This window comes from Flavobacterium sp. ZT3R18, from assembly GCF_007097385.1.
In the GTDB taxonomy this organism is placed as follows: domain Bacteria; phylum Bacteroidota; class Bacteroidia; order Flavobacteriales; family Flavobacteriaceae; genus Flavobacterium.
Genome location: NZ_VJZS01000016.1, coordinates 1 through 57,671, shown reverse-complemented (window position 1 = coordinate 57,671; position 57,671 = coordinate 1). Strand labels below are relative to the sequence as shown.

Below are 57,671 nucleotides of genomic sequence, written 5' to 3'. Positions count from 1 at the left end.
ATAACTGAATCTTTTTCGAATTCTCTCGGCCCTTCAATTACCCAGTCCGAAACTTCTTTATGGTCAAAACGACATCCGTTACAAATGAATTCCTCTACTTCATGGTATTCGTCTTTACGACCCGTAACACGTTGAATTTCGTTGCCGAACATCCAAACGGTTGTTTTTCCACAACATTTGTCGCAATCTCTATGAGCGTTATACGGTTTGTTGAACCAAACTCTCGATTTGAATCTAAAAGTTTTATCAGTTAATGCACCAACTGGACATACGTCAATCATGTTTCCAGAGAATTCATTGTCTATCGCTTTAGAAATACAGGTCGAAATGTTGGCGTGATCACCACGATCCATCACTCCATGAACTCTATTGTCTGTCAATTGATCCGCAACCTGCACACATCTTTGACATAAAATGCAACGATTCATGTGCAATTGAATATTCGGACCTATATCTTCAGGTTCAAAAGTTCTTTTTTCTTCTATAAAACGAGTTGCTGATTTTCCGTGTTCAAAGCTTAAATTTTGTAAATCACATTCTCCAGCTTGATCACAAATAGGGCAATCAAGTGGGTGGTTGATTAACAAAAATTCCGTTACCGATTTTCTTGCTTCTTGAACTCTTGGCGATGCTTTGCTGGCAATTTCCATTCCGTCTTGACAACCAGTTACACAAGATGCCATTAGTTTTGGCATAGGTCTTGGGTCGGCATCACTACCTTTGGTTACATCCACTAAACAACAACGGCATTTTCCACCGCTCCCTTTTAGTTTAGAATAATAGCACATTGCTGGCGGAACAACTTCTCCACCAATCATACGCGCAGCCTGCAAGATGGTTGTTCCTGCTTCTACTTCAATTTCTTGACCGTCTATGGTTACTTTCATTTTCTACCCAATATTTAACTCACAAGGAGTATCTCTTTAATTCTGATAATCTGAACTCTCAATCTGCAATCTAAAATCGTTAATCAAAAATCTTAAATCACTACTTTAGAAACTAAATGCTTTACTTTTTCGAAAGGTTCAGCAACGAAATGGTCTCTATTTTTAATTTTTTCCGGGAAACGGATATGGTATTCAAATTCCTCTCTAAAGTGACGAATCGCTGCGGCTACTGGCCAAGCTGCGGCATCACCTAATGGGCAAATGGTATTTCCTTCTATTTTGCTTTGAATGCTCAAAAGCAATTCAATATCTTCTTCACGTCCATGACCATTCTCTATTCGGTGTAAAACTTTTTCCATCCAACCCGTTCCTTCACGACATGGGGTACATTGACCACAACTTTCATGATGATAGAAACGAGAGAAATTCCATGTATTACGAACAATACAAGAGGTGTCGTTGTACACGATAAACCCACCGGAACCTAACATAGATCCAGTAGCAAAACCACCATCACTTAGGGATTCGTAAGACATCAAACGATCTTCGCCTGCTGCTGTCTTGTAGATTAAATGTGCCGGTAAAACAGGAACAGAACTTCCTCCGGGCACAAATGCTTTTAATGGTCTGTCTGAGCTCATTCCTCCTAGATATTCATCGGAGTTCATGAATTCATAAACGCTTAGTCCCATTTCAATTTCATAAACACCAGGGTTTTTGATATGTCCTGAAGCAGAAATTAATTTGGTTCCTGTAGATCTTCCAATACCGATTTTGGCATATTCTGCACCAGAATTGTTTACAATCCATGGCACAGCAGATATAGTTTCAACGTTATTTACAACGGTAGGATTTGCCCAAAGCCCTGAAATTGCAGGGAATGGTGGCTTGATGCGAGGGTTTCCTCTTTTTCCTTCCAATGATTCGATCAAAGCGGTTTCTTCACCACAGATGTAAGCTCCTGCACCACAATGAACGTATAGTTCTAAATCAAATCGAGATCCTAATATGTTTTTACCTAAAAATCCAGCAGCTTTTGCTTCGTTAATGGCTCTTTCCAATATTTTATAAACCCACATGTATTCTCCACGAATGTAGATGTACGAACGGTTGGCACCCAAGGCATAACTGGAAGTAATCATTCCTTCAATCAATAAGTGAGGGATAAATTCCATCAAGTAACGATCTTTGAAAGTTCCTGGTTCTGATTCATCGGCATTGCAAACTAAATGTCTTGGCTTTCCTGATTTTTTATCAATAAAACTCCATTTCATTCCGGCTGGGAATCCTGCTCCACCACGACCTCGTAAGCCCGAAGTTTTAACTTCTTCGACTACTTCGTCTGGGGTTAATGTTTTCAAGGCTTTTTCTACAGAGGCATAACCACCGTTTTGGCGATACACTTCGTAGGTTTTAATCCCAGGAATATTTATTTTGTCTAATAATATTTTTTGTGACATATTATTTATCGTGTACTATTATTTTATCGTCTTTACAATCGGTAATTAGCTGGTCTATTTTCTCTTTGGTTAAGTGTTCTTTGTAAAAATCACCCAACTGCATCATAGGAGCATAACCACAAGCGCCTAAACATTCAACACCTCTAACTTCAAATAATCCATCAGCAGTAGGTTCTCCAACTTTTACACCTAACTTCTCGCAGGTGTAATCCATCAAATCTTCTACTCCGTTAAGACAACATGGAGAGGTTTGGCAAAATTCAAACATGTATTTTCCAATAGGTTTTTGATTGTACATCGTGTAAAATGAGACCACTTCATATACTTCTATCGGTTTGATTTGTAAAATTTCGGCGACTTTGTCCATTAATTCAATACTCAACCAATTTTCGTGAGCATCTTGAACTTCATGTAAAACGGGAAGCAAAGCCGATTTTCTTTTATCTTCAGGATAATGACTGATCAATTCATTGATGCGATTCATCAATGTTTCGGTCATGTTTATTTCTTGTTTGTAATGTGTTCTTTCCATTTTTATATTTTTTGCCACAAAGGCGCAAAGGCACGGTTTTTTTAATCTTAAATCTAAAAATTGTTAATCAACAATCTAAAATCTTTAAGCGTCTAATTCTCCAGCAATAACATTTAAACTTGATAAAATAACAATTGCATCCGATAACATAGATCCTTTGATCATATCTGGATAAGCTTGATAATAAATAAAGCAAGGTCTTCTAAAATGCAATCTGTAAGGAGTTCTGCTTCCATCTGTTACCAAATAGAAACCTAATTCACCGTTTCCACCTTCAACAGCATGATATATTTCGGCAACTGGAACGGGAACTTCTCCCATAACAATCTTAAAGTGATAGATTAACGACTCCATAGATGTGTAAACATCTTCTTTTGGTGGAAGATAATATTCAGGAACATCAGCATGGAACTCATTTCCTTCCGGCATTTTTGCCAAGGCTTGTCTGATGATGCTCAAACTTTCCCAAACCTCGGCATTACGAACGCAAAAACGATCGTAGGTGTCTCCTGACTTTCCAACAGGAACGATAAAATCGAAATCTTCGTAAGAACTATAGGGTTGCGCAACACGCACATCATAATCAATACCGGCAGCACGAAGGTTAGGGCCTGTAAATCCGTAAGCCATCGCTTTTTCAGCTGTAATTGCGCCTACATTAACCGTTCTGTCAATGAAAATTCTGTTTCTTTCAAATAAGTTTTCAAATTCTTTCCAAGCAACTGGGAAATCTTTTAAAAACACATCTAATTTTCGGAAAGCTTCTGGTGACCAATCTCTTTCGAAACCACCAATTCTTCCCATATTTGTTGTTAAACGAGCGCCGCAAATTTCTTCGTAGATTTCGTAAACTTTTTCTCTAAATTGAAATACATAAAGGAAACCAGTATAGGCACCTGTGTCTACCCCAAGAATTGAATTACAGATTAAGTGATCGGTAATTCTAGCCAATTCCATTACAATAACTCTTAAGTATTGCGCTCTTTTTGGAACTTCAATGTCTAATAATTTTTCTAATGTCATCCACCATCCCATGTTATTGATAGGGGACGAACAGTAGTTCATTCTATCGGTAAGAGGTGTAATTTGGTAAAAAGGACGATTTTCGGCAATTTTCTCGAAAGCTCTGTGAATGTAACCAATGGTTGGCTCTGCCTCAAGAATTTTTTCACCATCCATCAACAAGATATTTTGAAAAATACCGTGCGTTGCAGGATGCGTAGGACCTAAGTTAAGAATCGAAAGTTCGCTTCCATCTTCATTGTGTCTCTCCTTGATAATTTTAGCATAGCGATGCTCTGGTGATAATAATAGTTCAGACATTTATTTAATGTGAAAAATTAAGCCTCATTTCTCCCGATAGCTATCGGGAGAAATGAGGTGTATATTTATATTAACTATTTATTGTTGTTCTTCCGAAATACCTGTCGTCTTTGTCTGTTCTTCCGCTGTCTTCCATTGGGAACTCTTTTCGCATTGGGAAAGAAATCATCTCATCCATATTTAAAATACGTTTCAATTGGGGATGACCGATGAAATTGATTCCGAAGAAATCATACGTTTCTCTTTCCATCCAATTGGCACACAAGAAAATGTTTGAAATTGATTTTATTTCAGGATTTGTCCCGTTTATAAAAGCTTTGATTTTGATTCTTTTATTTTCGTACCAATTGTGCATGTGATAAACTAAAGCAAATTGCCTGTTTTCTTCATTGTCAGGGTAGTGAATACCACACAAATCAGTCAAAAAGTGAAAACGTAAAGTGGGATCGTTTTTTAAGAAAAGAATAACTGCCGTTATTTTATCCGAAGCTACTTCAAAAGAGAAAATATCTCTTTCTTGAGTGAAGCGAAAAACATTTTCGCCAAAAGTTTCAGTTAATTTTTCTTGAATTTCTATTGTCTCTAAAGCCATTTTTATTTGATATTATAAGAGGCTAATAATTCTTGATATTCTGGGGAGCTTCTTCTTCTTACAGATTCGCTTTTTACCAATTCTTGCAATTTCATTACTCCATCAACAATTTGTTCTGGTCGTGGAGGACAACCCGGAACATATACATCTACTGGGATCACTTTGTCTATACCTTGAAGTACTGAATAAGTGTCAAAAATACCTCCGGAACAAGCACAAGCTCCTACTGAAATTACCCAGCGTGGTTCGGCCATTTGTTCGTATACTTGACGTAATATAGGAGCCATTTTTTTAGAGATAGTTCCCATTACCATTAGCATATCGGCTTGGCGAGGAGAAAAACTTACTCTTTCAGATCCAAAACGGGCCAAATCATAATGGGAAGCCATTGTTGCCATAAATTCGATACCGCAACATGATGTGGCAAACGGTAAAGGCCAAAGTGAGTTGGCGCGAGCCAAACCTACTACATCATTCAGTTTTGTGGCGAAGAAACCTTCACCAACAACACCTTCTGGAGGGGCAACCATATTTATTTTAGAATCGCTCATTTTAATTTTAGATTTTAGACTTTAGATTTTAGATTCAGGCGAATCGTAAAATAAAATCAACATTTTAAAAAATCAATTTTTAATATTTTTAAAAACTCTAAATTTTAAATTTCAAGTCTTAAATTTTCTAATTGTAAAAATCTAAAATCTAAAATCTAAAATCTGCATTCTTAATTTATTCCCACTCTAAAGCTTTCTTTTTGATGATGTAGAAAAAACCCACCAAAAGTAATAACATAAAGATAATCATTTTTATCATTCCTTCCATTTCTAACTCCTTGAAATTCACTGCCCAAGGGTATAGAAAGATTACTTCGACATCAAAAAGGACAAATAAGATGGCTACTAAGAAATACTTTACTGAGAAAGGAATCCTTGCGTTTCCAATAGATTCAATACCACATTCGAAGTTTTTGTCTTTAATTTCTGAAGACCTTTTTGGGCCTAATTTTCCAGAAACTATTATCGTAGCTACTACAAATCCTACAGCCAGTATAAACTGCATTAAAATAGGAATATAATTGAATTGGTCTGATTGCATAATCGTAAATGTTTTGCTTTGGAATAAGACGCAAAGATAGCTTTCGTGTTGTTAAAACACAAGTTTTGGATCTAATTAAGTTGGATGATTGGCGGGATTGAAATCTAATTTTTATTGATTATAAATAAGAATTATTTGGAGTGGATTTTGGGGTGCAAACAAAAAAAAACGTCCCGAAATAAATCGAAACGTTTTTTAGACATTTGTGCAAAAAAACAGTAAACTATTTTTATGCTTAAAGAACTGCTACTTTAGCTGCAACTTTTCCTTTTCTTCCTTCTTCTTCTTCATAACTAACTCTGTCACCTTCGCGTAATTCTTCCGCGTTGATTCCTGATGCATGAACAAAAATGTCTTTTCCTGTTTCTTCGTCTGTAATGAATCCGTAACCTTTAGATTCATTGAAAAATTTAACTGTACCTGTACGCATTGTAATAGTAATAATAATTTATAATGAGGCAAATGTAATCTTTAATATAATACGAAAGTCATTCTTACATATTTTTTTTGTAAAAATATTGATATTCAACGATTTCAGTTATATTATTGTGTTTAATTTAATATGTAATTCCTTTAATTGAGAGTCATCAATATTGGATGGTGCATCAATCATTACGTCTCTTCCTGAGTTGTTTTTTGGGAAAGCAATAAAATCTCGAATGGTTTCTTGTCCTCCCAAGATCGCAACCAAACGGTCTAATCCAAAAGCTAAACCTCCGTGTGGTGGTGCTCCAAATTGAAAGGCATCCATTAAGAATCCAAATTGTGCTTTGGCTTCGCCTTCGGTAAATCCTAAATATTTGAACATTAATTGTTGGGTCGCTTTATCGTGAATACGAATAGAACCTCCACCAATTTCGTTGCCGTTCAAAACCATGTCGTAGGCATTGGCGCGTACTTTTCCAGGGTTGGTTTCCAGTAAGTGCATATCTTCTGGTTTTGGAGAGGTAAATGGGTGGTGCATCGCATGATAACGACCGCTTTCTTCATCAAATTCTAATAATGGGAAATCGACAACCCAAAGAGGTGCGAATTCCGCTGGATTTCTTAAGCCCAAACGAGTGGCTAGTTCCATACGTAAGGCACTTAATTGGGCTCTTGTTTTATCGGCAGGTCCAGAAAGCACAAAAAGCATGTCGCCTGGTTTTGCCCCTGTGGTTTTTGCCCAATTGGTCAAATCGTCTTGATCGTAGAATTTATCCACAGATGATTTATAAGTTCCATCTTCGTTACATTTTGCATATACCATTCCGCTGGCGCCAACTTGAGGACGTTTTACCCAGTCAATCAGGGCGTCAATTTCTTTACGGGTGTAATTACCTGCCCCAGGAACAGCAATTCCTACAACCAATTCGGCTGCATTGAAAACCGGGAAATCTTTGTGTTGCGCAAATTGGTTTAACTCACCAAATTCCATACCGAAACGAATGTCCGGTTTGTCATTTCCGTATGTTTTCATAGCATGTTCGTAGGTCATTCTTGGGAATTTGTCTACTTCGGTACCTTTTATTTCTTTTAGCAAATGACGAGTAAGACCTTCAAAAATATTCAAAATATCTTCTTGCTCCACAAAAGCCATTTCACAGTCAATTTGTGTAAACTCCGGTTGTCTGTCGGCACGCAAATCTTCGTCACGGAAACATTTTACGATTTGGAAATATTTATCCATTCCGCCCACCATCAATAATTGTTTAAAAGTTTGAGGCGATTGCGGTAAAGCATAAAATTGTCCTGCATTCATTCGAGAAGGAACCACAAAATCTCTCGCTCCTTCGGGAGTTGATTTGATTAGGTATGGCGTTTCTACTTCGCAAAAATCTAGATCCGAAAGGTATTTACGCACTTCCATCGCTACTTTGTGACGAAAAAGCAAACTGTTTTTTACTGGATTTCTTCGAATGTCCAAGTAACGGTATTTCATTCGGATGTCTTCTCCACCATCTGTTTCATCTTCAATGGTAAACGGAGGAGTCAAAGACGCATTCAATATGTTTAGTTCGGTAACTAAAATTTCAATCTCCCCAGTAGGAATGTTTTTGTTTTTGGCTTCACGCTCAATAACGGTGCCTTTAGCTTGAATCACAAATTCGCGACCCAGGGTTTTGGCCAATTCAAAAACTTCTTTTATAGAACGACTTTCGTCAAAAATCAATTGCGTAATTCCGTAACGATCTCGTAAATCGATCCAATTCATAAAACCTTTATCACGTGATTTTTGAACCCAACCGGCAAGTGTAACTTCTGTATTGATATGTGAGGCGTTCAATTCGCCGCAATTATGACTTCTGTACATGTTTTTAATTTTTGAGTACAAAAGTAAGTAAAGGTTTTGAAATAAAGCATGCATAATTTGACGAAGTTATTTTGGTCTTTTTCAAGACGACATCCTTTGAGGAAAGGATGGGCGAGCAGGAGCGTTGGCTTTGAATAGCGGGGCTATTGAAATATTTTTTAACGAAGAAAAAGGACAAAAGAACGAGGCAAAACGAAGTTCACTGAACTCCAATGAAAATAGAAACATAGTGAAGTAATTGTAGGGTTTATTTTGAAATATTTACTAAACTCAAAAAATAAAATAATCTCGAAAAGCACTCAACTTCAATGAAATTAAATTTTTGTTAATTTTTAAAACGCTTTAACATTTAGGATTAGATTTGATAAACCAAAATTTAACCGAAATAGTTTATGAAAAAAATAGTGTTTGTCGTAATTGCCGTTGTATTTTCTTTTTTAAGTAATGCACAAGGTAAGAAGTATGTTACTTTTCAGGCTGAAATAGCAAATAGAAATGGGGATTTCATTTTTATTCGTCAAAATCAAAAAATTATTAAGAAGATTGAAGTTAATAAAAATGGGATTTTTAAGGATACTTTAAAAGTTGTAGAAGGACCGTATTTACTTTTTGATGGAGTAGAGTATACCAGTTTATATCTTAAAAACGGATATGATTTAAAATTGAAAATGGATGCGAAACAGTTTGATGAATCTATTGTTTATACCGGAAAGGGTGCTCTTGAGAATAATTGTTTGGCTCAAAAAACAATTTTAGACGCTAAGTATGATTATGATAGGTTATTAGCAGCAAGTCCTGTAGATTTTAAACGCCTTTCGCAAGAGAAAATAGCGACTGATTTGTTACAATTAAAAAACAGCAAACTTGATCCTAACTTTGTAAATGTCCAAAAAAAGGAAATTGAAGAGTCTCTTGTTGGTTTGAATAAGTATTATGAACAGGAGCAAGAGAATAATAAGATGAATAATTTGCCGTCGCCATCTTTTGATTATCTTAATTATGCTGGGGGAACTACCAAATTAGAAGATTTAAAAGGGAAATATGTGTATATTGATGTTTGGGCAACTTGGTGCGGACCTTGCCGTCAAGAAATCCCATTCTTGAAAAAAGTGGAAGAAAAGTATCATGGTAAGAATATAGCTTTTGTCAGCATTTCTATTGATAAATTAAAAGATCAAGAAAAATGGAAAACAATGATTAAAGAGAAAGAATTAGGTGGTGTGCAGCTTTTTGCAGACAATGACTGGAATTCTAAGTTCGTTCAAGATTATAAAATTACGGGCATTCCTAGGTTTATTTTGATTGACCCAAATGGAATTATTGTAAAATCTAGTGCAGCACGACCTTCGTCAGATGATTTAGTTAAAGAGTTGGATGTACTTTTGAACTAAGGGTCTGTTAAAAAATACAAAAAAACCAATGCGAAAGTGTTGGTTTTTTTTGTGTTTTTAAATTTCCAATGTTAAGCTTTCGATTGTGTTACGAAATTGTTAAGCAATTGTTTTTTTAATGTAAATTTTCTTTCTAATTTTGGGATATAAGATGTAAACATTTAAAAACTAACGATATGAAAAAGTATGTAATTTTAGTAGCGCTGTTGTTTTCGGGAGTAATTTTTGCACAAGATGCAAAACCTGTTTTAGAACCTTTTGGAAAAAAAGTGAAAGCCACTTATTTTTATGAAAATGGACAAGTGCAACAAGAGGGATTTTTTGAGAACGGAAAACTGGAGGGAATTTGGGTTTCTTATAATGAAGCTGGAGATAAAATTTCTTCTGGAGAATATGTAAACGGAGTAAAAAACGGCAAATGGTTTTTCTGGAAAGGAAACAATCTTAGTGAAGTCGATTATTCTAATAACAAGGTTTCTAAAGTGAAAAACTGGAGACAAGAGGCATTTGCTACGTCTAACTAAATTACATGACTAAAACAAAGAAACCCATTCTGTAAATTCAGAATGGGTTTCTTTGTTTTAGTCATTTTATGTGTTGATATACAAGGTGTTATAAATTTGTTAAGTGGCAATCGGTTTAAGTGCATTTGTTGTATCTTTAGCATGGTAACACAGCGCATTGTTTGAGGCAAAATAGAGAACTAGTTAAGAATAAATATCTATTTGTCAGTGCTTTAGATTATAAGGTTTGCGTCTGTGAAGAAATCGGCTGTTACAGGTTATTGTATCAGCCGATTTTGATTGTTTTAGTGCTTTTTGAGTTTTTTTGCATCTGAAAAGCAATTGTATCTACTGCCCCTTTTTGCATAAATCTCTTTGATTCCTTTTAAGTAATTGCTAATGCGAAACTAAAAAGAGATTTTTCGATAGTTGTTTTATTCTAATTTTTTAATCTAATTAGTATGCCTAAGTATGTTATTGAAAGGGAAATTCCTAACGCAGGGAAGTTGACGCCAGAACAATTAAAAGAGATTGCGAATACGTCTTGTGATGTCTTAAGAAAAATGGGGCCCGAAATACAATGGAAACACAGTTATGTGACCGATGATAAAATCTATTGTGTCTACATTGCCCCCAATGTAGAAATGGTTCGGGAACATGCCAATCAAGGTGGGTTTCCAGCCAATAAAATAAGCCTTGTTTCTGAAATCATTGATCCGACTACTGCGGAGTAGAAATAGTAAGTTGATTTATAAAGAAGGAGAAAGTCGTTATGATTTTCTCCTTTTTTATTGGGTTTGTTTTTTGAAAGAAATCTGTAGTTTGTCAAGTAGTATCAACCTGTCTATGGTAAGGAAGTGCTAATGGTCTTCATTCGTAGAATCCGGAAATCATTCTGCTTTGTTAGAACAAAAAGGGAAGTATTTTGATTTGTGGGGTAAACAGAGTTTGGTGTAGTATAAAATGTTTTAAAATTAAATACCTTAGCGAATACAATAATACTTGTTTTCTGATGTTTCTTAAACGGCGGTAATAAATACCTTACCACGATAATTAGGAATAGTAAGTGCTTTAGATTATAAACAAAATAAAAAGCAATCAAGTACTATTTATTAAACCAACAATACGTTAAAAAACATTTATTCAACATGAAGCATTCCGTCTTTTATTTATTTTTCTTTATCCTTTTTTCTTTTCATTCTACTTATGCACAATACAATACACTTGGAAATCATCCCTCAACAGTTAAATGGAAATACATAAAAAATGACAAAATCAAGGTGATATTTCCTGATTCTACCCTTGAACAGGCAAAGCGTATCGCCGATGTTATTGCGTATATCAATAAAGAAAAACATATTTCGGTAGGAGATAAAAGCTACAAACTGGATTTGTTGTTAAACACCAATAACGCTATAGCAAATGGATATGTTGCTTTAGCACCTTTTAGAAGTGAATTCTATGCCACAGGAATGCAAAACCAACAGTTTTTAGGTACGATGAACTGGTTGGATAATCTCTCTATTCATGAATACAGACATGCACTTCAGTATTCTAACACAAGACATGGACTTACTAATTTTGCTTACTATATAGGTGGTGAGTCGGCTTGGAGTCTTGTTAATGCTATCTCTATTCCTAGTTGGTACTGGGAAGGGGATGCCGTACATTCTGAAACACTGTTGTCAGAAAATGGTAGGGGACGATTGCCTAGCTTTTTTGAGGAGCAAAGAGCTTTGTTTGTAAATAACAGGAATTACAATTATATGCAAATGCGAAATGGTTCTTTCAAAAATCTCATACCAGACCATTACACGATGGGATATAACATGATTAATTACGGAAGAAATCAGTATGATGAGAAAATATGGGCAAGGGTATTGGCCGGTGGAAGTGCTTTTCATTCATTTTATCCTTTTTCTAAAGCCTTAAAGAAAGAGACTGGTCTTAGCACAAGCCGTTTTTATAAGGCTTCCTATGCAGCATTAAAAGAAAAATGGATGGAGGAATTGGAAACAATGACCCTTACCGAAACTACTCCAATAACGACTAAGCCTAAAAATGTAGTAACAAATTATACGTATCCAAAAGCATTGGCTGATGGTTCGATTATTTGCCTCAAAAACAGTTATGATGAAACTACACAATTAGTTCAAATTATAGACGGGACTGAGAAAGCATTGACCCCAATTGGTATTGGAACAGAACCCTATTTAGACATAAATGGCAATAATGTATGCTGGACGGAAATACGAAATGATGGTAGAAGACAAGAAAGGACTTACTCTGTGATTGTTTCCTATAATTTGAAAACTTCTAAGAAAAGTGTCATAACAAAGAAAAGCAAATATTTCAGCCCGATGTTCTCTGCTACTGGAGAGAAGATTGTAACTGTCAGTGCAAACAAAAATCTGGAGAACAACATTAAAATTCTTGATGCTAAAACGGGAGCAGTTTTAAAAACGATTCCCAATCCAAAGAATGATTTTATTTCCTATCCTAAATGGTTGGATAATGAGAATGCGATTGTGTATTTATCAAAACGCAATTCAAAATTATGTATGCTGAAATATGATCTCAAGAATGATATAATTACGGAGTTGATGCCATGGACAAGTCACTCCATTGGAATGCCTAAAGTAATAAATAATGAAATTTATTTTTCGGCTTCATTTACTGGAATCAGCAACATCTATTGTTTAAAGGATGATGGCAGTAAGCAAATAAAAGCCATTACTTCGGTTGAGGTGGGTGCAGATTTTCCAGAGGTTACTGCTGATGGCACGGTGCTTTATATGTCTGAACAAACCGATATGGGGAAACAATTAACCCAAATAAATATCGAAGAAGGTATTTCTGAACTAGGTTCAAATCCTGTAACGATAATGGAACCTGTTGATTTGAAGCGTTTTGATGTAAAAACAAACGAGATTGAAAAACCAATTTTGAATGATATTCCTGTTAACGAATATGAGGTCAAAGAGTATAAAGGATTGTTTAGAGGAATGAAATTACATACTTGGGGATTCACTATAGGGAGTAATAACTCATTTAGCCTTGGAGGTTCGATGAGTAATATTCTTAATGACTTTTCTATCGATGCCTCTACGCAATACAATGGTAATGAGAAACGGATGTCCTATAATGCGGCCGTGACTTATGCCAAATATTTTTTGCCGGTTACCGCATCCTTAATTACTGCAAAAAGGAGTAACACGTATAATGTAAGTGGTTTTAATCCGGGTGATGGGTATAGGACTAAAAAAGTTGATTTTGATGAAGTCTCAAAAAACATTGGATTTATAGTGCCATTGAGTTGGTTACATTCAAATTATGCGACAAGTTTTCTGTTAGCTCCCACATTTTCAGCTATAGAAACAAATAATTACAGCAGTAATCAGGTTGGATATTCACACGAAAATTTGAATTTCAATTCAGCTCATGTCGGTTTTTCATTTTCTAACACTAGGAGGAGAGCCGTGCAAAATCTTTCGGCAAAATGGTCACAAAGCGTAAAGGTTGATTATTTTAAATCGTTAGATAATAGTGTTTCAAGCGAAAAAATATCGGCTACTGTAAATTTAAGTGCGGCAGGTTTTTCAAAAAATCATGGGCTTGATTTTTCATTTAGATATAAGAAAGAATTAATTACCAATGATTATTTATATGTCGATAATTTTATTCACGCAAGAGGGTATAGCCCTTTAAATAGTGATCAAGAAACCGTTTATTCGGCAAATTACAGTTTCCCGATTTGCTATCCTGATTCGGGTTTTGGTGGAATTATATTTATTAAAAGAATACATGCCAATCTATTTTTTGACGGCGGAATGACAGAGCGGTTCAATACTAAATTCAAACAGAATTCTACAGGAGTGGAGACGATTTTTACTTTTTCTCTATTCAACCTCAATGCTGATTTTGGATTAGGGATTAGAAATTCATTTTTGTTAAATACAGATCCTCTCAACGCAAATGCTAAAAGCAATAATGAAATTTTTGTTACTATGAATTTATAATGTTGAGCACTAAAATACTGGCATCGTAAAAAAATACTGCCCTTTAGAAAAACAAAAAACCACTCCGATCTCAAATTAAGGAGTGGTTTTTTTTGAAATATCTTTGTTCAAATGTTTTTTGCGGTCCTTTTTATTTAAGAGCAAACCATTTAGAAAAATGGAAGCCAAGAAAAGAAAAATATAATATAGGGCTTGGTATGCAGTTATTTGTAAAGTATTAATAATTAGATTTTAAGGTCTTTTTTTCTATAGCAAACAATTATAAGTAATTTTCATGAAACATATAATTGTGGGGAGCGATTTCATTTGATGTGAAAGAAAAAAATAAGCTAAAAAAAATATAAACAGAAAATACTATGTAAATTTGTAGAAACAAATTAGTTATGGCAACTTTAGAATTAAAAAAGTATTTGGTTTCAAAAATCAATCTAATAGATGATGATTTGGTGTTAGGAAAGATAAAAAAACTGGTTGATAAAGACGAAAAAGTTTATGTGCTTTCGGAGGCACAATTGGACAAGCTTAAAATTGCGGAGCAACAACTTTTGGATGGTGATTATATCGACCAAGCGGAAATGGACAGAAAGTTTGAAGCATGGCTAAACGAAAAGTAAGTTGGCTACGAGAAGCAGAGCTTGATATGTTTGAGATAACGCGTTATTACACCCAAAGAAATAAAAGTAAAACGTATAGTACAAAGTTATATCGAGAGATTAAAGAGGAATTAAGAACACTGGATTTTTCGATTGCATTGCCTCAAAGAACATCTGTTGAAAATCTTTTTTATTTTACTTATAACCATATTTCGGTATTTTTTTCTTTTGAGAACAATACTATTTTTGTCAAAATCGTTATAGACGACAGAAGAGACCCAAAAAGCATAAATAAACTTTTGCTAAAATCGGATTGATTTTCTACATAAACATTACATTTTATTTTCTGAAAACACAATTCAGAAAATGGCCTCAACAAAAATTAAGCGTCATGGTATTAATCCCGATAATTATCGGGAGCGGAGCTGCTTGTATCGCTTCTATTTCGCGTTTTTCTAATAGCCTACTAATTCGTACTTACTTGATTATACTCAAAGACGCTATCCCATATCTCGTCTATTCTAATGAGGGCTTTGTCCAAAGGAATAACTTCCCATTTACCATTGGTTTCTGATCCGAGACCAGCGTTTTTTAATTTCTGCAGTGCCTCTTTTACATCAAAATCAAGGTCTGTATTGTGCTTTGTTTTAAACCATGATTCAATTTGATGATCAAGTTCTGTTTCTGTTAATGGGGTTTTGCTTCTGTTTAAAAAGGAGTATGCCAAGATGGTTTCCTTGAGCACTTCTTCTTCGGAAGAGTTCAATAAAGAATAAAAGGCGCCGCTATTATTTCCTAGATTTTTGAAATAAAGGCTATCCGAAAGCATTTTTGAATATTTTATCTTCTTGTTTACAAAGTTATTGTATTGACGGAACAAGTACGCACCCAATATGCCAAGCGCAATTAAACCTTGATTTAGAGACGTTTTACTGTTTAATAAATCAATAGTTTCGCCAGATTGGTATGCCACCTGCATTGCAATCAATGCTGGAATGACTTTGGCACTCAATAATGAAATTCCTCCGACAAGTCCAGGAACCCATAACAGTATTTTGTCGGTTAATGACATTTTTGGAACTGCATTCGGGAATATGGTTTCTAGATCGTTTTTAGGTACCCGTTTGAAGATTTTTAATACTATAGACCCAGGATCAATGGGCATTTTGTCTAAGCCTACTTTCTTTTTGGTATAGTAATTTGCATCGTGATAATTAAGATAAATCATAACACGATCATAGTATTCAATTTCAATTTCTTTCTTCCAAAAAATGAACTTGCTCACTTTTTCTATCGTTGTATGCTGACCTCGAACATATATTTCATGCTCTTTGTAGGCATCTAAGTCAATGGCAAGTTTTAGCCCTATTAAATCGGAATCTTTGAAAGCATTGTCTAAAGTTTCTTGATCTACACGACTGTAATTACCTCTATCTAGGACCTTAAGAAGTGTTTCTTTGAAAAGTGAAAAGTTGCTTTTGTCAATATATGCCGCTCGTTCTTTTGGATGTATATCTGGGTTGAATGCCGCATAATTTTGTTTTAAATTACGGATTAGATTAAATGCTTCGTAATGAAAATAATGTTCAATTATATCAAATAGCTTTTTGAAATCTTCGACCTCTTTTTTATCTTCAGCATATTCTACAAGTTGTTGTTCGAGTAAGAATTCCTTATCAAATGGGATGTAGTGTTCTCGTTTCATATTGAATTCGGTGCCTTTGACTTTAATGGAAATATTGTTTTATAAGTTCGGCAAAGGTAAAGTACAAAAAGTGAAATATTTTATTTTCCAATATCAATTCTTTGCTATATTGGATTTTTTTGACATCTGAAGTTTTAGGTAAATTCTAATATCTAATAGGTTTTGTGTTGTACCTAACAGGTTTTTTTTAACCTGTTAGGTCTAAATATTTGATTGAACTAAACAAAGGAATACCTAACAGGTTGAAAAAACCTGTTAGGATAAGCGAAAATTTCAAGATCTGTTGGGTATAAATATTTGATTGAAATTACGAAAGACTTCTTGATTCCTTAATGGGGTTACGCCCAAATGATATTTGTAAAATAAGTTGTTTTTATGACTTGAATCCGCCAACCAAAAAACCACTCCATGCTCAAATTGTAGAGCGGAGTGGTTTTATTTATTTAGAGCTGTACTGGGGTTTAATCTTCCAGTGCGGCTCTTTTATTTCTGCGGTCTCTTAACCAATATTTGGTTCTCTTAACCAGATAGAACATCACCGGCACCATTACCAAGGTTAATACCGTGGCGTAGGTCAATCCGAAGATGATGGTCCAGGCCAATGGTCCCCAGAAGATCACGTTGTCTCCTCCCATGAAGATGTGCGGATTCAGGTCGGTTACTAAGGAGAAGAAGTCAAAATTCAGTCCGATGGCCAGTGGGATTAATCCCAAAACAGCTGTCAAAGCGGTTAGCAATACAGGACGCAACCTTGATTTACCAGACTCAATGATTACTTCTTTGATTTCGTCTAAAGTTAGATCGTCATGGCTTTCTAAATGATTATCGGCTACTTTTTTGTCTAACAATAAGACAAAGAAATCCATTAATACAATTCCGTTCTTTACCACAATACCCGCCAGGGAAATGATTCCCATCATGGTCATTAGGATCACGAAATCCATGTTGGCAATGACGTATCCGTAAAACACCCCACTGAAACTCAGTAATACGGTAAATAAAATCACCATAGATTTTGAAACCGAATTAAACTGCAACACGATAATGATGGTAATTCCAGACAGCGCCAAAAACAGGGCATACATCAAGAAGCTTTGGTTTTTGCCTTGCTCTTCCTGTACTCCAGAGAAGGAATAACTTACGGTTTTTGGTAATTCATATCCTTTTAAATCAGCTGCGATTTGTTTGGTAATTTCATCACCATTATAACCCGTCAAGACGTTTGAATAAATCGTCATGATACGTTTTTGGTTTTTCCTTTTGATCTGATTGTAAGTGGTTGTTTTCTCCGTTTCGGAAACAGCCGAAATGGGTACTTGCATCATTTGCCCGTTGTTCTGATTTCGGAACGTTAAAGACTGATTGAACAACACGTTTTCATTCTTACGTTGATCATCCTGCATGCGCATGGTAATGTTGTAATCATCATCTCCTTCTTTGTACGTTGAAATCTCTTGTCCGTACACCGAACGGCGCAAATTGAATCCCAGCTGTCCTGTAGAAACTCCTAAACTTCCCGCACTTACACGGTCTACTTTTACCTCTAGTTCAGGGCTTTCTTTATTGACATCGATGCTCAATCTTTCGATACCAGGAATATTTTTAGAATTGATAAACGCAATCATTTTGTCGGCTTCCTTCAGCATTTCATCATAATCAATACCTGTTAATTGTATGCTGACTGGGTAACCGGCTGGTGGTCCGTTCGCGTCTTTTTCTACCGTTACGGTGGCTCCGGCAATTCCGGTTACCTTGCGTCTAATTTCTTCCAGAATATCCCCTGTGTTGATTCCTCTTCTGAATTTAAATTCGGAGAAATTGACAGTCACTTTACCTTTAAAAGGAGTTTCGGAAGCAGATCCTGCATCTACGTTTGGATTTCCAGCACCAACTCCCACTTGAGACACGATAGATTCCGCCAAGTAGTTTTTGCCTGTTTTCTTGTCGACATATTTGCTTAAAACTTCAATAACCTGTTTTTCTACAAATAGGGTAGCCTTATTGGTTTTATCAATATCGGTTCCTTGTGGGTACTCGATATAGGTAATAACCTGATTCGGGATATTGTCTGGAAAGAACAATACTTTTCTAGGGAATATCCCCAAAAGGATGAAAGAGAAAAACAACATTCCTATAATTCCTGCCAAGGCAATCCAAGCTTTCTTTTTGGTAAGGATTTTTGATAAAAAGATTTTGTATTTGTCTTCCATTCTTGGAAAAAAGTCGTGTTGGAAATCTTGTGTCCATTGGTACAACTTCAATTTATACAACCACATTAATCCAAGAGATATGATGGAAATATGACAAATAGCTTTTTGAAATGTACTATTAAAATTTATACCAAGGAAGCCAAAAGAAATTCCTGAAAAATGCCCTAATAATCCAAAAACTATTGCAAGAACAAGAAATGTTTTGGTGTAAAATTTCAAACTTTTTTTAGTCACATTTTTGTCTTCAATATCCATCGATCCTCCTGTCATTGCCGCATTGACTACCATTGCTACAAATAAAGAAGCAGATAGGGTAACGGTTAATGTAATTGGGAAATATTTCATGAATTTTCCCATAGTTCCAGGCCACAAGGCAAATGGTAAAAATGCCATTAAGGTAGTTGCTGTTGAGGAAATTACCGGCCAGGCGATTTCGCCAATACCTACTTTCGAGGCTTGTACACGATTCATTCCTTTTTTCATATTGGCAAATACGTTGTCGACCACTACAATTCCGTCGTCTACCAGCATTCCCAGTCCCATAACCAATCCGAAAAGTACCATGGTATTTAGGGTCAAGCCAAAGGCGGAAAGAATACTAAACGCCATTAGCATGGATAAAGGGATAGCAGCACCCACAAACAAAGAGTTTCGTAATCCCATGGTAAACATCAACACGATCATTACCAACACAATTCCGAAGATGATGTGGTTCGAAAGTTCATCTACTTGATGTTCAACTCGTGAAGATTGATCGTTTGTCAATTCAATTTTCAAGTTAGAAGGCAAGTACGATGCTTTGGCTGCTTCGATTTTTTCTTTTACCTGTTCAATAGCCGAAATCATGTTTTGATTGGAACGTTTTTTTACGCTCAGCATCACAACTTCGGTTCCTTTCTCACGGGCATAAGTAGTTTTTTCTTTTTCTTTAAAACTAACTACTGCGATATCTTTCAGGTACACGGTTCCGCCATTGTGTTTTACAATGATGTTTTCCAGTTCTTTTGGGTCTTTGATTTCCCCAACAATTCTAATGTTGTTTCTAGAACCTTGCGAAATTAAATTTCCGCCCGAAAGCGTCATATTCTCATATTTCACTGCATTTTGAATATCGTCAAAAGATACTTGTGCAGCCGTCATTTTGAAAATGTCAACGGCAATCTCTACCTCTTTATCGTCTACACCCAGTATGTCTACTTTTTTTACTTCGGCAATTTCCTCAATATCATCTTGAAGTTGTTCTCCGTATTTTTTTAGTTGTTGAGTCGTATAATTTCCCTGTAAATTGATGTTTAGAATGGGCACTTCTTCCGAAATGTTCAAATCAAATACACTCGGCTCCACTTTGCTTCCATTGTCAAGATTAGGCCAATCGGTATCTGCTTTTACGATATCTACTTTGTCCTTAACTCTTGATTTGGCAATTTCGATGGTTACTTTGTCTCCAAATTCCACGATGATCATTCCATAATCCTGAAAAGAGCTAGAAGTAATTTTGTCTACTCCGCTGATGTTTTTAATTTCCTTTTCGAGTGGTTTGACAATCAATTTCTCTACATCCTCAGCCGAGTTTCCAGGAAAAACGGAAGAGATGTAAATCTTGTTTTCTATAATTTCCGGAAAATCTTCTCGGGGCATCGTAACATAGGCAATAACTCCAGTGATAACGATCAATAAAGTCAAGATATATACTGTAACTCGATTTTCGACAGCCCAACTTGATATTCCGAATTCTTTATTTTGATGGCTCATTTGATTTGAGATTTTTGATTAACGATTTGAGATTTTTGATGTATGATTCGTAATCGTTACTATGTACGATTTATTGATATGAATAACGATTGATGGCCACAGAAATCTGCAATCGAAAATCGTTAATCTGCAATCAAAAATCATTTTAAAAGTTCAGTTTCATTCCATCCGAAATGGTATTCATCCCTTCGGTAACAATTATGGCATTGGCATCTAAACCGCTTAAAACTTCGGTTGCATTATCAGAGGATTGACCTGTTTTCACAATCACTTTTTTGGCAACTCCCGTTTTTCCGTTCGAGTTGGTAACCGTATATACAAAACTGTTTTTCTGCCCATCCTGCTGAATCACATTCGTAGGCACAACCACCGCATTTGGGCTAACATAATCGATAACTTTTAGTTTGGCAACTTGGTTAGGGCGCAATAAGTTTTCTGGATTGGGAACGCTTACTTCGATTCCGAAACTTCTGTTGTTTGGATTGATAAAATTACCAATCTGGCGTACTTTTCCTTTGTAGGTTTTACCCAATGAAGTTAAGAATACATCTACTTCTGTGCCTATTTTTAGTTTACCGATATAGGTTTCCGGAATAGAAGTCGAAACATACATATTTCCTAAATTTACGATTCGCATTAATCCTTGTGGACTGGCAGCAACTACTTCTCCTTTTTCTACAAAAACCTCGTCTATAGTTCCCGAAAACGGAGCTCTGATTACTGTTTTGGCTATTTGTGCTTTGATTTGCGCCACTCCTTTTTGAGCCGAAATCATTTGTGTTTGAGCTTGGAGGTACTGTATCTCTGAACCAATTTTTTGTTTCCATAGATTTTTTTGACGTTCAAAAGTCGTTTTGGCCAATGCATATTGATTTTCGGCACTAGCTAGCTGTTGGCTCATACCACCGTCATCAGTACGACCTAAAACTTGCCCTTTGGTTACATTTTGCCCAGCTTTTACATTCAGTTCAACAAGATTTCCCGGAAATTCAGGTTGAATTAAAACATTCTCATTGGTGTTAATGCTACCTTGTATTTCAAGATAATGGTTGAAAACCGTGTCTTTCAATTGCACTACCGAAACCAATGCCACAGTTTCCTTGTTTACATCCAATGTGGCCAATGCGTCATCGAGTTGGCTTAATTGCGATTGAAGTTCTGCCTTTTTTGCGGTGATCGCTTTTATATCTTTCGATTCAATAAGGGCGTCGATGGATTGTTTTTTTTCTGATGAATTACAGGCAATCAATACCACTGAAAGTGTGATTAGGATGATTATTTTTTTCATATGTAGATAATATTTGTTTTTTAAAGGAATATGGTATCGCCAGATCTTTATTGGTGTTTGCGACAAACGGAGTCATGGCGATTTCATGTGTGTGTTTTTATTGAGAATCGTTATTGAGTGATGATTTTTTCTAAGCTGGCTTTTTTGTTCACTATGTTGACCATAGTTTCTAAGTATTTTTGTTGAGCGGTATACAATTGACGCTGCGCATCATTAAAGTCAAAACTGGTAGAGAGTCCTTCCGTAAATTTAATTTGCTGCTTTTTCTCTATTCTTTCCGCTAGGTTTAAATTGTTTTTTGCTGTTGCATAGTCTGCAATACTGTATTCATATTCACTTTTGGCAGTAGCATATTGTAATTTTAATTTTTGCTCTGTTTCGCTCAATTGTGTTTTGGCTTGATCTAAAGCAATTTTTGCCTGTTGGGTTCTGGAACTTCTGGCCAAACTGCTAAATATTGGCACATTAAGGCTAACCCCTAAGTTAGAATAGTTGAACCAGTTTTGGTTTTGTGTAAAAAATTGAAACTCATCTTTAAAAGCAGTGTATCCAAAATTAACAGTGGCGGATAACGAAGGCAAAGCTTTACTTCTTTCCAATTTGTATTCCAACTCTCTTCGCTCTTCGAAATTCAGCGCTATTTTATGGTTTATGTTGTCATTTACATTAAATTCGTTTGCCGAAAAGGCCAAATCCATATTCTGAAGCGTCAAGTCTTCTAGTTTGTCGGTCAGTGTTAATTGGTCGGAGATTTCTATACCCAGATTGATCTTCAACATTTTATAGGTAATATCCAGTAAACGTTTGTTGTAGTTTAAGGTGCTTTCTAATGAGGCAAGGGTAATTTCTAGTTGTTCGACACTTTCTTCTTCGATTAAACCGTTTTTGTAAATGGCTTTAGTGTCGTTTAACGTTTTTTGTAAGGAAGCGATGTTTTTTTCTAGGATAGCGATGTTTTCTTTGGCCAATAATACATTTCCGTAAGAGTTAATGACCATTTCCTTGATGTCTATATCAGTTCTTTGCTTTGCATTTTCGTAATACTTCAAGTATGTTTTAGAGGCTTGAAGTGCCACAATATAGGAGCCGTCAAAAATAATTTGACTTAAAGAGGAACGTGCGACCATATTATGTTTGGTTCCAAATGCCACTTCAGCATATTCACCTGGGGTACCTCCAAAAAATTCGGCAGGAACGACAGATTTTTGCAAAACGAAATTGTTGGTGTAATCTAGACCGGCATTAATTTGAGGTAAACCCATTGCAGTGGTTTCCCATTTTTTTTGTTTGGCCGCTTCGATATCACGTCCCGAATTAATGACGGAATAGTTGTATTCACGCGCATGGTCAATGGCTTGCTGCAAGGAGAAAGAATAACTCTGCTTCGAGTCTTGAGCATGGGCGCTCAAGGCAAAAAGAGTAAGGGTTACAAAAAATATTTTCTTCATTATATATTGGTTTTAGATAATTGTACTTCAAGTTCGGCTATTCCCTTTGTTGTTGCCATAGCTCTGGTGTGGTATTCTAGTGCATCCAATTCTAATTTTTGCGCTTCTTTTTCGGAGGGGGTATTTTCGTTAATGCTAAAAATCAAAGTGTAATAGAATTTCACATAGACATCAACATCGAGATCTTTTCGATACAAATGCTGCATTATTCCTTTTTCTATATTTTGTTTAAAACACATATTACACTTATTAATTTCTCTAGACATTACGTTTTGATAAATTTCGGGATAATGTTTTTTTAATTGGTATAATGGAGAGGTGTCGGAAGATTTGAACATCTCTTTGAACATTTTTCGGATTTCAAAATTCTCTTCTATTGCGTTGTGATTTTTGGCAACAATGGTATCAATGATTTCGTGAACGGTTATGTGAACCATTTCGGTGCTTTCTTTAATTAAGACTTCTTTATTGCAAAAGTATTTGTAAATCGTTTTTTTTGAAATGCACATATCCCCTGCAATATCATCCATAGTGACACTTTTAAAACCTAGTTTTAAAAATAAATCAGTAGCTTTTGATATAATCTTGTCTTTCATCTTGTGTGGTAACTATTTGTTAATTAATGTATTGGTGTAAATATAATAAGAAAACGAATACCCTAAAAAGTGTTTCCTTTTGTTTTTAATGATGTTTAAATTCTAAATATAGGAATAAGCATACTATCAGAAGTTGTTGCCTATTCTTCGTGATTTCTAGTTTTTGTAATAATTTTGTAGTGCAAATATAATAAGGAAACGTTAAAAACAGAATAAGTTTCCCATGTCTTTTTTTAGATTGTGTTTAAAATTAAGGAATTAGCTTTTTTTTTAAATTAGGAATTACAGATAACTCCATAAAAAAAGGACTTCCAAAATATTTGAAAGTCCTTTTTTTTTGCTTTTTTTTAACAAAACGTAGAGTCTAAATGATTTAGCTATAAAAATTAATTGCGAAGTGCACAATGAATACAGCAAAGTTCGCTATGCTTTGCGAACATTGTGCTTCTTTTGTAGTCTTTGCGGCTAAAACCGTCTTGGCTTAACTCTTTGTGATCGTAATCGGCAACCATTTCAACTATTTTTTTCTGCTTTAGAAAGCAACCCATTTTTGCTGTATTCCAAAATAATCATGTTTTTATTGGATTTGATTCCAAAATGATTATTTTTTTTGAAGAAGCTTTTTTAGAATTTTGAGTGGCTGATTCAGGTCTATATTCGCAAAGTTCTATACAATTGTTTGTGTTCTTCGGGAATAGATATACATAAAAGCGCCGTAGGAAATTTCAATTATTGAACCAGTCAAGGCAGACACATAAGATTGTGCATTTAATGAATATAGTAAATACCCCGCAATTCCCAAAGTCGCCCCTATAATCCAAAATAATCGGTTTCCGTATAGGGTATTAAAAGTTAAATATCGGCCTCCAATTATCATAAGCATCCCTTGAAAGAACCATTCAATTCGTAGCAGTGAAAGTCCGTAAGCAAGTGGTATGCACATTAGCATAAAAAATGTTCCTTCCATAGCAAGATTACCCAAGGCGTTGTTCTTACTATGAGTTCCGCTAACCCCAAGTATCTTATTGAAAATTGTGCTTATAGGATGAATCAATACCCCTCCAATAAGAAGTGTCCAAACAGCCTGCTTTGGAGGATAATTGTAGGCTACTAAACCTGAAAGTAACCACATAAATCCAGAAACTACAATGCCAGTAGCTCCACAGATATAATTATTTCTCATTTCAAGTTGGGCTTGTTTCATGTTTTCCATTTGTTCTTGTAGATTATCGTTATTTTGTAAGTTTGAATAATTCATAGTTTCTGAAACTCATTAAAAAAATGTTATTCTTGCTAGTAACACGAGCCATCAACTTGTATATATCCTAAACAAATTTCCACAGATTCAACCATTTGGGTTTGAATCTGTATAAGGTTTGTTAAAGGATCATATTTCAAATATACCCATTCTATTCCTACAAAGATAAAAAAACCACCAAAAATCAGATTTCTGGTGGTTTCCTTAAGTATAAAATTAAATTCAGAGGTATTAAACCGTATGCTTCGGATTAAATCCATCTTCGCTTAATTCTTTGTGATCGTAATCAGCAACCATTTCGGCTTCGTAATCCACTTTTTCTTCTTTAGAGAATTTAGCAATTATTTTTTCCATGATTTCATAAATCACAGGAACAATAATCAAGGTTAGGAATAATGAACTGATCAATCCACCAATAATTACCCAAGCCAAACCGTTTTTCCATTCGGCTCCAGCTCCAGAAGCCAATGCAATTGGGAACATACCAAATACCATCGCAATGGTCGTCATTAAAATCGGACGCAAACGAGCGTGATTCGCTTGAATTAATGCCGTTCTTATGCTTTCGCCAGCAGCTCTTCGTTGGTTGGTGTAATCCACAAGCATAATCGCATTTTTACACACCAGACCAATTAACATAATGATACCCAAAATGGTAAATATGTTCAACGTATTATTGGTTAATGCCAAAGCTAGCATCGCTCCAATAAACGAAAGCGGAATAGCAAACAATACCACAAACGGGTGTATAAAACTATCATACAAACCAACCATTACTAGATAAACTAAGATGATAGCGGCTAATAAAGCGATTCCCAAAGTACCAAAACCTTCGCTTTGATTTTCTTGGTCTCCACCCCAAATGTAATTTACTCCAACAGGTTTTTTAAGTTTGTCCAGTTTTGCTTGCCATTGGGTCACAATTGTTCCCGCAGGAACCCCTACGTTTTGTCCCTTGACAGTTACCGATGCCGTTTTGTCTCTACGCTCTAATTGGCTAGGGCCAGAACCTTCGGTAATACTTGCAAATTGTGATAATTTGATTTGTTGTCCAGCAGCATTGATAAAGATAAGGTTACTAACATCAGTGATGCTTTTTCTATCAAAAGCATTGTATTTAATGTTGATGTCGTATTCGTATTCGCCAGCTCTAAATTTTCCATCGGTGTTTCCACTGTATGCGGTTTGCATCGTCATACCAACCGTTTGAAGGGTTAGTCCCAAAGCAGCCATTTTATCACGATCTACTTTTATGTTAATTTCAGGATTTCCGTCTTCTACAGTCAATTTAATCTCGGTAGTTCCTGGAATGGTGCGCAATTCAGCTTCCGCTAATTTGGCAAATTTCATCGCACTTTCTACCGAAGGACCTGTTACGATTAATCCAAGAGTAGCATCTTCGGCTGTTCCTAGAATACCAACGGGAACTGTTTTTACTTTGGCTCCAACCAATACTTTTTCGAGTTTACGTTTAATTTTGGCTGCGTAAACAGAGGCGTCATCAGTACGCTCTTTTTGGTCAATCATTTTTACGTCAATCTCGGCTTTATAAGCAGTGGCTTGCGCAGCACCCAATCCTTCACTGGTTTGTCCTACAGTCGTAATTTGACTGTGAACATACTCTTCGGTTTTCAAAAAGGCTTCTGCTTTTTGCGTCATAAAGTTGGTTTGTTCCAGAGAAGCATCTTTTGGCATTTCTATTTGAACTAAAAACTCTCCACTATCCGAAGCGGCAAAGAATTCTCCTCCAATAAAACCTCCTCCAAGCAATCCGATTGTTGAACCGAAAAACAAAATCAACACCACACCAATCGTTTTCAAATAATGATCCAAACACCAGTTTAGCAATCCAGAAACCCAGTGGGTAAAACGAGTTAAATAACTTTCGAATGCAAGAATAATTCTTCCAAATAAGTTTTTACCCTCAATATGTTCTAGTTTTCCATAACGGGAAGACAACCACGGAATAATGGTAAAAGATGTCAAAAGAGAAAATAAGGTTGCAATAATTACCGTCACACAAAACTGTGTAATAATATTGGATACCAATCCAGAACTCATTGCAATTGGCAAAAATACCACCACAATTACCAAGGTAATCGAAGTTACGGTTCCGCCAATTTCGGCAGTTCCATCAAAAGCGGCACGAACACGGCTCTTACCCATTTCCATGTGCCTGTAGATATTTTCCAATACCACAATGGCATCATCGACCAGAATACCAACTACCAATGACAATCCTAATAAACTCATCAAGTTTAAAGTATATCCCATTAAATAAATCCCAATAAAGGTGGCGATTAATGAAGACGGAATCGATACCATTACAATCAATGAATTTCGAATACTGTGCAAGAAAAACAACATTACAAAAGCAACCAAGACTACTGCAATTAATAAATCGTGTACCACAGAATCGGCGGCTTCTAAGGTATAAACGGTGCTGTCTTTGGCAATTTCTAATTTTAAAGCATTTGTTTTATAATCTTTTTCCAGACTATGAATGGTTTTGATCAATTGCTCACTTACCGCTACGGCATTGGCATCAGATTGTTTAATTACTTGCAGTATAATGGCACTTTTTTGATCTACACGCGAAATTTTTTCAGCAATTTTTTGAGTGTCTTGCACATCGGCAATCTCTCCCAAACGAATCTGAATTCCGCCTTTAGACGAAACAACTAAGTTTCTTAACTCTGCTACATCTTTATATTTACCCGCAAGACGAATTAATATTTTTTGATCACGAGTTTGAATGTTTCCTGTTGGAAAATCCAAGTTGGATGTCAAAATAGTCTGTTGTACCTGCGGAATTGAAAGTCCATAACCTTGCATTTTTACAGCATCAAGATTTACCTGAATTTCACGTTCTTGACCACCAATAATATTTACTTGTGCCACACCAGGGACACGAGATAAAACGGGAGTGATTTTTTTATCAATTAAATCATAAAAAGTAGCTTCATCCATTTTTCCGTTGGCACCAATGGTCATAATTGGCAAATCACTCAAGGAGAATTTAGTAAGCGATGGTGTTTTGGCATCATCGGGTAAATCGCTAATAATGGCATTTATTTTTCGTTGCGCGTCATTCATCGAAATATCCACTTTGGCTTTTGAAGTCAAAGAAATCGATACGATAGACAAACTTTCATAAGATTTAGAGTCAATTTTTTTGATATTCTCTAATGATGCGACGGCATCTTCTATTTTTTTGGTAACCGTGTTTTCGACCTCACTTGGAGAAGCTCCAGGATAAATCGTAGCAATTGTAATTACGTTTTGTTCGAATTTAGGAATCAATTCATAGCCCAACTGGCTATAACTGAACAGTCCACCAAGGGTTAGAATTGTAAACAATACAATTACTAACGACGGACGTTTTATGGATATTTCTGCTAATTTCATGTTTTTCTTTTAAATAGTGATAAGTGATTAGTAAATAGTGATTAGCCCTGAATGCAAGTGTAGTTTATAGCTAATCACTAATTACTTTTACTTAATAATTTCTACTGCATTACCATCTTGCAAGTTAATTTGCCCTGTAACAATTACAGTATCTCCATCAGATAATCCGTCAACTATTTCTACTAAATCTCCCAAGATTCTTCCAGAAGTTACTTTTTTGAATTTTGCAATACCGTTTTCAACCACAAAAACTTCGTTGCTGCTCACACTTCCCACAAAAGCATTTCTAGGAATTACTTTTAATTGTTGTTTTTGTTTAGAACCAAAATTAGCAGTTCCGTACATTCCTGCCTTTACGCTGTTGTTGGCGTTGTTTGCAATTTCAATTTCTACAGGAAAATTCAAGGTTTGATCTGCTTTTGCAGCGATAAAAGTGATTTTTCCAGCAAAAGTTTTGTCAGGGAAAACGCTAGAAGTTACATTTACACTGTTTCCTAATTGTAAGCTTGCCACTTGACTTTCGTTTACGGTAACTTTTAGTTTCAGTTTAGAAACATTTACAATATCAAACATTGCTGTTGCCGGCATTCCAGTTAAAATAGAACCTGGCTCAATATATTTTTTATTGATAAATCCTTTAATTGGCGCTTTTACTTTGGTATCGCCTACGTTGATGTTGGCTTGTTTTAAGTTTGAACCTGCATTAGTTAAGGCTAGTTTGGCTTGATCCAATTGTTGTTTGGTTACACCACCTGTTTTATAAGCGTTTTCATAACGATCATAATCCGATTTTGCATTGTCATACGCTGCTTTGGCGGTTTGAGCATTAACATTTATAACGTCGCTTCGAACAATTACCAATGTTTGTCCAACATTTACATAATCGCCTTCTTTTACCAAAACGCTAATTACTTTTCCAGATTTTTCCGCAGAAAAAGTTAATTCTTGAGTTGGCTCGAAGTTACCATTCGCTACAAAGTCTAAAGAAACTTCTTGTGTTTTTACTTCTTGTGTTTTTACGGATATCGAAGCATTTTTTTCGGCAACAATATCTGTTTTAGCTTTGTTTTCAATTTTATTTGTATTTAAAGTAAAAGCAATAAGCCCTAATGCTCCTAAAATTACAGCTACGGTTATTATGTTTTTTTTCATCTTGTTTTTAGTTTAATAATGTTTTAAGTTCTCCTTTAGATTTGATTAATGTTATTTCAGCAATTTTATAGGCTAATACTGCTCTGGTGTAATTGTTCTGTGCTTCAAGTGATGCATTTTCGGCATCTAATAAATCAGTTAATGAGGCTAATCCTTGAAGATAATTGTTTTTGGTGTTTTTTAAAATATCTCCAGCCAAACGCATGTTCTCTTTTTGATTGCCGATGGTTATAATGTTATTCTCAATTTGAGTTTTTGCATTTCTATACTCTAAATCAAGTGAAAGTTGGGTGTCTTTAATGTCTTCCTGAAGTGATCTAATGCTAACATCAGCTTGGCTTACCTTGGCACGAGTTCCAAAACCAGTAAAAATTGGGACTCTCAAATTCAATCCAATGGATGAGTAATCAGACCAATACACACCATTTTCAGGTTTTGCAAAAAGAGGCATTTCTGGTCCTTGTCCTATATAATTGTATCCTGCTACTAAAGAAAGCGTTGGGTAATATTCGGCTTTAATGGCTGTTTTTCGGAACTCTAATAATTCTTCTTGTTTTTTCAAAAGCAGATATTCGGTTCTGTTGGCTGTATTTGGAGCCTCGGTCAATGCTGCTGGGGTTACTTCAAATTCAGTTTGTGGAATCACAATTTGAGTTTCAATAGGCATTCCCATATAAAACTTCAATGCATTTTCTTGTAATTGAATTCCATTTTTGATTTGTTGACGTTCCGTGTCAATGTTTGACATTTTTACTACGATTCGGTCTAAATCAATTTTTTTGGCCAAACCATTGTTAAATTGACCTTTTATGATGTCCCTAACTTTTGAGGTATTCACATAATTGCTGTCCAATAAAGTCAACCTTTCACGTTGTACATATACGGAGTAATAATTGTTTGCTACTCTTTCAATAACCTGTTCTTCTGTTAATTGATTGTTTATTTGGTAAAATTCACGAGTCGTTTTTGCCGCTCTCAATCCCGTAAAAACAGATTGGTCAAAAAGTACTTGGTTTAACGAAACTCCAGCACCCGAAGTCCATTTTTGTCCAAAAGAAACTTGCATTGTAGTTCCTGGGGCGCCAAAAGCTGCTCCATCAATAACACTAGTTTGCAAAACAGGATTGTACATTAAGCTTCCGTTTGCCGTGATTTGCGGTAGGGCTCTGGAACGAACTTCTTGAATTTTGTATTCACTGTTTTCTACCTCAAGTTTTGCTTTTTTGGCATCGGCTTTATTCTCTAATGCATACGTTATAGCGTCTTTTAGTGTAAGCGTCTTCACTTCTTGTGCTTTTGCTGTGACCGCAAAAGTCAAGAATGTCAATAAAATTATTTTCTTCATAATATATTAGGGTTTTGTAATTGTTTTTCTAGTTCCGCTATTCCACTGGGTGTTGCCATGGCTCTGGTGTGGTATTCTAATGCTTCTAATTCTAATTTTAGCGCTTCTTTTTCAGATTGGGTGTTTTCGTTGATGCTGAAAATTAGGGTGTAATAAAATTTGATGTAATTTTCAACATTCAAGTCTTTGCGATACAAACCTTGAGCAATTCCTTTTTCAATATTTTGTCTAAAACAACTTTCGCATTCTTGAATTTGTTGGGTTAAAACCTTTTTGTAAATCTCAGGATAATGCTTTTTTAATTGGTAAATTGGAGAAGTATCGCTTGTTTTAAACATTTCCTTAAATGTTCTTCTGATTTCAAAATTCTCTTCAATCGAATTGTGATTTTTGGCCACAATACTATTAATTATTTGATGTATTTCTTTGTGTACTAATTGTGTGCTTTCTTCAATCAACAATTCTTTATGGGCGAAATATTTATAAATTGTTTTTTTAGAAATGCACATTTCACAAGCAATATCATCCATCGTGATGCTTTTGAAACCGAGTTTCAAGAACATATCTTTCGCTTTTGTGATTATTTTATCTTTCATTTTATGGGTAACTTGTTGTAATTAATAATTTGAATTAAATACTACAGTAAAAGTTAGTTGTTAAATGAGTTTTTGTATGCTTTGTAAGAACTGGTTATTCTTAATGTGTAAATTCTAAATTGGCAATGAGTCTGATGTCTTTGCCTACTGCAAAACCTCCATTTTGGGAAAGCATATTGTAATTCAATCCAAAATCCTTACGGTTGATGTTTCCTGTAATTTCAAATGAGGCTTTTTGAACGCCATTATAATTGTTGAAACCGATAAACTCAGTATCTAATTCCACCACTTTCGTAATGTTCTTGATGGTTAGAAAACCTTTCAAGAAATTGATGTTTTTATTTATTTTCTGAAAAGAAGTCGATCTGAATTCTATAACAGGAGATTCATTTTTATCAAAAAAATCAATCAATTTTAAATCCTTATTTTTTTGTGTTGAGTTGATTCCTTTGTCATTCACATTCAATGAAAATTCAATCGAAGCATCTTCGACTTCATCGTTCTGTATGGCTACATGTCCTTTGAAATTATTTTTGGTTCCTGACATATAGTCTATGAGAGAATGTCTAGATTTTATTAATACGTCTGATTCGTTTGAATCAATTGCCCATTCATTTTCCATGGTTATTGTTTTAGTAATGTTGCTCCCTGATGCTTGGTTTTATAAATTTTAGTGATGCAAATATATGCAGGAAACTTTAAACACCAATAAAGTTTCCAATGTTTTTTTAAAATTCTTTTATAAGGAAAAACTATAGTTAGAAATTAGATTTATTTTGAAACTGATAATCACTTTTGAATTGTATCTTTGGGCTTTTCAAACTTGAGTCCAAAAGACAGGGGAGAAAGTAAACAAGATCTTATTTTATGCACGCCATTCATCAGTATCAAGAATTTTTTATTGCTTATTTAGAAAGTCAAACGATTAATAAAAACCCAAAAAATCTATACGAACCCATAGATTACATACTAAGGTTAGGCGGGAAGCGAATGCGTCCAGTCTTGACATTAATGACTGCCGAAGTTTTTAATACGGATTATAAACAAGCACTTCCTGCGGCTATGGCAGTTGAGGTTTTTCATAATTTTTCTTTAGTTCATGACGACATTATGGATGATGCACCACTGCGAAGAGGCTCGTCAACCGTACATGAAAAGTGGAATATCAACACTGGAATTCTCTCGGGAGATGCCATGCTGATTTTGGCGTATCAATATTTTGAACAATACGAGCCAATCGTTTTTAGAGATTTAGCCAAATTGTTTAGCAAAACAGCTCTTGAAGTTTGCGAAGGTCAGCAATGGGATGTCGATTTTGAAACCCGTAAAGATGTTACTATTCCAGAATACCTCAAAATGATTGAGTATAAAACGGCTGTTTTGGTTGCCGCTGCCATGAAAATGGGTGCCATTATTGCCAAAACATCTGAGGAAAATGCCAATTTAATTTATGATTTCGGACTTCATTTAGGATTGGCTTTCCAGTTACAAGATGATTATTTGGATGCTTTTGGAGATCCGGAAACTTTTGGAAAACAGGTAGGAGGAGATATTATCGAAAACAAGAAAACCTATTTGTATTTGAAAGCTGTAGAATTTTCGGATGACAAACAAGCACAGCAACTGAATGATTTATTTGAAATTCATTCAAACGATAATGATGCAAAGATAGAGGAAGTAAAAGCTATTTTCAATGCTTCAGGAGCTTCTGAGGCAACACAAGAAACCATAAAAGAATATACGTTTAAAGCTTTTGAAACTTTAGAAAAAATGAATATCGAACCGGATAAAAAAGCAATGTTAAGAGCTTTTGGAGAAAACCTGATGGGGAGGGAAGTTTAGATTTAAGATTTTTGATTTTAGAAGTTTTGCATTCGATTAAACCGAGCTCTTTTTAAATAATAAATCAATCCCGATAGCTATCGGGACGTTAATCAAAAATCAAAAATCCATTGAGTGTAATCCTTCTTCAATCTGCAATCAAAAATCGTTAATCACCAATCAAAAATCCTCATGTTTATAGCTCCAAAAAATACCGATTTACTACTCCAAGAAGCCGAGAAAGAAACGCTTTATGTCAATTTGATTACTCAAATGAATAAGGATTTTAATCTGGCAAACGAAGCAGTAGATTTTCCTTTGAGTCTTTCGCCAGACGAATTGAAAATTGAGTTGCACGAAAAAATATACCGACTTATTCAGTACAAATTTGCTGAGTACCTCAATTTGCTATACATTATTGATGTCTCCGAAGACGAGATAAAAAAACTGGATGGATCAGATTTAGTGATTCTAGCGGAAGAAGTTGCCTTTTTGATTCTAAAAAGAGAATGGCAGAAGGTGTGGTTTAGGAATAAGTATTAAGTAGAAGTTTTTTCTTGAATGATTTCTGTTAATTTGCTGATATTATTTTGACAACTTCTTCAGGTGTCAGTTTAGAAATTGTAGCTAATTGTTCAATTGTAAATCCATTTCTATGACCTTCTAGAATCATTTCGATCTTTCCTTCAATCTTTCCTTCGATTTTTCCTCTTTCTTCGCCTTCGGATATAAGGCTTCTTTCGCATTGAACCCAATCCCAGTATTTTTCGTACTCTTCAAGTTCTTCTTTAGAAAAAGAAGATTCTTCTAGAATGTCTAACGCTTCTTTTATTTCTGAATTTTCTGATAATTCAATTGGAATTTGACTAGTGCCATCAAGAATTTCTGTTAGAAAGCGCAACCACAGTACTTTCATTTTTTTTTCTTCGAAATTCGCAGGTACGAATTTGGGTAGTTCCACAAAAACAAATTCTAGTCCCTCCAGTTTTTTTTGAGTTTCAAAAGAGTGAACTAAACTATAGTGATGGTAATAGTGTTTTGAATTAGGTTCGAAAATTTCATTAACAAGACTTAAAGCATAGACTGTTTTTAATCCTTTGTATTCGCCTCCTTTGGTTATTTGTTTTACATAGCTTTTTGAGGCATTAAAAATAACTCTTTGTTTGAAGCTATCCGTCCAAAACATTTGCATTTCGACTATAAAAGTTCGTTTGTTTTGGTCTATGCAACGTACATCTACGATAGAGTTTTTTAGACCAGGAATTTGCGGAACCTGCTCTGCTGTAAGATAACTCACCTCGACTATCGGGACATCTAATGGTAGTAATGAATTGAGTAAACTCATGACCAAGTGAGGATGCTCGCCAAATATTTTTTTAAATGTCAAATCGTTTTTAGGGTCTAAATATCGCATTTGGAGTTTTTTACAAAGATAATTTATTTTTAAGTCGAATTGGGTGTCTTTAAAAGTACGCCCTCACAAAAGGCATTAAAGCATCGCCATACACATTGTCGTTTTCGTCAAACAAAACATTATAGGCAAGTCCGATGGTTACATTCCCCGTACGATATCCCGCTCCTAAAAATAAGGCTGTATTCCAAAAATCTTCGGAATAATTGCCGCCACCAACGGTTTGATAATTATTATTGACTCTAGATTCATTCAAGTTTATGGATAGCTGAATTTCCGGAATCGGATTTATATAAGTAAGAATACTCGCTCCATAAATTGCAGAGTCATAATATCCTTTTGATGATACGTAACTTGCTTGCAAACCTAATCCTGTTGATAAATAAGGGTTTATATTGTACATGGCGCTCGGTGCTATAGAGATGTCAGTATATCCACTTCCGATGCTTAACCCTAACCCACCTCCAAATTGTACTTTTTCCCAAAAAGGACTTCTAGATTGTGGAGCACTTTGGTACTGAGCTATTACGTTTTCGCAGAATAATAAGACGATGGCTATAAAAATAAACTTTGTAACAGGTAGAAAAGAGTTTTTTTTCATATTAGGGGCTTTTTTTTAACAATTTTTTAGGTAAAAGTACGTAAAATATTGATTTAAATAAATTGGTTTATCGTATTTTTGCCGGACTATTTAACAAAGTATATTCAATAACATTATGGATAGGTTTTCATTTTTAAACGCAGCACATACCGAATTTTTCGCTCAATTATACGATCAATATTTAGAAAATCCAGATAGCGTTGAGCCTAGTTGGAGAAGTTTTTTTCAGGGTTTCGACTTTGGAATGACCACTTATAATGAGGAGAATCCAGTTGCCTATACTTCAAATGTAGCTTCAAGTACTGCTGCTCCAAGTGCAGTAGATACTAGTGCGATTTCTGAAAAACTTCAAAAAGAATTCAATGTACTAAAATTGATTGATGGATATCGTTCTCGAGGTCATTTGTTTACAAAAACAAATCCCGTAAGAGATAGAAGGGTCTCGTCTCCTACACTAGATATTGAAAATTTTGGACTAAGTGTTTCCGATTTAGATATTGTATTTGATGCGGCAAAAGTGCTTAAGTATGCACCATGTACCCTTAGGGAAATTATTGTGCATCTTGAAACGATCTATTGTCAACACATTGGTGTCGAGTATATGTACATTCGTAAACCAGAAGTGGTGGAATGGATTCAGAATAAATTGGGTGTAAATGACAATCGACCTACTTTCTCTTCGGATGAAAAGAAAACAATTCTTGGTAAGTTAAACGAAGCAGTTTCTTTTGAAAACTTTTTACATACTAAATATGTAGGTCAAAAACGATTTTCTCTAGAAGGTGGAGAATCGGTAATTCCTGCTCTTGATGCTTTAATCGAGAAAGCAGCCGAAAAAGGTGTCGAACAGTTTGTAATGGGAATGGCACACCGTGGTCGTTTGAATGTTTTGGCTAATATTTTTGGCAAATCAACTCAAGACATTTTTGGAGAATTTGACGGTAAAGATTATGATCAGGAATATTTTGACGGAGATGTAAAATACCATTTAGGTCTTACTGCCGATAAAGTAACGAGATCAGGCAAAAAGATAAACATTAATTTGGCTCCAAATCCTTCGCATCTAGAAACAGTAGGTGCGATTATTGAAGGAATCACAAGAGCGAAACAAGACAAATATTTTCCAAACGATTTCTCTAAAGTATTGCCAATCGCCGTTCACGGGGATGCTGCAATTGCTGGTCAAGGAATCCTTTACGAAATTGTGCAAATGGCGCAATTGGATGGATACAAAACGGGAGGAACCATACATATTGTAATCAATAATCAAGTTGGTTTTACTACCAATTACCTTGATGCGCGTTCTTCTACCTATTGTACTGATGTGGCCAAAGTAACGCTTTCGCCTGTATTGCACGTAAATGCGGATGATGCCGAAGCGGTGGTTCATGCCATGTCATTTGCATTAGATTTCAGAATGCAGTTTGGTCGTGACGTATTTATTGATTTATTAGGATACAGAAAATACGGTCATAACGAAGGGGATGAGCCTCGTTTTACACAGCCAGTTTTGTATAAAATCATTGCAAAACACCAAAATCCAAGAGATATTTATGCCGAAAAATTATTGGCAGAGCGTGTTATTGATGCCACTTATGTAAATCAATTAGAGAAAGACTATAAATCGAATCTTGAAGAAAATTTAGAAGCTTCCCGCAAAAAAGATTTGACAATCATTACTCCATTTATGAAAAATGAATGGAACGGATTTGAACAAGTGAATGATAAGAAAATGCTTGAAAAAGTAGATACTTCTTATCCGAGAGAGGAATTGACAAAAATTGCCAATGTAATCTGTAATTTACCAACGGATAAAAAGTTTATCAATAAAATCCAAAAGCTAATCAACGACAGAAAAACAATGTTTTTCGAAACCAATAAGTTAGACTGGGCTATGGCTGAGCATTTGGCTTATGGTTCATTGTTGAAAGAAGGGTATGATGTTCGTATTTCTGGACAAGACGTAGAGCGTGGTACTTTTTCTCACAGACATGCCGTTGTTAAGGTAGAAGACTCAGAGGAAGAAGTTACTTTACTAAGCAATCTAGAAGGAGCAACAGGTAAGTTTACTATTTTTAATTCCCATTTATCAGAATATGGAGTTCTAGGCTTTGATTATGGGTATGCCTTGACAAATCCAAAAGCGTTAACGATTTGGGAAGCACAATTTGGGGATTTCAGTAATGGTGCTCAAATCATGATTGACCAATACATTTCTTGTGGGGAAGACAAATGGAACAATCAAAACGGAATTGTTATGTTATTGCCTCATGGATACGAGGGGCAAGGGGCAGAACACTCTTCGGCTAGAATGGAGCGTTATTTACAACTTTGCGCCAGACAAAATATGTTTGTTGCCGATTGTACCACTCCAGCGAATTTCTACCATTTGTTAAGAAGACAAATGAAAACTACTTTCCGTAAGCCGCTTATAGTGTTTACACCAAAGAGTTTATTGCGTGATCCAAGAGTAGTTTCTCCAATCGAAGATTTTGAAACTGGATGTTTCCAAGAGACTTTTGATGACGTTACCGTAAATAAAGCCGATGTGAAAAGCTTAGTTTTCTGTACTGGTAAGTTCTACTATGATATTACTGCGGAGCGAGAAAATAATGGACGTAAAGATGTTGCGGTGGTTAGAATCGAGCAATTGTTCCCATTGCCTGTTGAACAGTTAAAAGCAATTATCGCACAATATCCAAATGCAGACGATTATGTTTGGGCACAAGAAGAGCCGAAAAACATGGGAGCCTACAGTTATATGTTAATGAATTTTGATTTGGTAAAATGGAGATTGGCTTCGCTAAAAGCATATGCAGCGCCAGCTTCTGGAAGTTATACTAGAGCAAAACGCCGTCAGGCAGATGCTATACGAATGGTATTTGACAAGAATTTATTTAGATAGAAATATAGGAGCTATTTCCTGCTGTCCGCTGTATCTTTTTCTTTTTAAAGGAAAAAGAAAAAGGATGTCGCTTCCATCAGGGCTAAAAAGAGTAACTTTGATATAAATTAATTTCAAATGCTTAATAAACAGGACATAATTCAAAAGATAATTGATAACAGAGATTCCATAAAAAAATTTGGAGTCAATGAAATTGGTTTGTTTGGTTCTTATGTTCGAAATGAGCAAACAGAAAATAGTGATATTGATTTGTTGATTGATTTTGAAAAAGACAAAAAAACACTCAGTAATTTTTTAGATTTCTGTTATTATATGGACGATATGTTTAAAGAAATCAAAGTAGACGTTGTTTCCAAAAAGGGATTAAGTGAGTTTATAGGCCCATACATATTAAAGGAAGTGGAATATGTCGAAATCTGAAATTGAATATTTGAGGCATATAAAACAAGAATGTGAATTTATTTTGGAACATTCTAAAGGATTAGTTGAAGAGGCTTTCTATGAGGATCAAGTTTTAAAAAGAGCTTTTACAAGATGTTTAGAGATTATAGGAGAAGCTTCAAAAAGGGTAAGTTTAGATTTTAGATTAAAATACAATAGCATTCCGTGGAAAGATATGGCAGGAATGAGAGATAAAATTATTCACCACTATGAAGGGGTAGATTATGAAATTGTTTGGGATACCATTCAAAACAGAATTCCTGAATTAGATTGTCAAATAGAATTAATAATTAAAGAACACAAATAAAATTATAAAGGATGATTTTAGAAATGAAAGTCCCATCACCAGGGGAATCAATCAAAGAAGTTGAAATTGCAACTTGGTTAGTGAAAGACGGAGATTATGTAGAGAAAGACCAAGCCATTGCTGAGGTTGATTCTGATAAAGCAACTCTTGAATTACCTGCTGAAGTAAGCGGAATTATTACGCTAAAAGCGGAAGAAGGGGATGCAGTTGCTGTTGGAGCTGTAGTTTGTCTTATTGATACTGATGGAGTAAAACCATCTGGTTCAGCTCCAGTTGTTGAGGCTGCTAAAGTTGTCGAAGCTCCAAAAGCAGAAGCGAAGGCTGAAGCTCCAAAAGCGGCTCCTGTTGTTGCTTCTTACGCAGCTGGAACACCATCTCCAGCAGCCAAAAAAATATTAGACGAGAAAAACATTGCTCCAGCGACTGTTACAGGAACTGGTAAAGCAGGAAGAATCACTAAGGATGATGCAGTAAATGCTGTACCATCTATGGGAACTCCTACTGGTGGATCTCGTGGTACAGAAAGAACTAAATTGTCTATGTTGCGTCGTAAAGTTGCTGAGAGATTAGTAGCTGCCAAAAACGAAACGGCTATGTTGACTACTTTCAATGAAGTAAACATGACGCCAATTAATACGTTGCGTAATGAGTACAAAGATGCATTCAAAGCAAAACATGGCGGAATAGGTTTAGGATATATGTCATTCTTTACCAAAGCCGTTACTAGAGCATTACAAATGTATCCAGACGTAAATTCTATGATGGATGGTGACCATAAAATCGCTTTCGATTTTTGCGATATCTCTATTGCGGTTTCAGGACCAAAAGGACTTATGGTGCCTGTAGTTCGTAATGCTGAAAACTTGACTTTCCGTGGAGTAGAAGCGGATATCAAACGTTTGGCTATCAAAGCACGTGACGGACAAATCACTGTTGATGATATGACTGGTGGAACATTCACGATTACAAACGGTGGTGTTTTTGGAAGTATGTTGAGTACGCCAATCATCAACCCTCCACAATCTGGAATCCTTGGAATGCACAACATTATCGAGCGTCCAATTGCTGTAAACGGGAAAGTAGAAATTCACCCAATGATGTATGTGGCACTTTCGTATGACCACAGAATTATCGATGGTCGTGAGTCTGTTGGTTTCTTAGTAGCGGTTAAAGAAGCGCTTGAAAACCCACTAGAATTGTTATGTGATAACAATCCTAAAAAAGCATTTGAGTTGTAGATTCAACAAATTATTCAAATACAAAAACCGTTTAGTTTTGCTAAACGGTTTTTTTTATGCTCCGTTTTTCTTCAATAGCTGCTTTTATTTTTGTCGCTATTTCATTGTAATCGGGATTGTAGTTGTCCCAGATTTTCCAAACAGCATCTGTTTTTTTGATGAAATAGGTTTGTCTATTTACTTTGTTAAAAACAATTGTAACAGTATCATTTTCATCTTTCCATTCTAAATTCCAAAACTCTTTTGCGGTAATGATAGCAATTGATTCGGATATGCTAGAAACCTTAAAGTCATATACTTCAAAATTAGATCGGTTATTGGTGCAATTCAAATGGTAATTTAATTTCGAATAGTTTTCTATAATGTCTGTGATTCTTTTGGATAATGGGCCATCTGTGAATATGAAGTTTGATAAACTGCTTACATTGACTTCGGGTAGCTTTTGCAAACAATTGAATTCTTCTTGACAATAATCGGTAATGAGTTTTTCAAAAAAGGAAGCTGGTTCATTTTTGTTTTCAAATTCAGAGGATTTACTAAGATCTATTGCCTCGTTATTTAGAAAGCTATTTAAGGAGGGGTGTCCAATAAAAATAGCCAACTTGTCTAAGCTTTTTAGGAAACGCAAATCTGATTTTTTTGTTTTAGAAGGATCATTCGTAAATATCCTTTGAAGAGTTATGCTTGATATGGAGCAACCCAATTCATTTCTTTTGGCACCAGCCATAAATTCTGATTTCTGCAAACAATCCGAGATTATTTCAGACAGTATAATATAGTGTGCTCTTTTCCATTCGGTCGTGCCGGATAGAGTGCTGTTCTGTATTGTAGGGTGTGATTTGACCGTTTTTGTTAGTTTTTCAATAATGAGTTCCATGCTGTTTTTGGGGTAAGAATGGTTAGTTTTTTAGAGAAGTGGGGCTTCGGCTATTTTTTTATGTATGACTTGTGTTAAAGTTGTGATTAATTTAGTGTTAATATAATGCTAAAATTACGTATAAATTTGTTAAATAAATCAATAACCAAAAAAAACTAAAGATTATGAAAAAACAATTTATTAAAAACATTGCTAGAAACATTGCAATTCTGTTTGTAGCTGTACTTGCATTTGTGTCCTGTGAGAAGAATAATGAACAGTCTGAAGAGGTTCAAGGAAAGTTAATGGATGGAGAGGTTAATTTACTCGATAAAGGAAGATATGGACTTGCTCCAATGTCTGAGGAGTATTTGAAAAGCATTGTAACCATTTCCCCAAATGAATATCGTTTAGAAATTGCCAAATTCAGACCTGATTTGAAATCGCTTTCTCAAAAATCTGATTTGACTGCTAAGGTAGCTGCGGTTAAAAACTTACCAACTCCTCCAGTAGGAGATCAAGGAAGCGAAGGTTCATGTGTGGGTTGGGGAGTAGGTTATGCAGCACATAGTATCGCTAGATATATAAACAATACGGTACATCAAAGCAATTGGGCTGGAGCTTCAAGGAGTGCGGCTTATGTTTATAATCAAATCAAATTAGGGGATTGTGGTGCAGGTTCTTATCCGAATGATGCTATGAACTTAATAAAAAACCAAGGAGAATGTGGGAATTCACAAATGCCTTACATTGCGGGTGGTTGTTATACACAGCCATCAGTACAGCAAAAAACATGGGCAGCGGCGAGAAAATCAAGTGGTTGGTTTAATGTGAATGCAAGAAGTGCATCCGATATAAAGTACTATCTCAATCAGAATTATGCTGTAGCGGTATGTTTCAACGTGAATCAAAGTTTTTTTGATATTCGTAATAACAATTATGTTTGGTCTAGTGTTTATGGATCAACACAGGGAGGTCACTGTGTATGTATTGTAGGATATGACGATGCCACGCAGCTTTTTAAAGTGCAGAATTCTTGGGGTTCAGGCTGGGGACGTGGCGGTTTCTTTTATGTAACGTATGCTAATATTGCCAATGGAGCATTCAACTGGGCGGGATGTATTCTTCCTAACCCATCAGCGAATCTTTAGTAGATAGATTAATTCAGAATTTTCATATATAAAAAATCCCGCTTGGTTTGCCAAGTGGGATTTTGGTTTAATCATTTTGATTTTGAATATAGAAATCATTGTTTTTATTTCTTCAAATACAAACAATGATTGTAATAATCAATTATTCCCTTGCCTTTCATCAAAATATCGGCGCCAATAATGCCGTGTACAGGTTTTACTTTATAATGATTCAGCGCTTCATTGACGTGTGATAAATCAAAGATGATGAGGTCGAAATTGGAGTTTTTCCAATTGCCCAATTGCAGCTTGTTTGAGGAGGAGGTTTGTGTTAGCATACCCGTTGCACCCGCTCCCGAAGCTTTGGTTTTAGATTTTTTAGCTTCCAATATAAAATGTCCAATACTTTCAAATCCTACGCAACTGTTCGAAGCGCCTGTGTCTAAAATAAAATTTCCCTTAACACCATTAATTTTTGCTTTGATCAAAAGATGTTGTGTTTTGGTGATTTTAAACTTGACTTTTTTATAATCTTCCTTCTTTAGTTTTTCGTGTAAATTTTTCATCTTGACAACAGCTATTTTTCGCAAAGTAAAAGTAGCATTAGTAACGATACAATTTATTTTTTGAGTGTAAATTTTCTCTTTTTTATTCTTTTCAAAGTCAGTCTGAATAGTAAAAAACCGCCAATAAGCATACTGATAATTACAGATCCCACAATCAAATAATTGCTTTTTTCTTTGTTTTCCAGACTGCCATAATACACAAAAGCAGCCCAATAATAAGGGGATTTTTCAGCATTTGAGATGTTTTTGTTTTTTAAAAAATCAAGTTTTGCTTTGGCATTGGCTTCAAAATAAGAATCGTTTTTTTTGATGTATTTGTAGAAATCCCCCATAAATACAGCCGTAGTGTAATCATTGACTTTCCATAAAGAGAATAACAAATTTTGAGCTCCCGCAAGCTGAAAACCTCTGGCGATACTCATAGCGCCCTCGGATTTGTAGAGTTTGCCAATCCCTGTTTCGCAAGCGCTCAAAACGACCAAATTGGGATTGATACTAAGAGGATACAGTTCTGAATACAATACTTCTCGATCATAGAATTTAATGCTGGCAGGTGTTTCAGTGTTACCAGCTGTGGCGTGGGTTGATAAATGCAGTATCGAATAGGATGCTGCATTGTCTTTGAAGTTTTTAAAATTGGCATTGGAGTTTTCAAAAAATCGACCTTTGAAACTGTTTTTAATGGATTGCAATTCGGTTTTGGAATAGGTCAGTGCGTAATTGGTTTTTTCAAAAACGGGGAAAATGCCCAAAACCGTTTTTTCTTTTGGAGAAAAAGGTTTGGTGTTCAAATAAAAACTAGCCGAATTATTGTAGGCAATTTTGTAATCATGCAGTAAATAGTGCATTTTTTCAAAATTGGTTGTGTTAGATTCTTCGGTAATTAAAGCTTCAAAGGGCAGAAAGTCGAGTACGCCATCTGGAATGATAATCAGGTTTTCTTGATTTTTACTTTTGGGTAATTGAAGTTTGTCAAAAGCTATTTTTCCAAAATGATTGTATCCTTTTATATCATTGGTAATGGCATTGGCATCATTGAAATACCCGATAAACTGCCAAAAATAGATAGAGTAATGAGCATCATTGCTAAAAGAATTCAAGACTATTTTTTCGTTTTGGGTGCCGCCCAAAGTAAAATAATACATTTTTTCGAAACCCGAAAAATAATAAATCATTAGGGCATCGTCAGCATTCAGTTTGGAATATAACGCATTTAAATCGATGGATTTTTCGTTAAAATCGGTGTTTTTAGACTGAAATTCTTTGAGCAAAAGCATGGTTTCATTTTGCTTTTTGATGGATTTGTTTATTTTGTAAATATTGGCGAACGCTCCTTTTTGTTGTTCTTTTAGGATTTCGTTATTCCAAAATTGTAGTTCTTGAATCTTTTGTTTTTCCTTTTTTGAAGCGCTGCTGTTTCTCGAAAGCTCACTTTTTAAAACCCCCGATTTGGTGCGTTCTGCAAGTTGAAAAGCCTTTTCGATATAGCTGATTTTGTTTTCTTTTTGATACAGATTATTGTAGATGGCAATGCATTTTTCGGTGCGATTGCTCATCCGTATTTGATTGATGATTTTAGAATTTTCATAAAGCAACAAACTGCTCATCAACGCTTCGATAGGAAAACAAAGTGCATAAACTTCTAATGCTTTTTTGGGTTGGTTTTGCAGGTTGTAAATCTCGGCCTGTAAATCTAAAGCATCGAGTAAAATCGTTTCGGCATACAAAGAACTTTGTAGCGGAATAATTCTCTTCTGGTTGTTGTATAAAGGAATTAAGGTTTGATAAACCAGTTGAATCGATTGATTGGCCTGGTTTGTTTTTCTTTGTTCAAAAAACAGCAAGGCTTCTTCGTAATACAATTTTGCAATGGCTCGAGCTCCATTGCTTTTAGAGGTAAAGAAAAGTATTTTTGCTTTTTCGAAATAGGCATTTGCTTTTTTAAAATCGCCTCTTTGCCCATTTAGGGAAGCTAAGTTTCTATAGCAATTGGATAAAGCTTCGGATTGATTTTTTTTATTTTTTAAAAGGGGAATGGCACTTTGGTAACTGTTCTCGGCTTTGAAATAGGGTTGCGGATCGAAAGCTAATTCTTTGGCGCTAAGCAAATAAGTATTGCCCAGATTATTCAATAAACGTCCTTTTTGAACGGGGGAAAGTTTTGCGGTTTTTAAGGTGTTTTCTAATAAATCGATAGCCAAAATATTTTTGCCAGAACTTTGATAGACATTGGACAAATTGAGAATCGCTGCTATTGTATTGACTTCGTTTTTTTCTTGATTGGCAATAAAATAATAATGCTTGATAGTGTTCTCAGCATTGTCATAATCCCCAATGATGGTGTAGAGATTGCCTAATGGTTTTAAGCAAAATTCAACAATGTCATAATTGGTGAGTCGGTAGGTTTGGTATAGTTTCCAAGCTTTTTCATAACTCGCAATGGCTTGGTTTGTTTTGCCTAATTTATTTTCGAAATAGGCTTTGTTGCAGTTTAAGACAACGATGGAGAGCAATGCGGTTTTTGATTTTTGATTTTTGTTTTTCCAAAAATTAGTTTCAATAGTGTTGAGGTTTTGAATGCCTTGCAAGGTTGGATTGGCTACAAAGAAGTCGATTGCCTCATAAGTGATGTCTTCTTGGGTGTGTCTTTTTTGTCCGAATAGGGTCAGAGATGCAAAGAGGTAAAAGAAAGCAATATTTTTCATCATAGCATTTTATTTTGCTGGCATGTATTTACGGCGGTAGTTTTTTTTGGTTCTACTACGAATTGTGTTGGCAAAATTTTTTAGCCATGACTCGAGCGATAGTGAATAGGCGAAGCAATTACACAAATTATTCACGAATTTTTTTCTTTTTAATTTAAAGAAATTAGCGCAAATTCGTGGCTAACTTTTTTTTCAAGTGTTTGTCCTGATCAAAAAATGGAATTTTGAAACCTTTTCGTTTTTCGATATGTCAAATACTAAAACTTCCAAATAGCATACAGCTGAAAACAATTAAAATTATTGTCAAAGTTGAGTACATAACGCGCTCCTAAGCTAGGACCAATTCGTGCAAAACCGGCAGTAAAATCGAGTAGTATGCCTGATTTTAATTGGGGTGATGCATTTTTTGTTGTAGCGGTTGAGTATTCCGTTCGCAATAAAAATTTATCCGAGGTTCCTTCGTACACATCGGTTTTGATATTTTGTGTTTGTTCTTCGGATACATTCATATTGACTTGAAATCCGGCACCCACTCCAAAATAGGTGGAAATATTGTATCGGAACAATAACGGGATTTCCCAATTTATATTTTTGTTTTCAATGGATGTTGTGATTTTTTTTAGATTGGCAGTACCATTAGTACTCTGATCAATTCTTTGGGTGTTGGTGGTGGCTCCGTTGTAAGATGTCACGCTATTTATAAACTCAGCTTGTCCATAATAGCGGTAGGTTTTGAATGGCGAAATGGTGAAACCCACAAAATAGCTTCTGGGTTGGTCTAAATTCGGGTAAAATGTGTAACCCGCTTTGGCTCCAATGGATAAGCCTGGTGTGAATCGGGTAGTGGCATAGTTGGTAATAATGGGGTCATTTTTATCAAAAATTATGGCTGTTCTACTTTTGGTTTTTATTTTGTGAAAGTCTTCATTGAATTTCATAGAGTATTTTACAAATCCTTTGGTGCTGTCAATTTCCTTCACATTTTTCTGGTTGCTTCCTGGTAAATAGATGTTTCTGAAAACAAAGAAAATTTGGGTTTCTCTTTCGATAATATCCAAACAACTGGTAGTAGCCTCTTCGCCTTTTGGACAAATAGGACATTCAGGATACATACTTTCTATTTTTAGACTGGATTTGTCAAACATGTCGGGAATATCGGTTTCGAGTTGTATTTTTCGAGCAGGCCCTTCGCCATTGTTTTGGAAACTGGTTTTGAATTTGACTCTTTTGTAACGCACAAATCTGTAATTCATAAAACTTCCGTTTGAGCCCATTTTGTTGGGATCGTGGGAAGTGACGATTTCCATTTCTAGGTTTTTTATTTTGTGGTTTTTAAAACTTCGGTTGGGAACATAAATGCTACGCATGGTTATGGTGGCGCTGGTATCTTTGATCATTTCGGGAGTAGTTTTGAAAGTGTAAAACACATTTCTGGATTCTCCCGGATTGTGATCGTCTATTTCTAAAATGGAAACCTCTTTATACATGTTTTTTGCTTCTAATAAAGTCGAATCCAAGTCGGTTTCATTAGTAGTTTCGATATATCTTTTGGTGAAAGCCAAAGTTTCATTAGATGCCAAATAGCGATTCGAATTATCGACATCATCGGTTGAAACGATGTTATTTTCTTTTACGGTTCTTTCTCCTGCATAGGGTCTTACTTCCTGTAAATCGAAATTGTTGTTTTTGAATTGTTTTTCATTGTAAAAAAGATAGAGTTTTCCGTTGGTGACATAATTTTCCAGGTTTTCATAACTCACAACCACTTGCATTTCCTGTTCCGGAATGGGGTCGCAGTTTTTTAAAATCGACAATCCATTTTGATCGGCAATAGAAGCAATGTCTTTGTAATTGAGGTCTTCAATATCGTTGACTACGACTTTTTTGGGACGGGTAGCGGGAGGTTTTCCGTTGTCGTAATTATTGGTTACGGCAAGTCTAGCGGTATAAGTTCCTTTGTTTTTATAGACGTGTTTGGGCTCGGCTTCTTTGCTGTAATGACCATCTCCCATTTCCCACAAATAGGAGTAACTCGGTTTTGGAGCACCTGCAATTGGAATTAATGGAGGTGTTTCTGGTTTAAAACTGACTAAATTTCCTTTTTGATCGTATCCAATATTGGCTCTTCTGGTTATGGTGTCTTTTACTTTGACTTGGGCGTAAAATGGGAAAGCAGTAATTAGAAAAAAGACGAATAGTGATTTGTTCATGTTTGGTTATTTTTGTCGGTCATTATAGCTTTGGTAACGTTCTGAAATTCAAATTATTTTTAAATATAAAAAAAAGCGATGAGCAAATCATCGCTTTTTTTATTTATTTGAATTGGTAACTTATTGGATAGCATTGATTGCGGCTACTAATTGATCTTCTGTGCCTAGAGTTGTTTCGGCTAATGTGAAAGTGTAAACATCATTTGCGGCTACTGTTACGGCTTTGATAGCGTATCTCCATTGTCCGTTGTCCTCGGTGGCAAAAATTACATGACAAGCTAATCCAATTGGAATTTGACCGTAATGTTCGCTGAACAAACCTGCTGCAGTATAGGTGTCTAATTTGGCAAGTGCGTTTTGACCTTCTCCGTCATACGATAAATAAATGGCACTGTTGGTGTTGTCATAACCTGTTGGCGCAGCAGCAAGAATGGTAGTTTTTGGCCTCGGGTCACTGTAAAATTTATCTACGTTTGTCCATCCAAAGGTGCCAAATGACACATAGTAGTTTCCTCCTTCTCCTTGTACGCCACCTTTTCCGCCATTGGTTCCTGCTGCATCAGCTGCATTTCTCCAAACTAAATTTTCTGGATCTTCTAAATTGCCTGTCCAAAGAAGCATTCCTGTTTTTATTCCATCGGTTAAGTTAGCTGGGACAAGAAGGGTCATGTTGGCTATTGATTCTAAGGCAACTCCATCTTGTGTTGCTTTGATGTAGAATTCTCCGCCAGAGATTAATAAGTTTTTCTTTCCGTCTGTAGTTAATCCCATCGTTGGTTTGTTGGCCACTAGCATGTGTCCTTTGTCAAACAGTTCTGCGTACTCAATGTTGATAGGGCCTGTTACTGCAACCCCATTTTTTCTAAGGTAGTCTCTGTTGATCGTGATTTTTACTCCTTTTGCAGTTGTTAGTGTAACTGATCCAGAAGCTGCTGTAATGGTGAAGGTTTGCTTTAATTTGGTTAGGGCTTGGGTTCTAACTTCTTTCAATTCGGAGGCTGTTGCGGGAATGGTTGGGATGTCCGTTTTTGGAGTGTCCTCGTTTGTACAGCTTACCATTGTCATTGTTCCTAAAAATAAAAGTGCGATTGATTTTAGATTTGTGTTCATGATTTCTAATTTTTTTTGAATCTGTCTTGAAATGATTCAAGAGGTTTTTCAGACTCTGGTTGTTAATTATTGTTTCTTTTGTTTATATCAATTAAGGTTTGATATTGTTACCCTTGTTTTTGAAATTTCTTTTTTAATTTTAATTTCATTCTTATATCAACTCTCGTTGTGATTTGTTACCCTTGTTTTTGATTTTTTTTATCATCGAGTAATTAATGTCCAAAGTTTATTGATGAAAGTGATTCCTAATTTTTTAATATTTTCCATAATCTATAAGTTTTAAAAAGTTTCAATTATTGATTTATACCGTTATATCAACGTGGTCTGATAATTGTTACCCCTGTTTTTTGATTTTAGTTCTAAATGCCTCGTTTTACGGGATGCGCGTAAAGGATAGGAGTAAGCTACCGAAGTAGCATGGATAGCCCGACCGCATTATAGAAAGAGGCCGAATACGCGCAAAGTAGAGTAGGCCTCTTTTTATAATGGGGTTACGCCCAGATGATTTTTGGAATGCTAACGTGATATTAAATAAATAGGATTCCTTCTTTTTTTGTATTTTCGGGGAAAAGTTTTTTTATGGCTCCAATGACTGTTCATCCAGACCAAATCTATATTGAAGGATTGGCGAATAATGATTCGGCGATTATTCATGCTATTTATAAAAAGTTTGTGCCAAAGGTGGTTCACTATATAAGGAACAATTCTGGGGATGAAGATAAGGCGCAGGATGTGATTCAGGAAGTGATGATTTTGCTTTTTAATCAGGCGAAAGCGCAACAACTGCAATTGACGTGCCCGTTTGATGCGTACTTTTTTTTGTTGTGTAAGCGAAAATGGCTCAATGAATTGAAAAAACATTCGAATAAAGGGGTAACAATTAAGGAAGAGTTGACATCTATACATGAATCTGCTGATGAGATGGTTTGGCAAACCGAGCATTTCGATGAGAAGCAACAACTGTATGATGTGATGTTTGAAAAACTGGGGGAGAAATGCCAAGAGGTATTGAAACTGAGTTTTACGCTCCCGTCAATGGAGGAAGTGGCCGAAAAACTGGCGGTAACATACGGTTATGTGCGCAAGAAAAAATCGCTTTGCATTGGTCAATTGACGCAGTGGATTCAAGAAACCAATCGTTTTAAATCTATAAAAAATACCTAGCCATGAACGAAGAACACTTTTTGGAATTTGATGAATATCTTCAAGGCGAAATGGCTGTTGAAGATAAATTGGCTTTTGAGCAACAATTGAGAGATCAGCCTGATTTGGCTATGGCTTTTGAAACGTATAAGGAATTGCAGCTTCATTTGGAAAATAAATTTGGTCAAGCCAATGAACTAAAGGCTTTCAAAGAAAATCTGAAAGGGATTTCTAAAGCGCATTTTAAAATGTCTACACCTAAGGTAATAGCTTTCAAACCGTGGTATTATGCGGTTGCGGCTTCGGTTGTGGTTTTGTTTGGATTGTTCTTTTTGAACCAGAATTCAAATCCTGTGTTCGAGGATTACAATCAGCCCGAAACTGCATTTTTTACGGAGAGAGGGGAGGCGAATGATAATTTGAAGTTGGCTCAGGATGCTTTTAATGAAAAAAAATATAAAGAGGCGATTCCGCTTTTTGAAACTATTTTGAAAACGGATACAAGTGCCGAGATTCAGTATTTTTACGGAATAGCATTGCTTGATGAAAATAGATTACCAGAAGCAGAAGCGGTTTTTACAACTTTGAAAACAGGTAATTCTATTTATAAAAACAAAGCAATTTGGAGTTTGGCTTTGAGTAAACTAAAACAAAAAGACTATAAATCGTGTAAGGAACTCTTGTTGACGATCCCCGAAGATTATGAAGGGAATGACCAAGTTGATGCTTTGTTGGAGGAGTTGGATTAATTTTTCTTAGCTTTTTTGTTGGTTCTACCACGTCCCGAAGTGTCGGGAGCGTGGGTAAAATTTTTTCGCCACGAATTACACGAATTATTCACGAATTTTTTCTTTTTAAAATTAAGGGAATTAGTGCAAATTCGTGTAATTCGTGGCGAAATTTTTCTAAACTATTTGTGAAAACCTACTTAATTCGTGGTAGAAGTGTTTTGTGGTGCATTTGTTGATTGTCTTTGTGTAATTCCTTTTTTGGTAAAGCCCGTTTTTTCGAGTAATTTTGCAGTATTAAATTTTACACTTGGAAACAAAAACAATACTTACCGATACCCACACCCATTTATATTCAGAAGAATTTGACGAGGATCGAAACGAAATGATGCAACGCGCCATCGATAATGGTGTTACGCGTTTTTTTGTTCCTGCGATAGATTCTACCTGTACGCAGAGTATGTATGACTTGGAACGCGATTACCCCAATAATGTGTTCTTGATGATGGGTTTGCATCCCACTTATGTAAAAGATAATTATCTGGAGGAATTGCAACATGTTGAAAACGAAATGGCCAAGAGAAAATTCTATGCTATTGGCGAAATAGGGATTGATCTGTATTGGGATAAAACCCATTTGCCTCAGCAGCAAATTGCCTTTAGAACACAAATTCAATGGGCAAAAAAACTCAAACTACCCATAGTGATTCATTGTCGTGAGGCATTCGACGAAATATTTGAAATTTTAGAAGAAGAAAAATCTCCTGAATTGTTTGGAATCTTTCATTGCTTCTCGGGAACGTATGAGCAAGCCGTGAGGGCTATTTCCTATAATATGAAATTAGGAATTGGTGGGGTGGTTACTTTTAAAAACGGAAAGATAGACCAATTTCTGAGCCAAATTGATTTGAAACATATTGTGTTAGAAACCGATTCGCCTTATTTGGCTCCGATTCCGTATAGAGGGAAACGCAACGAGAGTAGTTTTTTAATTAACGTAGTCGATAAGTTGTCTCAAATATATGGCCTTTCGGCAAATGAGATTGCGAGAGTTACAACTGATAATTCTAAAGTAATTTTCGGGATTTAACGCGGATTTCACCAAAAATTAATATTTTTTTTGTTCTTTTGTCCAACTAAATTTTTTACCCCAATGAATAAATTTGACGCGATTCGGCCATTTTATGATTCCGAAATTAATGATGGAATAATAAAAGTTATTGATCATCCGATGATGAAAGCATTGATGAACTTTTGTTTCCCTGGAGTTAAGGATGATATATGGAAAGAACAACTCAAAAAAACGCATTCCATACGCGATTTTCAATGTAATTTTATTTATCACGGTGTTCAACAAGTGTTAGAAAAAAGTTCGGAGGGTTTGACTACTTCAGGCTTTGAAAAATTGGAAAAAAACACAGCCTATTTGTATATTTCGAATCATCGAGATATTGTTTTAGATACTACATTTTTAAATGCTTGTTTGTTTGAGCACGGTTTAGACATGACTTCTTCTGCCATAGGAGATAATTTGGTTAAGAAATCATTCCTGAAAATATTAGCCAAATTAAATAGGAATTTTTTGGTGCAACGAGGTTTGACTCCAAGAGAAATGTTAATGAGTTCTAAATTGCTAGCCGAATATATGGCGCAATTGTTATTGCATGAAAACCGCTCGGTTTGGATTGCACAACGAGAAGGAAGAACCAAAGACGGAAATGATGAAACCAACCCAGGAGTTTTAAAAATGATCGCGATGGGTTCTGATGAACCTAATATAATGGACTATTTTAAGAAAATTAAAATCGTTCCTGTTTCTATCTCCTACGAATATGATCCTACAGATGCTTTAAAAATGCCGCAATTATTGGCCGAAGCAAATAATGAAATTTACATTAAAGAAAAAAATGAAGATTTCAAGACTTTATTGAGTGGAATTATTGGTCAAAAGAAAAGAATCCACATTCATATTGGCGATGTGTTGGATCAAGAAATAGAAGATATTAAAATAAATGTTGATACTTCAAACAAGCAAATTCAAGCTTTGGCACAAGTTATTGATGATTCTATTTTGAGAAACTACAAGTTATGGACAACCAATTATATCGCTTATGATATTTTGAATAAATCTAAAACATTTGCTCATTTGTACACCGAAAATGAAAAGTTGCTTTTTGAGCGACGATTAGAGCTAAGAATAGATCACGAACATCCAGTTGCCAAACAAGGCTTTTTGGATATGTACGCTAACCCAGTAGTCAATAAATTAAAATATGTTGATGAACTCTAAGCCTAAAATTCTTTTAATCTATACTGGTGGTACAATTGGTATGAGAAAGGATTTTGAAACAGGCGCTCTCAAGGCGTTTAATTTCAGTAAACTACTTCATAATATTCCCGAATTAAAGTTGTTGGATTGTGAGATAGAAACTTTTTCTTTTGAAACGCCCATCGACTCTTCGAATATGAACCCCGAAAATTGGGCCGAAATTGCTCGAACAATAGAGAATAATTACGCAAATTTTGATGGTTTTGTGGTACTTCATGGTTCAGATACCATGTCGTATTCGGCTTCGGCATTGAGTTTTATGCTCGAAAATCTTTCGAAACCCGTAATTTTTACAGGATCTCAATTGCCAATAGGGGATTTGAGAACGGATGCCAAAGAGAACTTAATTACCGCGATTCAAATTGCTTCTTTGCAAGAAAATGGAAAGCCTTTGATTAAAGAAGTTTGTCTTTACTTTGAATACAAATTGTACCGAGGCAATAGAACCACAAAGATAAATGCAGAACATTTTAAGGCTTTTATTTCACCTAATTATCCTTTCTTGGTGGAGTCTGGAGTGCATTTAAAAATAAATTCAGAGTTGTTTTTGCCTACGCAAAAGGAATCGCGATTGAAGGTTTACACTCATTTAGACAATAATGTGGCTATCATAAAAATGTTCCCCGGAATAAGTGAAGCGGTGCTTGCTGCTATTTTGAACATCGAAAGTCTAAAAGGGATTGTACTCGAAACTTACGGTGCAGGTAATGCTCCTACCGAAGAGTGGTTTTTGGATTTTTTGCAAAAAGCAATTACTAAGGGAGTGTATGTTGTAAATGTAACTCAATGTTCAATTGGAAGTGTGAGTATGGGACATTATGAAACGAGTACTTCTATGAAAAAACTCGGTATTATATCTGGAAAAGATATTACGACTGAGGCTGCCATTACCAAACTAATGTATTTATTAGGGCAAAATGTTGCTCAAAAAGATTTCAAGACTATTTTTGAGACTTCTTTGCGGGGTGAAATGCAATAATGTTGATTTTTTAAAGCTGTGCCAAAATTGTGTCACACGCATGAAATACAAAATCACGCTGTAAGTAGCGTGGTTGTTATCCGAAAATTGATTTTACAAGTTTTATCAAAAATGGAGTTTTGAATGTTGTGTCTTCGGATTTGTCGTAAATTTTAAGTAAGTATACGTTTGTTTCTGTTTTTGTTTCAGTAACTAAATATGTGATTACGCTAAATCCTCCGCTTTTTCCGGCGTTTTTATCTTTATTGGCTAATCTTATTTTGTATAATCCAGCCCCTAAGCTTTCGCCTGTTTTGGGTTCGGCGGTCAATGTTCTTTCTAATTCTGTAAATTCTTTTTTGAGGTTTGGGAACTTTTTTAAAAATCGCTTGTAAGCAGTTGCGAAAGGGGATAACGCAATGATATTAATTTTCATTCAAAAGTTCTTTTAGCGTTTTCGGCTTTAATTTGCCTTCTTGAATAAGTTTTACTTCTTTCAAACCGTTTTCAATATCTTTTAAAAAAGCTTTCTCTTTACTAGTCATTGCAGGTTCTATGATTTCTATTGCTTTTGAATCTCTAAAAAAATTCGTCATTGCCATAAATGCCTTTCCTGCTTTGGTGCGTTCGTTAATTTTTATGGTTATAGTTGTCATAATGATAGATTTATAATAATGCAAATATACAAAAAAACCGTATCACAGTACTGCAGTACGGTTTGATACACCCGGGCAAACTCATAAGTTTTTTTTGCCGCAGATTTCTTCGTCTATTCAGTATCGTTCGGGTCACGATTAAAATTAGATTATTGACAACAATAAACACGTAGATTTCTTATTAAGCTTATAAATCAGCGCCATTTCTAAAAGGAATCAAATTAAAAATCAGTGTCTCGATAGCTATCGGGCAATGTCATTAAGATTAAGGATATATTTGGTTATTGCGGTGACACAATAAACATTAACTTAATGACATTGAGCTATCGGGAGTGGCGAAAAATGCCTGGTATGTTTTGCGGACTGTCATAAATGCAAGAATATTGCTTTTTTACTTTCGAAACTCATTTTTTTTAGTGTTCTTTGCAAACCAAAATAAAAAGAGAGGTGTCCGAGTGGTTGAAGGAGCTAGCCTGGAAAGCTAGTATGTGGGCAACTGCATCGTGGGTTCGAATCCCATCCTCTCTGCTGGTAAAACCGCATTATCTTTCCGAAAGATAATGCGGTTTTTTTTGTTGATAAGTTTGTGGACTACTGCTCGTTTTTTAGAGTATTTTACTTTGGTTCTATAAATATTTTGCGCTTAGCCAACTTTCGGTCTCTCAATTCAAATCAATAGATTATAGCTTTACGACTACTTAGTGCTTGATATTTAGTAGTTTAATGGTTTTTTTATAGGTTATTTTCCTTTTTTTATAAATAAAAAATGTATTTTAGCGGTGAAATATGTACTTAATCGGAATTTGTTAATAAGTGGTTAATAAAATGTTAGTTTTGTGTCATCCAAACTACAGATTCTTAATGCGAAATTATCTATGAGAAACTTTACTATAAAAAGGCTTAATTTCTTTAAGTCATTATTTTTTGTTGATGTCTTATTAGGTGTAACCTCCCAGGTTACTTTAAATTATTTTGGCACGAATGTTTTCTCGTTTGGAAAGTATGGGAATAAATCAATAAGTTTTACAAATTTTTTTTACTCACAATCGTATTGCTAGTTCTGAGTTTGATACTAAAGGCAATTCATTTTGTTGTTGTATAGTGTCAGATTTTAAAACAAAACATGAAATAAATAGCATAATATGAAATATTCTATACATAATCAGATTAAAAACAGAAACAAATTTGCCCAATTTAAAATGTTTTTTAATTTTTTGTTTTTTATTATTTCATCTATAACTGATGCACTTCGTATTGGTACAGTTATGTCAAGCGTAACCTCTTTCACGAGCATTTTGAATATGAATTTCTTTCGCAGCTGTACAATAGTTCCAATACCTACGAATAATATGAATAGAATTTTACTTTTAATAACGGCTATTTTTTCTTCTCAGTTACATAGGCTTAAGGAAGTAGTATTACTGTTTTTGCAAGTTGTTAGTCAAGATAGTTTGTCGGATAATACTCGATATAAAAAGAAAGGTTTAGGTAAGTCTTTTGTGATTTCATTTGTCTTGTTGTTTTTTGTTTATTCTAATGACTATGGGCAGTGTAGTGGTGGGTATCCAGGTTTTACGACTACTCAATTTAGTACAAATCAAACATTTTGTATTGATAGTAATAGCCCTATTGTTATTAATAATGTGCTAGCTCAAAATTATATTGTCCTAAATGTTATCAAAGGATATACTTATAGTTTTCAAGCTAGTGATATATGGTCAGGTGGAACTAATCGTGAATATTTAGGCGTATTTGATAATTCTACAAATTCATATTTAATTGAAAATAATGGAACAAATGGGACTTCAATTAATAATTGGGTGTCCACTTTGTCAGGTCAGGTTAAAGTATTATTGCTTCGAGGTAATACTTGTGCTAGTACTGCGAGCGGAAGTACGGGTACAATAACTTTAACACTTAATTCTATAGGTAATACTCAGGATTCTCAAGTAACTGCAGGAACTGATACTTGGACAGGTCATCTTTATAATTGGACTGTTGGACCGCCTCCTGGTGGAGCCTCACCAGCTTCACCAGCGGCTTCAAATCCTTTTTCTAGCACGCAATATTCTGGTTATTACAATGTTGGTTCTGAGTCTATTAATGAAGGGTTTGGTGGCGATTATAATTGTTTTAATGTTTTTTCTAACGGGACACAACGTGCGAGTATTTATACAGAACAATTTGCAGTTAGATATCGTATGAATACAACTAAAAATGGTTGTTATTTAATTAATATTACTGGGGATGATGGTGTAAGGTTATATTTAAATGGGACATTGATTTTAGATAAATGGATTGAACAGTCTTCTACAACATATAATAATGTTTTGGTTAGTTTAGACGGGAATGATGATTTTATTTTTGACTATTATGAAAATGGAGGGCAAAATGTTGTTGCCTTTACAATTACTCCATTTGATATTTCGACAAATACTATTTCGCCTGCTACGACTACAGTTTGTAGTAGTGGTACTACAGTAGCTTTGAATGGAACTAGCTATCTTGTAAATGGGGCTGCAAATCCCTATTTGACTTTTCAATGGGAATCGTCACCTAATAATTCAACTTGGACTAATACCGGGGTTACTACAGAAGATTATAGTCCTGCACCAGTAACTACAACATATTATAGAAGAGTTGTAAAAGCTGTTAGTGGTACTTGTTCTGTAACTAGTGCTTCGGTTGTTATTAATGTGTATCCAACTAATGCTAGTGTTGCATCTGTGACAGGAACAAGCCCTTTGTGTATTGCTGGAACAGCTACTTATTCAGCAAACAGTGTCGTTTTAAGTGGCGGAACAGGAGCATGGAGTAGTAGTAGCGCAGCAATAGCGACGGTAAGCGCTGCGGGGTTAGTAACAGGAGTTGCAGTAGGAACGGCTAATATTATTTATACCATTACAGGAGGTTGTGGCGGAACAAAAAGTGCACAACAATCAGTGACGGTAAATCCAGTAATAGCAAGCAATACGGTAAGTGCTGCCCAAACTATTTGTACGGCAACCACACCAGCGGCATTAACAGGAAGCACAGCAACAGGCGGAAGCGGTGCTTATGTGTATTTATGGGAAAGCAGTACCACGAGTGCTGTTGCGGGATTTGCAACGGCA

At 35.4% G+C, this 57,671-nt stretch carries 48 protein-coding genes and 1 tRNA gene (1 of these 49 running past the window's edge); 20 read left to right on the top strand and 29 right to left on the bottom strand.

Going from position 1 to position 57,671, the window contains the following annotated elements; all coding sequences use genetic code 11:
- The 9 genes from FNW52_RS15495 to aspS all read right to left on the bottom strand — a co-directional run.
- Positions 1-887 carry the 5' portion of a 2Fe-2S iron-sulfur cluster-binding protein gene (locus FNW52_RS15495; protein WP_143378341.1) on the bottom strand. 139 nt of this gene lie to the left of the window's left edge, so the window shows 887 of its 1,026 coding nt (coding positions 1-887); it begins with the start codon at positions 885-887; the stop codon falls past the left edge of the window.
- Between the two features lie 92 nt (positions 888-979).
- Positions 980-2,347: an NADH-quinone oxidoreductase subunit NuoF gene (nuoF, locus tag FNW52_RS15490; RefSeq protein ID WP_143378340.1), complete on the bottom strand. Its 1,368-nt coding sequence runs from the start codon at positions 2,345-2,347 to the stop codon at positions 980-982.
- Between the two features lies 1 nt (position 2,348).
- Positions 2,349-2,879, bottom strand: coding sequence for an NAD(P)H-dependent oxidoreductase subunit E (locus FNW52_RS15485; RefSeq protein WP_143378339.1), 531 nt, complete (start codon positions 2,877-2,879; stop codon positions 2,349-2,351).
- Positions 2,880-2,963: 84 nt separating this feature from the next.
- Complete coding sequence (locus FNW52_RS15480) at positions 2,964-4,202, bottom strand: NADH-quinone oxidoreductase subunit D (RefSeq protein ID WP_143378338.1); 1,239 nt, start codon at positions 4,200-4,202, stop codon at positions 2,964-2,966.
- Between the two features lie 70 nt (positions 4,203-4,272).
- Entirely contained in the window at positions 4,273-4,794 is a 522-nt protein-coding gene (locus FNW52_RS15475) for an NADH-quinone oxidoreductase subunit C (RefSeq protein ID WP_143378337.1), read from the bottom strand.
- A 2-nt stretch (positions 4,795-4,796) separates the two neighbouring features.
- The gene (locus FNW52_RS15470) at positions 4,797-5,345 is read right to left on the bottom strand and encodes an NADH-quinone oxidoreductase subunit B (protein ID WP_116763990.1); all 549 of its coding nucleotides are present in this window, start codon (positions 5,343-5,345) and stop codon (positions 4,797-4,799) included.
- A 175-nt stretch (positions 5,346-5,520) separates the two neighbouring features.
- Entirely contained in the window at positions 5,521-5,886 is a 366-nt protein-coding gene (locus tag FNW52_RS15465; protein WP_143378336.1) for an NADH-quinone oxidoreductase subunit A, read from the bottom strand.
- 235 nt (positions 5,887-6,121) lie between these two features.
- Positions 6,122-6,316, bottom strand: coding sequence for a cold-shock protein (locus tag FNW52_RS15460; RefSeq protein WP_077378011.1), 195 nt, complete (start codon positions 6,314-6,316; stop codon positions 6,122-6,124).
- Between the two features lie 108 nt (positions 6,317-6,424).
- Complete coding sequence (aspS, locus tag FNW52_RS15455; RefSeq protein ID WP_143378335.1) at positions 6,425-8,179, bottom strand: aspartate--tRNA ligase; 1,755 nt, start codon at positions 8,177-8,179, stop codon at positions 6,425-6,427.
- A 392-nt stretch (positions 8,180-8,571) separates the two neighbouring features.
- Between aspS and FNW52_RS15450 the strand changes: the two genes are divergently transcribed.
- The 6 genes from FNW52_RS15450 to FNW52_RS15425 all read left to right on the top strand — a co-directional run bounded on the left by FNW52_RS15450 (position 8,572) and on the right by FNW52_RS15425 (position 15,002).
- Positions 8,572-9,570, top strand: a complete 999-nt coding sequence (locus FNW52_RS15450) for a TlpA disulfide reductase family protein (RefSeq protein WP_143378334.1) — start codon at positions 8,572-8,574, stop codon at positions 9,568-9,570.
- 176 nt (positions 9,571-9,746) lie between these two features.
- A complete protein-coding gene (locus FNW52_RS15445; protein WP_143378333.1) occupies positions 9,747-10,094 on the top strand; it encodes a toxin-antitoxin system YwqK family antitoxin in 348 nt (115 codons plus the stop codon).
- 440 nt (positions 10,095-10,534) lie between these two features.
- Positions 10,535-10,807: a DUF4242 domain-containing protein gene (locus FNW52_RS15440; protein WP_143378332.1), complete on the top strand. Its 273-nt coding sequence runs from the start codon at positions 10,535-10,537 to the stop codon at positions 10,805-10,807.
- Positions 10,808-11,221: 414 nt separating this feature from the next.
- Positions 11,222-14,092 (top strand): hypothetical protein, encoded by a 2,871-nt coding sequence (locus FNW52_RS15435; protein WP_143378331.1) that lies wholly within the window; start codon positions 11,222-11,224, stop codon positions 14,090-14,092.
- Between the two features lie 383 nt (positions 14,093-14,475).
- The gene (locus FNW52_RS15430; RefSeq protein ID WP_143378330.1) at positions 14,476-14,706 is read left to right on the top strand and encodes a hypothetical protein; all 231 of its coding nucleotides are present in this window, start codon (positions 14,476-14,478) and stop codon (positions 14,704-14,706) included.
- Entirely contained in the window at positions 14,688-15,002 is a 315-nt protein-coding gene (locus tag FNW52_RS15425) for a type II toxin-antitoxin system RelE/ParE family toxin (protein ID WP_143378329.1), read from the top strand. Before FNW52_RS15430 ends, FNW52_RS15425 begins: the two co-directional genes overlap by 19 nt.
- A 149-nt stretch (positions 15,003-15,151) precedes the next feature.
- Here FNW52_RS15425 and FNW52_RS15420 read toward each other — a convergent pair whose 3' ends face one another.
- From FNW52_RS15420 to FNW52_RS15370, 11 genes are all read right to left on the bottom strand, one after another.
- On the bottom strand, positions 15,152-16,390 hold the full coding sequence (locus tag FNW52_RS15420) for a TMEM143 family protein (RefSeq protein WP_143378328.1): 1,239 nt from the start codon (positions 16,388-16,390) through the stop codon (positions 15,152-15,154).
- A gap of 461 nt (positions 16,391-16,851) precedes the next feature.
- The gene (locus tag FNW52_RS15415) at positions 16,852-20,352 is read right to left on the bottom strand and encodes an efflux RND transporter permease subunit (protein ID WP_143378327.1); all 3,501 of its coding nucleotides are present in this window, start codon (positions 20,350-20,352) and stop codon (positions 16,852-16,854) included.
- A 145-nt stretch (positions 20,353-20,497) separates the two neighbouring features.
- Positions 20,498-21,640, bottom strand: a complete 1,143-nt coding sequence (locus FNW52_RS15410) for an efflux RND transporter periplasmic adaptor subunit (protein ID WP_143378326.1) — start codon at positions 21,638-21,640, stop codon at positions 20,498-20,500.
- A gap of 110 nt (positions 21,641-21,750) precedes the next feature.
- Positions 21,751-23,088: a TolC family protein gene (locus FNW52_RS15405; RefSeq protein WP_143378325.1), complete on the bottom strand. Its 1,338-nt coding sequence runs from the start codon at positions 23,086-23,088 to the stop codon at positions 21,751-21,753.
- Entirely contained in the window at positions 23,088-23,684 is a 597-nt protein-coding gene (locus FNW52_RS15400) for a TetR/AcrR family transcriptional regulator (protein ID WP_143378324.1), read from the bottom strand. Before FNW52_RS15400 ends, FNW52_RS15405 begins: the two co-directional genes overlap by 1 nt.
- A gap of 667 nt (positions 23,685-24,351) precedes the next feature.
- Positions 24,352-24,942, bottom strand: a complete 591-nt coding sequence (locus FNW52_RS15395; protein WP_221933401.1) for a hypothetical protein — start codon at positions 24,940-24,942, stop codon at positions 24,352-24,354.
- 231 nt (positions 24,943-25,173) lie between these two features.
- Positions 25,174-28,350: an efflux RND transporter permease subunit gene (locus FNW52_RS15390; RefSeq protein WP_143378323.1), complete on the bottom strand. Its 3,177-nt coding sequence runs from the start codon at positions 28,348-28,350 to the stop codon at positions 25,174-25,176.
- Between the two features lie 87 nt (positions 28,351-28,437).
- The gene (locus tag FNW52_RS15385) at positions 28,438-29,502 is read right to left on the bottom strand and encodes an efflux RND transporter periplasmic adaptor subunit (protein ID WP_143378322.1); all 1,065 of its coding nucleotides are present in this window, start codon (positions 29,500-29,502) and stop codon (positions 28,438-28,440) included.
- 7 nt (positions 29,503-29,509) lie between these two features.
- Positions 29,510-30,847 (bottom strand): TolC family protein, encoded by a 1,338-nt coding sequence (locus FNW52_RS15380; protein WP_143378321.1) that lies wholly within the window; start codon positions 30,845-30,847, stop codon positions 29,510-29,512.
- Complete coding sequence (locus FNW52_RS15375; RefSeq protein ID WP_143378320.1) at positions 30,844-31,443, bottom strand: TetR/AcrR family transcriptional regulator; 600 nt, start codon at positions 31,441-31,443, stop codon at positions 30,844-30,846. The genes FNW52_RS15380 and FNW52_RS15375 overlap by 4 nt, the downstream gene beginning before the upstream one ends.
- Before the next feature lie 100 nt (positions 31,444-31,543).
- Complete coding sequence (locus tag FNW52_RS15370) at positions 31,544-32,065, bottom strand: YceI family protein (protein WP_143378319.1); 522 nt, start codon at positions 32,063-32,065, stop codon at positions 31,544-31,546.
- A 245-nt stretch (positions 32,066-32,310) separates the two neighbouring features.
- On the opposite strand from FNW52_RS15370, the gene FNW52_RS15365 reads away from it, so the two are divergent.
- Together FNW52_RS15365 and FNW52_RS15360 are read left to right on the top strand one after the other, a co-directional pair.
- Positions 32,311-33,285, top strand: a complete 975-nt coding sequence (locus tag FNW52_RS15365) for a polyprenyl synthetase family protein (RefSeq protein ID WP_143378318.1) — start codon at positions 32,311-32,313, stop codon at positions 33,283-33,285.
- Positions 33,286-33,456: 171 nt separating this feature from the next.
- Positions 33,457-33,807, top strand: coding sequence for a hypothetical protein (locus FNW52_RS15360; RefSeq protein ID WP_143378317.1), 351 nt, complete (start codon positions 33,457-33,459; stop codon positions 33,805-33,807).
- A 28-nt stretch (positions 33,808-33,835) separates the two neighbouring features.
- Here the strand turns inward: FNW52_RS15360 and FNW52_RS15355 are convergent, their stop codons facing one another.
- Together FNW52_RS15355 and FNW52_RS15350 are read right to left on the bottom strand one after the other, a co-directional pair.
- Entirely contained in the window at positions 33,836-34,678 is an 843-nt protein-coding gene (locus FNW52_RS15355) for an Rpn family recombination-promoting nuclease/putative transposase (RefSeq protein ID WP_143378316.1), read from the bottom strand.
- A 49-nt stretch (positions 34,679-34,727) separates the two neighbouring features.
- Positions 34,728-35,276, bottom strand: coding sequence for a hypothetical protein (locus FNW52_RS15350; protein ID WP_143378315.1), 549 nt, complete (start codon positions 35,274-35,276; stop codon positions 34,728-34,730).
- A gap of 115 nt (positions 35,277-35,391) precedes the next feature.
- Here FNW52_RS15350 and FNW52_RS15345 point away from each other — a divergent pair, with 115 nt between their 5' ends.
- From FNW52_RS15345 to odhB, 4 genes are all read left to right on the top strand, one after another.
- Entirely contained in the window at positions 35,392-38,181 is a 2,790-nt protein-coding gene (locus FNW52_RS15345; protein ID WP_143378314.1) for a 2-oxoglutarate dehydrogenase E1 component, read from the top strand.
- Between the two features lie 117 nt (positions 38,182-38,298).
- A complete protein-coding gene (locus FNW52_RS15340) occupies positions 38,299-38,601 on the top strand; it encodes a nucleotidyltransferase family protein (RefSeq protein ID WP_143378313.1) in 303 nt (100 codons plus the stop codon).
- Positions 38,588-38,929: a DUF86 domain-containing protein gene (locus tag FNW52_RS15335; protein WP_143378312.1), complete on the top strand. Its 342-nt coding sequence runs from the start codon at positions 38,588-38,590 to the stop codon at positions 38,927-38,929. The genes FNW52_RS15340 and FNW52_RS15335 overlap by 14 nt, the downstream gene beginning before the upstream one ends.
- Before the next feature lie 11 nt (positions 38,930-38,940).
- Positions 38,941-40,167, top strand: coding sequence for a 2-oxoglutarate dehydrogenase complex dihydrolipoyllysine-residue succinyltransferase (gene odhB, locus FNW52_RS15330; protein ID WP_143378311.1), 1,227 nt, complete (start codon positions 38,941-38,943; stop codon positions 40,165-40,167).
- A gap of 40 nt (positions 40,168-40,207) precedes the next feature.
- Here odhB and FNW52_RS15325 read toward each other — a convergent pair whose 3' ends face one another.
- Positions 40,208-41,044: a hypothetical protein gene (locus FNW52_RS15325; protein ID WP_143378310.1), complete on the bottom strand. Its 837-nt coding sequence runs from the start codon at positions 41,042-41,044 to the stop codon at positions 40,208-40,210.
- Positions 41,045-41,208: 164 nt separating this feature from the next.
- On the opposite strand from FNW52_RS15325, the gene FNW52_RS15320 reads away from it, so the two are divergent.
- Positions 41,209-42,174, top strand: coding sequence for a C1 family peptidase (locus FNW52_RS15320; RefSeq protein ID WP_143378309.1), 966 nt, complete (start codon positions 41,209-41,211; stop codon positions 42,172-42,174).
- Positions 42,175-42,278: 104 nt separating this feature from the next.
- Here the strand turns inward: FNW52_RS15320 and FNW52_RS15315 are convergent, their stop codons facing one another.
- From FNW52_RS15315 to FNW52_RS15300, 4 genes are all read right to left on the bottom strand, one after another.
- A complete protein-coding gene (locus FNW52_RS15315; protein ID WP_143378308.1) occupies positions 42,279-42,719 on the bottom strand; it encodes a retropepsin-like aspartic protease in 441 nt (146 codons plus the stop codon).
- A 53-nt stretch (positions 42,720-42,772) separates the two neighbouring features.
- Entirely contained in the window at positions 42,773-45,427 is a 2,655-nt protein-coding gene (locus FNW52_RS15310) for a CHAT domain-containing protein (RefSeq protein WP_143378307.1), read from the bottom strand.
- Between the two features lie 254 nt (positions 45,428-45,681).
- On the bottom strand, positions 45,682-47,634 hold the full coding sequence (locus tag FNW52_RS15305; protein ID WP_143378306.1) for a PKD domain-containing protein: 1,953 nt from the start codon (positions 47,632-47,634) through the stop codon (positions 45,682-45,684).
- A gap of 120 nt (positions 47,635-47,754) precedes the next feature.
- Positions 47,755-48,744, bottom strand: a complete 990-nt coding sequence (locus FNW52_RS15300) for a hypothetical protein (protein ID WP_143378305.1) — start codon at positions 48,742-48,744, stop codon at positions 47,755-47,757.
- A gap of 579 nt (positions 48,745-49,323) precedes the next feature.
- Between FNW52_RS15300 and FNW52_RS15295 the strand changes: the two genes are divergently transcribed.
- The 5 genes from FNW52_RS15295 (at position 49,324) to FNW52_RS15275 (ending at position 53,923) form a co-directional block, all read left to right on the top strand.
- A complete protein-coding gene (locus FNW52_RS15295) occupies positions 49,324-49,908 on the top strand; it encodes an RNA polymerase sigma factor (RefSeq protein WP_143378304.1) in 585 nt (194 codons plus the stop codon).
- A 2-nt stretch (positions 49,909-49,910) separates the two neighbouring features.
- Entirely contained in the window at positions 49,911-50,636 is a 726-nt protein-coding gene (locus FNW52_RS15290; protein WP_143378303.1) for a tol-pal system YbgF family protein, read from the top strand.
- Between the two features lie 289 nt (positions 50,637-50,925).
- On the top strand, positions 50,926-51,705 hold the full coding sequence (locus FNW52_RS15285) for a TatD family hydrolase (protein ID WP_143378302.1): 780 nt from the start codon (positions 50,926-50,928) through the stop codon (positions 51,703-51,705).
- Between the two features lie 63 nt (positions 51,706-51,768).
- The gene (locus FNW52_RS15280; RefSeq protein WP_143378301.1) at positions 51,769-52,905 is read left to right on the top strand and encodes a 1-acyl-sn-glycerol-3-phosphate acyltransferase; all 1,137 of its coding nucleotides are present in this window, start codon (positions 51,769-51,771) and stop codon (positions 52,903-52,905) included.
- The gene (locus FNW52_RS15275) at positions 52,895-53,923 is read left to right on the top strand and encodes an asparaginase (protein WP_143378375.1); all 1,029 of its coding nucleotides are present in this window, start codon (positions 52,895-52,897) and stop codon (positions 53,921-53,923) included. Before FNW52_RS15280 ends, FNW52_RS15275 begins: the two co-directional genes overlap by 11 nt.
- Positions 53,924-53,999: 76 nt before the next feature.
- Here FNW52_RS15275 and FNW52_RS15270 read toward each other — a convergent pair whose 3' ends face one another.
- Together FNW52_RS15270 and FNW52_RS15265 are read right to left on the bottom strand one after the other, a co-directional pair.
- Positions 54,000-54,338, bottom strand: coding sequence for an addiction module toxin RelE (locus FNW52_RS15270; RefSeq protein WP_143378300.1), 339 nt, complete (start codon positions 54,336-54,338; stop codon positions 54,000-54,002).
- Positions 54,328-54,558: a hypothetical protein gene (locus tag FNW52_RS15265; RefSeq protein ID WP_143378299.1), complete on the bottom strand. Its 231-nt coding sequence runs from the start codon at positions 54,556-54,558 to the stop codon at positions 54,328-54,330. The genes FNW52_RS15270 and FNW52_RS15265 overlap by 11 nt, the downstream gene beginning before the upstream one ends.
- A gap of 441 nt (positions 54,559-54,999) precedes the next feature.
- Here FNW52_RS15265 and FNW52_RS15260 point away from each other — a divergent pair.
- A tRNA-Ser gene (locus FNW52_RS15260) sits at positions 55,000-55,086 on the top strand.
- Between the two features lie 821 nt (positions 55,087-55,907).
- A partial coding sequence (locus tag FNW52_RS15255) for a PA14 domain-containing protein (RefSeq protein ID WP_185966007.1) occupies positions 55,908-57,671 on the top strand: 1,764 nt, incomplete at its 3' end.

Excerpts from the sequence above, each read along its gene's own strand:
- nuoF (WP_143378340.1), bottom strand. The coding sequence starts at position 2,347 with ATGTCACAAAAAATATTATTAGACAAAATAAATATTCCTGGGATTAAA.
- FNW52_RS15485 (WP_143378339.1), bottom strand. The coding sequence starts at position 2,879 with ATGGAAAGAACACATTACAAACAAGAAATAAACATGACCGAAACATTG.
- FNW52_RS15480 (WP_143378338.1), bottom strand. The coding sequence starts at position 4,202 with ATGTCTGAACTATTATTATCACCAGAGCATCGCTATGCTAAAATTATC.
- FNW52_RS15475 (WP_143378337.1), bottom strand. The coding sequence starts at position 4,794 with ATGGCTTTAGAGACAATAGAAATTCAAGAAAAATTAACTGAAACTTTT.
- FNW52_RS15470 (WP_116763990.1), bottom strand. The coding sequence starts at position 5,345 with ATGAGCGATTCTAAAATAAATATGGTTGCCCCTCCAGAAGGTGTTGTT.
- FNW52_RS15465 (WP_143378336.1), bottom strand. The coding sequence starts at position 5,886 with ATGCAATCAGACCAATTCAATTATATTCCTATTTTAATGCAGTTTATA.
- FNW52_RS15460 (WP_077378011.1), bottom strand. The coding sequence starts at position 6,316 with ATGCGTACAGGTACAGTTAAATTTTTCAATGAATCTAAAGGTTACGGA.
- aspS (WP_143378335.1), bottom strand. The coding sequence starts at position 8,179 with ATGTACAGAAGTCATAATTGCGGCGAATTGAACGCCTCACATATCAAT.
- FNW52_RS15450 (WP_143378334.1), top strand. The coding sequence starts at position 8,572 with ATGAAAAAAATAGTGTTTGTCGTAATTGCCGTTGTATTTTCTTTTTTA.
- FNW52_RS15445 (WP_143378333.1), top strand. The coding sequence starts at position 9,747 with ATGAAAAAGTATGTAATTTTAGTAGCGCTGTTGTTTTCGGGAGTAATT.
- FNW52_RS15440 (WP_143378332.1), top strand. The coding sequence starts at position 10,535 with ATGCCTAAGTATGTTATTGAAAGGGAAATTCCTAACGCAGGGAAGTTG.
- FNW52_RS15435 (WP_143378331.1), top strand. The coding sequence starts at position 11,222 with ATGAAGCATTCCGTCTTTTATTTATTTTTCTTTATCCTTTTTTCTTTT.
- FNW52_RS15430 (WP_143378330.1), top strand. The coding sequence starts at position 14,476 with ATGGCAACTTTAGAATTAAAAAAGTATTTGGTTTCAAAAATCAATCTA.
- FNW52_RS15425 (WP_143378329.1), top strand. The coding sequence starts at position 14,688 with ATGGCTAAACGAAAAGTAAGTTGGCTACGAGAAGCAGAGCTTGATATG.
- FNW52_RS15420 (WP_143378328.1), bottom strand. The coding sequence starts at position 16,390 with ATGAAACGAGAACACTACATCCCATTTGATAAGGAATTCTTACTCGAA.
- FNW52_RS15415 (WP_143378327.1), bottom strand. The coding sequence starts at position 20,352 with ATGAGCCATCAAAATAAAGAATTCGGAATATCAAGTTGGGCTGTCGAA.
- FNW52_RS15410 (WP_143378326.1), bottom strand. The coding sequence starts at position 21,640 with ATGAAAAAAATAATCATCCTAATCACACTTTCAGTGGTATTGATTGCC.
- FNW52_RS15405 (WP_143378325.1), bottom strand. The coding sequence starts at position 23,088 with ATGAAGAAAATATTTTTTGTAACCCTTACTCTTTTTGCCTTGAGCGCC.
- FNW52_RS15400 (WP_143378324.1), bottom strand. The coding sequence starts at position 23,684 with ATGAAAGACAAGATTATATCAAAAGCTACTGATTTATTTTTAAAACTA.
- FNW52_RS15395 (WP_221933401.1), bottom strand. The coding sequence starts at position 24,942 with ATGAATTATTCAAACTTACAAAATAACGATAATCTACAAGAACAAATG.
- FNW52_RS15390 (WP_143378323.1), bottom strand. The coding sequence starts at position 28,350 with ATGAAATTAGCAGAAATATCCATAAAACGTCCGTCGTTAGTAATTGTA.
- FNW52_RS15385 (WP_143378322.1), bottom strand. The coding sequence starts at position 29,502 with ATGAAAAAAAACATAATAACCGTAGCTGTAATTTTAGGAGCATTAGGG.
- FNW52_RS15380 (WP_143378321.1), bottom strand. The coding sequence starts at position 30,847 with ATGAAGAAAATAATTTTATTGACATTCTTGACTTTTGCGGTCACAGCA.
- FNW52_RS15375 (WP_143378320.1), bottom strand. The coding sequence starts at position 31,443 with ATGAAAGATAAAATAATCACAAAAGCGAAAGATATGTTCTTGAAACTC.
- FNW52_RS15370 (WP_143378319.1), bottom strand. The coding sequence starts at position 32,065 with ATGGAAAATGAATGGGCAATTGATTCAAACGAATCAGACGTATTAATA.
- FNW52_RS15365 (WP_143378318.1), top strand. The coding sequence starts at position 32,311 with ATGCACGCCATTCATCAGTATCAAGAATTTTTTATTGCTTATTTAGAA.
- FNW52_RS15360 (WP_143378317.1), top strand. The coding sequence starts at position 33,457 with ATGTTTATAGCTCCAAAAAATACCGATTTACTACTCCAAGAAGCCGAG.
- FNW52_RS15355 (WP_143378316.1), bottom strand. The coding sequence starts at position 34,678 with ATGCGATATTTAGACCCTAAAAACGATTTGACATTTAAAAAAATATTT.
- FNW52_RS15350 (WP_143378315.1), bottom strand. The coding sequence starts at position 35,276 with ATGAAAAAAAACTCTTTTCTACCTGTTACAAAGTTTATTTTTATAGCC.
- FNW52_RS15345 (WP_143378314.1), top strand. The coding sequence starts at position 35,392 with ATGGATAGGTTTTCATTTTTAAACGCAGCACATACCGAATTTTTCGCT.
- FNW52_RS15340 (WP_143378313.1), top strand. The coding sequence starts at position 38,299 with ATGCTTAATAAACAGGACATAATTCAAAAGATAATTGATAACAGAGAT.
- FNW52_RS15335 (WP_143378312.1), top strand. The coding sequence starts at position 38,588 with ATGTCGAAATCTGAAATTGAATATTTGAGGCATATAAAACAAGAATGT.
- odhB (WP_143378311.1), top strand. The coding sequence starts at position 38,941 with ATGATTTTAGAAATGAAAGTCCCATCACCAGGGGAATCAATCAAAGAA.
- FNW52_RS15325 (WP_143378310.1), bottom strand. The coding sequence starts at position 41,044 with ATGGAACTCATTATTGAAAAACTAACAAAAACGGTCAAATCACACCCT.
- FNW52_RS15320 (WP_143378309.1), top strand. The coding sequence starts at position 41,209 with ATGAAAAAACAATTTATTAAAAACATTGCTAGAAACATTGCAATTCTG.
- FNW52_RS15315 (WP_143378308.1), bottom strand. The coding sequence starts at position 42,719 with ATGAAAAATTTACACGAAAAACTAAAGAAGGAAGATTATAAAAAAGTC.
- FNW52_RS15310 (WP_143378307.1), bottom strand. The coding sequence starts at position 45,427 with ATGATGAAAAATATTGCTTTCTTTTACCTCTTTGCATCTCTGACCCTA.
- FNW52_RS15305 (WP_143378306.1), bottom strand. The coding sequence starts at position 47,634 with ATGAACAAATCACTATTCGTCTTTTTTCTAATTACTGCTTTCCCATTT.
- FNW52_RS15300 (WP_143378305.1), bottom strand. The coding sequence starts at position 48,744 with ATGAACACAAATCTAAAATCAATCGCACTTTTATTTTTAGGAACAATG.
- FNW52_RS15295 (WP_143378304.1), top strand. The coding sequence starts at position 49,324 with ATGGCTCCAATGACTGTTCATCCAGACCAAATCTATATTGAAGGATTG.
- FNW52_RS15290 (WP_143378303.1), top strand. The coding sequence starts at position 49,911 with ATGAACGAAGAACACTTTTTGGAATTTGATGAATATCTTCAAGGCGAA.
- FNW52_RS15280 (WP_143378301.1), top strand. The coding sequence starts at position 51,769 with ATGAATAAATTTGACGCGATTCGGCCATTTTATGATTCCGAAATTAAT.
- FNW52_RS15275 (WP_143378375.1), top strand. The coding sequence starts at position 52,895 with ATGAACTCTAAGCCTAAAATTCTTTTAATCTATACTGGTGGTACAATT.
- FNW52_RS15270 (WP_143378300.1), bottom strand. The coding sequence starts at position 54,338 with ATGAAAATTAATATCATTGCGTTATCCCCTTTCGCAACTGCTTACAAG.
- FNW52_RS15265 (WP_143378299.1), bottom strand. The coding sequence starts at position 54,558 with ATGACAACTATAACCATAAAAATTAACGAACGCACCAAAGCAGGAAAG.